Origin of the sequence: Limnohabitans sp., assembly GCF_017848645.1 — a bacterium.
Taxonomy (GTDB): domain Bacteria; phylum Pseudomonadota; class Gammaproteobacteria; order Burkholderiales; family Burkholderiaceae_C; genus Limnohabitans_A.
Genome location: NZ_JAFEIF010000007.1, coordinates 115,344 through 169,242, shown reverse-complemented (window position 1 = coordinate 169,242; position 53,899 = coordinate 115,344). Strand labels below are relative to the sequence as shown.

The following is a 53,899-nucleotide window of genomic DNA, read 5'->3' as shown; positions in this document are numbered from 1 at the left end:
GGTGCCGACGGTGTCGGCGTTGAGACCCTGTCCCCGATCAATTCAGGTGGGGGAGTTTGAGGTGGCCATAAGTGGGGGAATTTGGGTGGCCATCAGGGGTTTGCAGGCTGGGCCTGCGCTAACGGCAGGTTCCAGAGCGCTGGCGACACGGTCAACATGGCTGTGATGATGGATATGTTCTTTTTCATGTGGATGCTTCAGAGGTCTGTGAATATGAACTCGCGGAATCCCTTGAGTCGGTACTTCGAAGCACTTTCATTTTTATTGCCCACGGTGTCCGTCTGCTGCAGCACAGTGCAGGCGTGCGGTTCACGACTTCATGACGAAGAGCCGTTTCACTGATTTAATTCATACCAATTTAACTTAACATAATATACATCGTATGCAACCAAGTATGTCGAAGACATTGGCTGGCCATCAAGGACCACGGTCACACAAGTAAAGTTGACGCTACTTTCCAAGTAAAGATATAGCTACTCACATATTCCAAGTAATGTTGATGCTATCAAGGACTGGTGATTTGGCAAGACCAAAACGTTGATGTGCGTAACTTCTATCCCTTTACGCTTCGTACGGCTTTGTTCTTTGCTGCAGATTTGAGTTTTTGGGGTTGCATGTCGTTGATGCGTGCAAGATAACCTGATGCGCGCTCTGATAGCTGCGTGTTTTGCATCCTTAGCTCGTGCAGTTGCTTGGTCAAATTTCCAGCCACTTCCAGAGCCTCACTTTTATGTCGTATCTGCTTCTTTTTTTCAATCTCCACCTCTGCCTGTAATTTTTTTACTTGTTGGCGATCGCGATCAATCTCCGCCATCAGTCTTCGTTCTGAAGACACAAACTGTGCCTGAAGCGCTTGAATTTCAGCGCTGTGAGCCCGCAGTTGCGCATCGTGACGGCGACGCTCCTCATTGCCTTCGGCAACTTGCTGTTGAAGCGCCAGACGCGATGATGTGAGTTCCTCATCCTTCTTGTTCACAAGCATTTGAAGCTTGTTCGCCTGATCTTGAGATTCGGCCAGCCTGATATTTAGCGCATCAAGGGCTTGGTTGAGTAAAGATGCCTGCTGCGTGAACGCTCCACGCTCAGCTTCAATCTCAGCAAGCACCGTCGTCATTTGCTGTTCTTGCTGACTTGCTGTGTTCGCGAAATCCGCTTTTGACGCTTCAAAAGTACTGTGAGCCTCCTGCAAAGCGCTTTTCCAGAGGGTTTTCATTGCTATGTGCACAGTGGCTGGCAATTCGCTTGTTTTATCGGCTTCACCCGTTGCTCCTCCCAAACGCTCTCCCAATGAAGAAAACCAGACCTCCAGCATCGGGCCCACGGTGTTGGGCGATCCGCGGCCCAATTTCATGCGAACACGTTCGATGGTCGGTTTGAGTTGCTCACTGAGCAATTCGTCGGCTGCGCCGTTGACATCGGTTTGCTGAACACCCCTTGGACTTTTAACTTGCATCGCCCTGCTCCTTGCTGTAAATTTACCAACGATAAGAGATATTTATCGTGATTTAAAGGATAAAAAGATAAATAATCTTACATGCTATGTAAGATTTCTTCAAAGAAATAAGCCGCCCATGAACTTGCGCCTGCCCACGCTCAAAAATACACCCGCCCTGGAGCCAGAGGCTCTGAGCGAAGTCACCCAACGCGCCGTCGAAGATCTGCTGCGCGAAGGTGAATCAAAAAACACCCTCATCAGCTACCGCAGCGCCTTGCGCTACTGGGCCGCATGGTTTGGTGCACGCTACGGCCGACAAATACAGCTGCCCGTGCCCACCGCCTGTGTGCTCCAGTTTGTCGTCGACCACGCGGATCGAACCACCGACAAAGGCCTGGCGCACGAGCTGCCCATCGAGATCGATCAAGCCCTGGTGAAATCCGGCTTCAAAGGCAAACTCGGCGCACTCGCACACAACACCCTGATTCACCGAATTGCGGTCCTGTCCAAAGCCCACCAAATTGGCGAGTTCAAAAACCCTTGCCACGACCCCAAAGTGCGCGAGCTTCTCTCCCGCACCCGCAAGGCCTACGCCAAGCGGGGTGCCCTCCCCCGCAAAAAAGACGCCCTCACCAAAGAGCCTCTTCAAGCCATCTTGCAAACGTGCGATGACTCAGTCATCGGCATCCGCGATAGAGCACTGATCTTGTTCGCCTGGTCCAGTGGCGGGCGCAGGAGATCCGAGGTGGCCAGCGCAGACATGCAGTTTTTAAAACGCACCGGCCCCGATGCCTATCTCTACAACTTGGCGTTCTCCAAAACGAACCAAGCCGGCGCAGAACGCGCTGAAAACCACAAACCCATTTTCGGGCTCGCAGCGCAAGCCCTCTCGGCATGGCTCACCGTCAGCCACATCACCAGCGGGGCGATTTTCCGAAGAGTGCGCAAAGGCGGTCACATCGGTGAAGCGCTCTCCCCTGCCGCTGTCAAAGATATCGTTAAAAAGCGATGCTTGTTGGCAGGCATTGACGGCAACTATGCCGCCCACTCCCTGCGCTCAGGGTTCGTGACAGAGGCAGGCTTGCAAAACGTTCCCCTCGCTCAGACCATGGCCATGACGGGGCACCACAGCGTCTCCACCGTGTTGGGTTATTTCCGCATCACACAAGAGGCTGAGGTGACAGACCTTATGAGAGATGCGCGCCCCAACACTTGAAGCTCAACTGGGGTGCGTATTCCAGAACCTATTGACCATCCGCTCCAATCCCTCGTGACCATCAATTCCAGTCAAAGCTGACCACTCAGTCCAGCAAGTTGACCAAAGAAAAAAGTATGTCGATTTGACCAGATAGTAGTCAGACTGACATGGTCAATCTGACTACTCAGACTATCAGCTGGATTGCATTTTTTTGCGAGCCATTGTTTTTCGCATGGACTCCCCTTTCAGAGATAACCGATGCGATTGATGCACCACGCGATCCAATATCGCATCAGCCAACGTGGGATCAGGAAAGAACCCATGCCATTGGTCAGTTGGGTATTGCGTTGTAATGAGCAATGATCCTGTGCGCATTCGCCGATCAATCACATCAAGCAAGAACTGCGACGCATGTTGATTCATCTCACCCAAACCCAGATCGTCAAGTATCAACATACTTGGTTTGCTCAATGACAGCTTCAGAGCGGGCAATGAGCCATCAAGCAATGACTCTGTGATTGCCCCATAAAGATCACTGGCGCGATAGAACAGGACTGGCATTTTTAGCCTGCACGCCTGCTGGCCAAATGCACACGCAAGCCACGTCTTACCAACACCCGTAGCGCCTTGGATGATCAGATTTTGCTGACGCCTTATCCAATCACAGCTTGCCAAAGATGCCAACTGTGCCTTGTCTAGTCCACGGTTTACCTTGTATTCCACATCCTCAAATGAAGCCAATTCAGGCATCCCTGCGCCTCGGATCAAACGCTTCAACTTTCGGCCCTCTCGCTCGGATGCCTCGTGATCAACAAGCATTGCAAAGCGATCATCAAAACTGACATCATGCAATTTGGGTTGCTGAAGCTGCATGTCGTAAGCATCAGCCATTGGAACGAGCTTGAGCTCTCGAAGGCGAGCGATGGTTTGTTGCGTGCTGCTCATGCTGATTCTCCAAAATAACTAGGACCACGCAATTCACCAATGATTTTGACTTTGGGTGCTTGAGTGATAGAAAAACGTTTGTCTGCATCCTCTTTGAGGATGGATGTGATGCTGCGAAGTGAGGTGATATTCAATGGCATCGCGTAGGCGCAGACCTCTTCAAATCGGGCCTCACCGTAGTCCCTTGCGAGATCACGCATTCGTCGTGCAGCTTTGACGCCGTTTGTGATGTCGCTTCGGTTTTCAAGTTGATGCCGAATCATCAACTCCACATTGCCGCCGACGTTCATCGCCCATGCCAACAATGCCCGAGGTTCGGCATCAAGCACTCGGCTGTGTATGACGGGCCGATGCTCTGGTATCGTTCTGGCATTTCCTTGTATCTCAATCAAAGGGTGAAGGGCAACCCTTCGACCTCGGTGGAAAATTTCAATCACAGTGGCTGTAAACCTGAGGTCCACGCTTTCTCGTGCAAGCGTGTGAGGCACTGAATAGAAGCGTCTTTGATGTTCGACGTGATAGTCATCCTGTACCCTGACGCTATATCGCCAATCACTCAATTCAAATGCCGTTCCAGGCAATGGCTTGAGGCTCGCTTTTTCTGTTTCCAAAAAGCGATCCAATCGACAGCCAGGGAGCCGTTTAAATGGATGGCGATTCATTTCTTCGGCCTTGATCCGGAGTTCTGCATTCAACTCGGCAAGGCTGAAGAAAATGCGATCACGAAGTGAAAACAAAGCCCATCGTTGAGCGATTTGCACTCCCACTTCAGCCTTGGCTTTGTGTTTGGGTTTTCGTGCCCCCGTTGGTAAAGGTGCCGTGTCGTAATGGCTCAGGCAATCTCTGTAGGCGGGGTTGATCACCGTTCGATCCCGTTCACGCCGCCAAACGGCCGCTTTAAGGTTGTCGCTGACGACCCACTCTGGCACACCACCCAGAGCCTCGAAACAATTAGCGTGACATTTCAGCCAGTCTTTGGTGGTCTGACTCGCCGTAGCTTCGATGTACGTGTAGTTTGAGTACCCAAGCACAGCCACAAAGATTTGAGCAAAGGTCGATGGGCCACCGTTTTGATCTCGGATTTCAACGGTCCGGCCCGCAAAATCCACAAACAGCTTTTCAACTGGTCGGTGCGTGCGTCGCATCACCACATGTTGATTTTTTGTCCAAGCTCTATAGAGCATGGCAAATTGTGAGTAGCCCACCCCGTCGGGGGTGGTCTCGCGCCACTCTCGCCAAAGACGCTCCAGAGTTGCGTCGGGTCGCCGCATTTCGGCATGAATCAATTCACAATCTGGATGCGTCTTGAGTTGCGCAATAGATCGATCTTGGGTTCCAAGTGCTGCCCGCCAGGCATCATCATCTAACGGCGAAAGCTCTTGCCAACTCAAGCCAGAGGCATCCACTTGCTGTCGAAATTTTCGGATCGTGTCGTGGTGCGTCCCTGTTGTTCTTGAAATTGCTCGGTGAGCCAACGTCGGGTCATAAAAGTGCTGGCGTGCAATGTCACGCTGCAAATGAACGGGTAGCCTCATGGGCTGCTCCTTTGGTCAAACGAGTGCAGGAGGCATGCACTCGGGGTGAGTTAACCCACTCCCGCCCACTTGACATGAGGGGATGCTCGACCGATACTCCAACCCACAAGGTACTACTTGATTCGGCTTCGGTCGGACGCTAGGCCCGAGGTGTCCGCCTCGGGCTTTTGCGTTTCTGGGTGGCTAGATTTAGCGTCGTTCTGGTTTTTTCCTCCTCGTTTTATTCAGTGCTAGACGTGATCCGTGCCTGCGCAAGCCAGTGGGCGACATCTCTGGTGAGTGCATAAAAACCTCGTCGATGTGGCAACGTGAACAGCGTTACGGCGACTTGACCACGGTATCTGGCTTGTCTTAGCCCCGCCACACTGGCGTGTCCCAGAGCGTTGGCCAACCGCAGGCCTCCCAGCAGTGGGCCATGGGTTTGCTCCATTTCTGTTTTCAATTTTTCAGCCAAGGTGCCTGGCTCGCATGAACTCGTGGTCATTTGTTCGGGTCTCTCTACGGTTGTCACGCAGTGTTTCCGAAAGTTAGCAATTGTGGAACCCGAACGGATAATCGGAGTTTCTGTACACCATGACCATGCCCACCTTTTTGCAACCGCCAAAGCCGGGTCGCCCCAAGCGAAATCCGATTGATGTCTTGCGCACGAAGGTCTGGTTTTATGCCGTCAAAGCCAGGTCGGGTTTGCCAAGTGCCTACGCCATTGAGTTGGCAATAGAGCCGTCCATCGTTAAACACAAAGAGGCAGGGGTGGTACGCCCGCGTAAATGGGATGGCTATCAAACGGGTTTGCGTGTCCCGCGAAGAATGGTCGGCAAGCCATATTCAGTTGATATTGCCGATCAAAACTATCCCGGTACTGCGTCCTACTTTGATTCGCCTATTTGGGCTGTGTTGCGTGGGGATCAGCTCAATCAGAGATGGATTGACGATCAGCTGAAAGCATTAGCCCCTGCTATCACGGATCTCCTGATGGTTTCAGCACCTCCAATGCTTCAGGCCATCCCGCAACCAGATCGTTTCCAGAAATTTGATGAAAAAACGGCCTATCGGTTGGCAGAAATCGGAACATTTGAAGCGTTGGTTGCGCTCATCTTGCTCGTCAAAAAATCAGAATTGATTTCCTCTCAAGAGTTACGAGAGTTGGCGCTTAACGCTTACCACCATTGCCAGTCTTGGGTGAAGGTGTTGCCAGAGATTGCGCCTATCGCACTCGATCTATTCCATGAAATTGATCTCAAGTGCAAACACTGGATCTACCCATCCCCTGAATGGCGAATGGAAGTGGTCATCTTCTCCCGTGAGATCAATCGATGACCCCTTGGTCGCACATCAAATCAAACCGACATCTGAAACTTGGGCATCTGGTCAATGGTTTTTCTCTGGACCGACCTTGGTCAACCTGGTTTTCAACCAGCGAGGCCCCCATTACCGCCGTCTTTCTTCAAGGGCCGTTGCTCCCACCCCAGCCAAAAGCAGTCTGACCATAGTCGGCTCGTTTCAAGAGCTTGACAGGCCCAGCCCGGTCAACCCACGTCTCCCAGATTGGTTTGCCGCGTTGTGCCTCAGCCATTCTTAAACGTGATTCTGCGTGTGTGGTTTCCAAAATTACTGTCAGTGGACAGTCAATGAGATCAATGGCTTTGACACTGACTCTTTCATGGGTTGAACGGTACCCCCCCGCATTTAATGTCAAATTCCTATTTCGCAACACAAATTTTGTCAGTCAGCTTCCGACCCATTGCAGCCGGTCACATCTTTTAAGACGTTGACTTGTTTGTAGCGGTTGCTGCCGGTCGTGTCCCGCAGTCATTTGTGGGCTTTCTGCCAGTAGCGGTCGGTCGATCTTTAACCATCAGGCTCGGCAGCCGGTCAGTTCGGTCATAGGCCAATGACCGCTACCACACATCCTATCCAGTGCTGACGGATAGGATCCATTGATGCATGGGCCAATTTGCACAACAGGCTATGACGCCCAATGAACAGGGAGCCCTGCACATTTTCGATGCAGCGACGTTTTCTTACTGAACTAGCTGGATGTCAGTGACGATCATCTTGCCACCTTCATTGATCACCATAAACTTAATTTTTTCGCCTGGCTTGATGCTGGTCAATAAACTCTTATCTTTAGCAGTAAATACCATTGTCATTCCCGGCATATCCATATGTTTGATTTCGCCGTGTTTGATCGTGACCTTGCCAGTTTCGAGATCAATTTTCTTGACCTCTCCGTCGGTTAAAGACGGCGTCATTTGAGACATGTTCATCTTGCTGTGATCCATGACAGCTTGGGAAAAACTGCTTAAGGGAAGAGCCGCACCAATGGTCAATAGTGCAATTGCAATTTTCGTTTGAATATTTTTCATATTTTCCTCATGAGTAAGAGTTAAAAACTTTTGATGATCCGTCTTTTTGGATTAGCAAGACTTGATACGCGTCACGCCTTGCGCCGTAGACAGGACCGTCCATTCCAGGAGATCCGATAGGCATCCCCGGAACGGCAAGACCTAACGCTTGTGGTTTTTCTTTGAGTAAACGTTGAATGTCTTCGGCTGGCACATGCCCCTCAATCACATATCCACCGACCAGAGCTGTATGACATGAAGCGAACTTTTGAGGCATACCCAGTCGAGCCCGCGCTGCGTTATTACCTTGATCGTTTACTTTCAAAGAAAAATTATTCTTTTCTAAATGAATAATCCAGTCTTTGCAACAGCCACAGTTAGGGTCTTTCCAGACTTGTATAGCTATAGCGTTTGGGCTGGCTGCAATAGCAATTGAGGACGAGCACATTGAAGCTATTCCCAACAATAGCAACCGCCTCGTTGAATTTTTTGAACTGTTTTTGTCAGTCATTTCAGCAGCCCTATCCTGTAATGAAATTACTTCTTGCCAACCTTGATCGCGCCCTTCATCCCAGCTTCGTAGTGGCCTGGCATCAAGCAGGCAAAATTTACGGTTCCAGTCTTCGTGAATTGCCAAACAATTTCGCCTTGCTGTCCTGGAGATAGTGTCACTTTGCCAGGTTCGTCATGTTCCATATCTGGGAATTTTTTCATCTGCTCCAGATGCTCGAGCAATTCCTTCTGGGTGCCCAGACTCAATTCGTGCTTGACCTTTCCTTGATTCTTGACAACAAAGCGGACCGTCTCTCCTTGCTTGACCTGAATAGATGAGGGTGTGTAACGCATGTTATCCGTCATATCGACATTGATGGTCTGCGTTACCTTGGAGGCAACACCTGGTTTGCCAATTGCGGTTTCCTCGTCAGCATGGCCATGCCCACCGGCGTGCTTTCCAGCCGCAAAAGCCGACGCTGACAGGGTCAGAGCAACCAAAACAAAGATTTGGCGAGAAGTGATGTGCTTGGGTTTCATTCGTTAACTCCGGAAAAAAAATTCAGTGATTGCTATGTGATGAGGGCTTGCGCACCTTGACTTCGGTCGTTTTGGCGGGCATCTGGGCGCGAGGCATGGACTGCCCACCCTCCGCCTTGAAGCGCGCTGGTTCAGTCAACGGCCCGGTGTATTCATGGGCTACCGTGCCTTCGGGATGCTTGTACCAACCCGGGTCCTTGTAGTCCCCCGGCTTTTGATTACGGCGGACCTTCAGAACGCTGAACATGCCACCCATTTCGACCGATCCGAAGGGGCCTTGGCCAGTCATCATCGCAGCGGTGTTGTCAGGGATGGGCATTTCCATCTCAGTCATGTCGGCCATACCACGCTCACCCATGACCATGTAGTCTGGAATCAGGTTATTGATCTTCTTGGCGATGCCACGGTGATCCACACCAATCAATGTCGGAACGTTATGACCCATGGCGTTCATGGTGTGATGGCTTTTGTGACAGTGGAAGGCCCAGTCCCCTTCCTCATCTGCCAGAAACTCGATCTGTCGCATCTGACCGACGGCCACATCGGTCGTCACTTCATGCCAGCGGGTGCTCTTGGGTGTCGGGCCACCGTCCGTACCAGTGACGAGGAACTCATGGCCGTGCAAATGTATGGGGTGGTTCGTCATCGTCAGATTGCCAATGCGAATACGCACCTTGTCGTTCAGGCGAACATTGAGGCTGTCAATGCCTGGAAATATCCGGCTATTCCAGCTCCACAGGTTGAAGTCCAGCATTGTCATGATCTTGGGGGTGTAGCTGCCCGGATCGATGTCATAGGCGTTGAGTAGGAAGCAGAAGTCTCGCTGGACCTCATCAATCAGATCATTCTTGACCTTAGGATGGGTCACCCAAAAGCCCATCATGCCCATGGCCATCTGTGTCATCTCATCAGCATGCGGGTGGTACATGAAGGTGCCAGGCCGGCGCGCGACGAACTCGTAAACAAACGTCTTGCCGGAGGGAATAGCCGGCTGGTTCAGTCCGGCCACACCGTCCATGCCGTTGGGCAGGCGCTGCCCGTGCCAGTGAATGGAGGTATGCTCTGGCAGCTTGTTGGTCACGAAGATCCGCACGCGATCGCCCTCGACCACTTCAATCGTGGGCCCCGGGCTCTGGCCGTTGTAGCCCCAGAGATGGGCTTTAAAGCCAGGGGCCATTTCCCGCACTACTGGTTCGGCGACCAGGTGAAATTCCTTGACGCCTTGATTCATGCGCCATGGCAAAGTCCATCCATTCAGCGTCACCACCGGGTTGTAGGCGCGTCCGCTGTTGGGGACAAGCGGCGCCATGGTGTTAGGGCTGGTCTGTATTACAGGCTCAGGCAGAGCGGCCATCGCCACGCGGCTGACCGCGCTGGCGGCCACGGCACCACCAGCAATCCCGGCGTACTTAAAAAAGTCTCTTCTGGAAGTCATCGTTGTATCTTTCATTCAATGAGGCGCAGCGCCACCGGCTGGCGCACTGGGCATGGCTGCCAGCGGAGTGTTCATCGGTCGCCCGACCAGTGAGGCTTGTAGCGCGGCATCCGCTAGCCAAAACTGCTGCTCGGCTCCGATCGCAGCCATGACCGTAGAGACCTGATCACGTGAGTCCGCCAGCAACTCGAAGATGCCGATGATCATTCCGTTGTAGCGCAGTTGGTTCTCTTCTGAGATCACCTTACGAAGCGGTATCACCTCGTCCCGGTTGTGCCGTGCAATGTCATAAGCCGTGCGATAGGAGGAGTAGCTTTCTCGCAAGCTTGAACCCGCCGAGCGGACGGTCGCCTCAAGCTGATTGGCTGCGGCCAAGGTGCGTGCGTTCATGGCATCGCGCTGCATGCCCCCCCAATCAAAGATGGGCAGGCGTACCGCGATTTCATACCCTCGCGCTACGCTGCGCTCACCCGCCACGCTGTTCGTGCTGGTGTTGCGCATGGCCCTCAGTTCAATGTCGGTGATGCTGGTGACCATGTTCAAACCCTGGGCTCTGGCGGAAGCATCCAGTGTGCTTTGGGCAAGACGGATGTCGAGGCGGTTACGCGTAGCAAACGTCGCAACGCCCTGCGGATCGAGCGCCTGTTTGGGTAGTTCAGGCAAGCGGTCCGGCAGTTTGAGCATCTGGGCCTGTTGGGCATCCAGACCGAGTACGCGTACGAACTCTTCGCGGGCAGCAGTTACTTGGTGAGTTGCTGTTGCCAATCGGGTCCCTGCGTCCGCATAGAAGGCCTGCTCACGAGCCCGTGTGAGGCGATTGAAGTTGCCTATGGCCTGCATCCTGCGAGCCAGTTCGGCACTCGCTGCAGCGCTTTCATACACCTGCTTGGCATACTGAAGCGTCTGTTGGGCAGCCACGGCGCGGACCCATGCCTGGCGCACGCGGGTGACCTGGTCGACCACATCACTCGACAGTCGCAGATGGGCCACTTCGATGCGACGGTTGGCGATTCCCTGGCGACTAGGGAGGGTCAGAATATCGAGCAGACCAAAGGAAAGCGCACGGTTTAACTCCAGCGCATCACCGGCCACCATGCGTTCCAGGGAGAAGACCGGGTTTGCAATCGTGCCCACTTGTGCCGCATCTGCGGACTCCGCCCAACCTTGAGCCAGCAACGCCTGGAGCGATGGGCTGTTGACGAGCGCCAGCTGGACCGCCTCGCGCTGACCCAGAATGTTTTGAAGCAGCTTCTGGGCCGCCTGCGCACGCTGTTCGCGCTCATCGGCAGTCCGCGCGAGAGAAATCTGCCCTTCGGCAAAACTCTTGGCCTCCTCGTTCACCCGGGCAACGTTTTGTTCGAGGCTAACAGTGGCGCAACCGGCAAGCGTGGCCAAGGCGATCGCGGATAGCGCCAGTTTCCCTAGCGAGGTGCTTGGGATGCGCTTCATGGCTTGACTCCCCCATGATGACCAGATTGCGTATCAGGCACGTCAGAGGCGTCCTTCAGGGCCTCACCTGTCGCGACCTCCTTGGCATAGCTGCGCCAGCCTCCAATACGACCTACCAAGTCGTTGGCTTTGACCCATGACTGAATGGCCTGGTCGTTATAGGGGCGGAAGTCACTAAGTGCAGACTTGTACTCAACTTCCACCACCGAAAGATTTTTCACGGGCTCGCTGGTGGCTTGGGCCGCGGCTACACCAGCTAACATGGCACAACTCAGGGCGAGACATGTCTGTGCGAATAATAGTGAACGTCTGACGAGCATGGTTTCCTCAATGTGATCGGTAACATAGATAGGGGGAATTATTAAAATACCAAGTCGTCAGCACGATGTCGAAAAGATTACATATTTGTCATCTTGCCATCGCAACAAATGGAAGTCGTCATACTCAGGTCTGCCAAAGAGGGTCAGTTGCCAATGAAAATTTTGATTGTGGAAGATGAGCCTAAGACCGGGGCATATCTGCGCCAGGGACTGATCGAGGCCGGTTTCGTTGTGGACTTGGCCAGAAATGGGCCCGACGGCCTTCACCTAGCTCTTGGCGGTAACTACGATCTCGCGATCCTGGATGTGATGATGCCGGGCATGAACGGTTGGGAGGTCCTGCAGGCGATACGTCATGAAGGCCTACAAGTGCCAGCCATGTTTCTCACCGCCCGCGATCAGGTGGAAGATCGCGTGAAGGGGCTTGAATTAGGCGCCGACGATTACCTCGTCAAGCCGTTTTCCTTTGCCGAGCTCTTGGCCCGAGTTCGCACCATTGTGCGCCGCGGTCGTAGTGGCACCGAATCCACGATCTTGCAGGTGGCAGACCTCCAACTTGATCTGCTACGCCGCCGCGTCACCCGAGACGGCAAGCGCCTTAATCTCACCGCCAAGGAGTTTGGATTGCTAGAACTGCTGATGCGTAGGCAGGGAGAAGTCCTGCCCAGGTCGCTGATCGCCTCTCAGGTTTGGGACATGAACTTCGACAGCGACACTAACGTCATCGAGGTGGCCATGAGGCGTCTGCGCGTCAAGATCGATGATGATCACCAGTTCAAGCTGATCCAAACTGTACGCGGCATGGGCTACGTGCTCGAAGCGCCGGAGGGTCGCTAGATGTTTCGCAGGCTGTCACTGACATCCCGCCTCACCATCTTTTTTATAGCGCTGGCCAGTTCGGTCATCCTGGGCTTGGCGCTTCTTTTCATGGTAGAGGCTGATAGGCACTTCGTCGACCTCGATAGCGCCGCCTTGGATGATAAAAAGCACCTGATCGAGGGCATTCTGGCCAGTTCTCGATCCCATGAAGAAGCTCGCAGTCGCCTGAACGAAGCATTGAGCCATCACCACAGCCTTTACGCTCTGGTCAAAGGACCGCAGGGTGAAAAGTTGTACCAGACCAACGGATACAGCGGCCCGACTACGCAAGCATCATTCATCACGAATGACGACGGCCACGGGCTTCAGTCTTGGAGGAGTGGCGGTCGCGAGTTCCATGAGATGAGCTTTACTGCTGGCATGGTTCAGGGAATGGCCGGGCCGCTCCAAATATCACTCGCCGTCGATACGCAGCACCACCAAGAATTCATGAGGGAGCTCCGGCGCAGCATTGCGATCTATGCTGTGCTGGCCATTCTTCTAAGCGGATTCTTGGCTTGGTTCGCGGCTCATCAAGGCATGTCTCCGCTGCGCGCAATGAAACGTCGCGCCGCTGCAGTGACAGGCCAACAGTTGCAAGAGCGCATGCCCGAGGATGCCGTCCCGATTGAAATGGCAGATTTGGCAAGGGAACTCAATGAGATGTTGGGTCGCCTGCAGAACGACTTCAAACAGCTTGCTGATTTTGCGGCGGATTTGGCACATGAACTTCGCACACCCATCAGCAATCTCCTCACCCAAACACAGGTGACGCTGTCCACCCAACGCGACCTTAAGACATACCAAGATACGCTGGCGTCCAACGCAGAGGAATTGCAGCGTTTGGCTCGGGTGGTATCAGACATGCTATTCCTCGCCAAGACAGAGCGGGGGGTAGACCTGCCCCATAAGGAGTCCTTCTCGGCAGCACAAGGAGCTCGCGAACTCGTTGAATTTTATGAAGCCGTTGCGGACGAAAAACGCATCTTGATGAGCGTGGAAGGTGATGGGCGAATCTATGGCGATCGTTTGATGTTCAGACGTGCCTTGAGCAACCTCCTATCCAATGCGCTCAGGCATGCACCAGTCGGCGGTGTCGTGGGCGTCAGAATCGAAAGTTCGTCGCGTGGAATTGAAGTCACTGTCAAAAACACGGGCAAGGAGATTCCATTGGATGTCCAGCAGAGAGTCTTCGAGCGCTTCTATCGCGCAGACTCAGCACGCAGGCACCCAGCTTCTGACGGGGCAGGCTTGGGGCTGTCGATTACCAAAGCCATCGTCGAGGCCCATGGCGGGGCGATCTCGGTTACTTCAGACCAGGAGTGGACTCGATTCAGGCTTGTTTTTCCAGGGCTTCAAGCAAGGATGAGGCAAGCGACTGAACTACTTAGTCGGCCCTGAATAACGCCTTTTGCGTGAACAAGAGAGGGCCGGATCGCGCTGTACCGATTCATAACAACCGCCGCAGCGGGCGCAAACAAATGAGACTGCCCAATGAGCAATCAAGGCGACCGGGGAAACTGCTGCGGCCGTGGGACGTGGCGGCCACACCGCTGGAACTGGCGCTGGCCAGGGGCCACCGGTGGTTGGCAATGCTGGAGTACGGCAAGTTGAAAAACCTGACTGAAAATGTAGCGCTGGAGGGAGTCGACAACAGCTACGTCAGCCGGATGGTGAATTTGACTACGCTGGCACCGGACATCGTCGAGGCGATTTTGGAGGATACGCTGCCGGATCACCTGACGCTGTTTGATCTTGCGGTGGACCCGCCTGCGCTGTGGGAGGAGCAGCGGTTACGGATTTGGTGAGACGGGACTGTAAAAGATAGTGATGGCGACTGACTCCATGACAGCGGGGTGTCTGTACAGCCAGCACCAGACCGCCCGATCATGTTCGCATAAGCACGGATCGCATACGCGGCATGTCGAGTGACCGGTATTTCAATTACAACGGTCCTCGTAGCTCCTCCCGCTTAAATGACCGGTAGTAATCGCCGCAACTATGACGTCCACTTACCGCGAGTGACTACAACCAGCCTAAATCACAGATTGATACAACAACAGCATCGTCCGCTTTTGGCCGATAGCTGTCGATGGTTACAACGATTGGACTAGTTGGTCACGTTGCTGGGTTGATTGGTCAACATCACTGGAATACGCAACTGGGGTATGAACTAGTATGGAAAATCAGGCACAGGAGATCAAATGAAGACCATCACGCTCTATTTCGCAACCGCAATCGCTGAAATCGTGGGGTGCTACCTGCCCTGGCTCTGGCTCAAGCAAAACGGATCTCCATGGTTGCTGATACCCGCCGGAGTCAGTCTGGCGGCCTTCGCGTGGCTACTGACACTGCACGAAGCTGCCACCGGACGCGTCTACGCTGCTTACGGGGGTGTCTACATCTTTGCAGCTATTCTTTGGCTATGGGCCGTCGACGGCATCCGACCATCGAATTGGGATGTCGCGGGTGTTGCCGTGGCCCTGCTGGGTATGAGCATCATTGCCTTTCAACCGCGCTAGGAACAGATCCTCAATTTGGAGAATGCTTTGAAAAAAGCGCCTTGCTTGCGGATCTCGGAACAGTGTTTACGGGCGCTCAAAGGGACTCGTACCCCTTTGACGCAAATCAGTGCGCCCCATGCACATGGCGCGCGCCTCGCTTGCCCACCGGCCCCACTTCCTTAGAGGCCTGAGCAATTCCGGAAAGTACACCGCACTCACTGACAGCGCCGTTTCCGGCACAACCGGTTCGCAACTCAACAAGTTGCCTTTGCAAGACCTTCAGCTCTCTGATTCGAACCGCCACATGCTTGATGTGCTCATCAACCAAGGCGTTGATGTCAGAACAGTCCTGTGGGGGGGAATCTTTCATGCGCAACAGCGCTCGAATCTCATCCAGGGCCATGTCCAAGCTTCGGCAGTACCGAATGAACGAAAGTCGTTCAACGTGCTCCGGTCCATAGACGCGGTAGTTGCCTTCTGTTCGCCCCGGCTGTGGCAACAAGGCCTCACGCTCGTAGTAGCGAATCGTCTCCACCTGTGTATCGGTGGCCTTGGCGAGCTCTCCAATCCTCATGGTGTCCTCCATCAGCGGTTGACCATATTTTAGGCGCTTGACTCTAAAGTGGCTACAGGGTTTCTAATCGCTGTAACGAGGAAGAAATCATGAGTACAAGTACATCTTGCGAAGGCGCAAAGCCACAGGTCCGCCCGACTGAGAACGGATGTTCAGCCGCTTTCTGCGTACCCTTGGTGCAATCTGAGCAGGACGTGGCGCATATGAACACAGACCAGTCACAGAAAAGGTTCCGTATCTCCAACATGGACTGCGCCTCAGAGGAGTCCGAGATCCGGCGCGCTGTGGATGGCATCCCGGAAATTGAAGCCTTGCGATTCGATCTGGGGGCACGCGTACTGACCATTTCTGCGAGTCAAGCTGCATTGCCAAACGCACTACAGGCGATTCGAAAGGCAGGGTTTAAGCCTGAGCCCATCGATGAAGCCGACAAAAAACCTTCCGGTACAACTAATGCGTCTGCGACGTTTTGGGACATGTGGGGAAAGCTTCTGGCGGCGCTCGGCTTGGCATTGGCAGCAGAGGCGATCGCGTACGCCTTCCCTGCGACGACCTGGATCAAAGCCCTGGGCATGGCCATCGCTTTGGGTGCCATCTTCCTTTCAGGCTTCGGCGTCTACGGAAAAGGCCTGGCTGCGCTGCGGCAAGGACGATTGAACATCAACGCCCTCATGGCAGTAGCCGTCACAGGCGCCTTCTTGATCGGCCAGTGGCCTGAGGCCGCCATGGTGATGGCGCTCTATGCCATTGCAGAGGCCATCGAAGCGCGGGCGGTCGACCGCGCTCGAGGTGCCATCAAAAGCCTTCTTGCCTTGTCACCAGAGCAAGCCGAGGTACGCCAGGAGGACGGCGGCTGGCTTCGGATTGACGTCAAGTCTGTTGCATTGAACTCGGTGGTACGTATCTCTCCGGGTGAGCGTGTTCCGCTTGATGGCACCGTGCTGGCGGGTCAGAGCGCGGTGGATCAATCGCCTTTGACAGGCGAGAGCCTGCCCGTGGACAAAGGACCTGGTGATGAGGTGTTTGCCGGAACCATCAACCAGGCCTCTGCTTTGGAAATCCGGGTCACATCGCCCGCCTCAGACAGCACGCTCAGCCGGATCATCAAAGCCGTCGAGGAAGCGCAGGCCTCTCGCGCACCAACGCAGCGTTTTGTTGACCAGTTCGCCGCCGTCTACACACCTGCGGTCTTTGCCCTTGCGGTGCTGGTTGCCGTCCTGATGCCCTGGGTGGCCGGGATCACGTGGCTCGAAGCGGTCTACAAGGCTTTGGTCCTGCTTGTGATTGCATGCCCTTGCGCCTTGGTCATCTCCACACCCGTCACGGTGGTGAGTGGTCTGGCCGCAGGGGCACGGCGGGGTATCTTGATCAAGGGAGGCGTTTACCTGGAGGAAGCCCGAAAGATCAAAGCCGTCGCTTTGGACAAAACCGGCACCATCACCGAAGGGAAGCCCAAATTGGTGGCGTTCGAGCCCATCGCGCCCGACGAGCCTGAGCAAGGGGTAGAACTGCTCGCAAAGAGCCTGGCTGCGCGTTCAGACCACCCGGTCTCGAAAGCGATTGCTCAAGGCCTAGCGGTACAAGCCCAAGAAGTCGAAGCATTTGAAGCTGTCGCAGGTCGTGGCGTCCAGGGGGTGATCGATGGTCACCCCTACATCCTGGCCAATCACCGCTGGATCGAAGAGCGCGGCCAGTGTTCTGCGACATTGGAAGCACGCCTCGCAGTTCATGAGGAGGCAGGACGAACTGTGACCATTTTGGCCAATCGGGACCAGGTGATCGCGCTCTTCGCTGTAGCGGACACGATCAAACCGTCATCGATCGAGGCCATTTCCGAAATGAAGGCGCTGGGGGTCGTTCCCATCATGTTGACCGGTGATAACGCCGCCACGGCGCGCACCGTAGGACACTTGGCAGGCATTTCAGAAATCCGAGGCAACCTGCTGCCCGAGGACAAGCTCAAGGCGATTGAAGAGTTCCAAGGAAGATACGGTGTGACGGCCATGACCGGTGACGGCATCAATGATGCCCCGGCACTTGCAAAGGCGAACATTGGCTTTGCGATGGGCGCTGCGGGCACTCACACGGCCATGGAAGCGGCCGACGTCGTCGTCATGAACGACGACCTGCGCCGCTTGCCCGAGACGATTCGCCTCTCCAAACGTACCCATGTCATTTTGTGGCAGAACATCACCCTGGCTCTGGGCATCAAGGCGGTATTCCTGCTCATGGCCATCTTTGATGACGCGTCTATGTGGATGGCGGTCTTTGCCGACATGGGCGCAAGCTTGTTGGTGGTTTTCAATGGGCTTCGGCTTCTCAAGGCAGTCAAGTGATGGCTCCCAGGCAGCTGTAAACCTCTCCCATTGCCTCAGGATTACTGAGGCCAACGCCTCGTCCCGTGATCAAGTAAGCCTGAATCGACTAAACTATTAACTTATGAAAAAGTTCTTGGCAATCTTCTTGCTGGTTCTGTTGCCCTTGCAATACAGCTGGGCAGCAATGGCAAGCTATTGCGAGCACGAAACCAGTGTGACTGCCAAGCACCCTGGTCACCACACCCATGACCATGCGTCAATTGACCAGCAAGAGTCCAGCAAAAATGCCCCTCAATCGGCGGGCATGGACCATGACTGTGCCACTTGTCATATGGGTTGTGCCGCTGCCCTGGTCAGCGATCTGAGCAAGACCACATTAGCAGCCTCTGACGATCACCCACTTCACCTTCAGGTCATTGCTTCTCATATGGCAAGTGAACGTCCTGAACGGCCTCAATGGCCCGTGCTTGCCTGATCGGCGAGCCTCGGGTTTCTTTACCTTTCCCTCTTTTCGAATCCCCTGTGTGCGGATGCACATGACGCTTTGCGCGTTGTGCGTCATCGCCTAGCGACGTGTTGTCGCTGCTCGCTGATCTCCTTGGATGTTTTCACCATTGGAGATGAGCTATGAGTTTGTACAAAAAAAGACCGACACCGATTCGAATCGCGCTGTTGGTCATGACCCTGAGTGGCTTGGTGCTGACGGCCCAAGCACAAGGCACATCCGCCGCCGCGTTGAGTGGCTCGGTGTCCTTGAAAGATGTTTTCGAAACGGCGTGGCAAAGGCAACCCGAGGCGCACGCGCTTCAATCGCGTCGCGATGCCGCCCTGGCCCAGGCCAAAGCCGCGTCGATGCTGTCCCCCGAGCCGCCCTCGCTGGAGATAAGTCAGCGATCAGACCGGATGACAGGCAACAGCGGTGCGCGGGAAGCTGAGGTGGGTATCGCAGTTCCAATTTGGCTACCCGGACAACGCACAGCCAGTGCCGATCTGGCGCAAGCTGAAATATCGTTGGTTGAGCGCAAGCTGCTCGCCTCACAACTTCGGCTCGCTTCTTCCGTCAGGGATGCTTGGTGGGGCTGGTTGCGAGCTCGCGTAGATGCTGAACTGGCGAGCGAACAACTGGCCAATGCACAACGCCTCGCCGCTGATGTTGCCAAACGGACCAACGCGGGTGATCTGGCAAAGTCCGACCAGCATCAAGCCGAAGGCGCTGTCGCTGCGGCCCAAGCGCATGCCGCCCAAGCTCAAGCTGCATCTGCCGCAGCCTTGGCACAAGTGATGGCGCTAACAGGCAGGACGGCACCGGCAGACTTGAAAGTCAACGCGGCGGTGGAGCCAACGCCAGATTCGACCCCACATACGGGTGCGTCAGTGGGGCATCCCTTGTTGGCTGAACTGGAGGATCGCATCACGATGGCCGAGCGGACGGCTCAGCTGATCAGCGCCCAGAGGCGATCCAACCCGGAACTCACGGTGGCCACCACGCGCGGCCGTGGGGCATTTGGAGAACGCTATGGCCAGACTGTGCTGATTGGCATTCGCGTGCCCTTGGGTGCAGGCCCTAGGCATGACGCCCGTCTTGCGACTGCACAAGCCGAAGCGATAGAAGTGCAGTCACAACTGGTCCTCGAGCAGGCGCGCATTCAAGCCGACAAACAAGGCGCTGCTGCTCGTCTGGAGGCCGCACGCACTCAACTTGATGCTGCGCAGCGACGAGCCCAGCTGGCCAACGAGTCCCGCAGCTTTTTTGACAAGTCGTTCAGGCTGGGCGAGTCGGATCTGCCCACCCGCTTGCGCATTGAAGCAGAGGCTGCAGAGGCCGCGAGACAAGCCGCTCGAAGCCGAATTGACCTAGCCTCCGCCATTTCGGCATTGCGGCAGTCCTTGGGCCTGCTGCCTCAGTGATGCTGACACCCCTCAAAAATTCAAGGAACACTATGAAGATCATTCATTCAACAGTCGCCACCTTTATGGCGCTGATATTCACATTACTCAGTCCTATGGCCATTGCCGGTGCGGGTCACGATCACGCGGAAGCTGCGCCAAAAACCCAGGGAACAGCACTGCCGCGTTTCGTCGCGTTTTCAGAGGATCTGGAAATGGTCGGCATTGTCAATGGCAAGCAGCTGACGATTTACCTGGACCGTTTTACAGACAACAGTCCGGTCAATGACGCCCTAATTGACATCGATATTCAAGGCGGCAAATACAAAGCCGAAAAACATGGCGTAGGTGAATACGAAGTCATCCTCAAGGACACGCTCAAACCTGGCGTCATTGCCATCACCGCAACCATTCAGGCCGGTGAACTGAACGACCTGCTGACTGGCGAACTCGATTTGCACGAGGACGAAGATGAACCTGTCAGTGGTTCTTCTTGGAAAGGCATCGCCCTGTGGATCGGCGGGGGGTTATTGGCCCTGATGGCATTAGGCGCGATCGTTCGCTTTCGTCAACAAGCTCGTACGGCCTAAGGAGCCTCAGCATGAAAACAATCAACACTTCAAAAAAACGCCACTGGATGGCACTGGCCACTGCTTTGACCCTTACAGGTGCTGCGCTGCCTACGTACGCGGGCGAAGGCCATGACCACGGCGCTGCGCCTGCGACGGCCAATGCCAATGGTCCACAGCGCATGGCCGATGGCAGCGTGTTTCTGCCCAAACCAGCCCAACGCCAACTGAATGTGCGCACGATGGTGGTGGAAACCGCTGAGCTGCCACGCGCCTTTGAACTCAATGGTCAGGTACTGATGGACCCCAACGCAGGAGGCAAAGTCCAACCCATTAACGCTGGCCGCATTGAGCCCGGCCCTAATGGCCTGCCCAACGCAGGGCAAAGCGTTAAGAAGGGTCAGGTATTGGCCTACGTGGTCCCTGCGGTCGCCCCCCTGGAGCGTGCAGGTCAGTTGACTCAATTGGCCGAATTTCGCGCTGCCAAAGCGCTTGCTGAAAAGCGTTTGGCACGTTTGCGCGAGTTGTCGGACACGGTTCCGCGCAAGGAAGTAGAAGCCGCAGAGAGTGATGTGCTCAGCCTGACCGATCGCCTGTCGGCCGTCGGTGGCGGCCTCAGCAGCAAAGAAGCACTGGTCGCGCCCGTTTCTGGCGTGATTGCCTCGGCGCATGTCGTGGCAGGCCAAGTGGTGGACACGCGGGAATTGATTTTTGAAATTGTCGACCCGAAGCGGCTGCGCATTGAAGCCTTGGCTTTTGATATCTCAGTGGCCAACAACATCGGCGGTGCCACATTGGCTGTCGGCGACCAGCGCACGCCACTGGTTTTCATGGGTGCAGCGCGCAGTTTGCGAGAGCAAGCTCTGCCGCTGAACTTCCAAGTGCAAAGCCCGGAACTATTAGGCCTGGCCGTTGGACAGCCCGTCAAAGTCTATGTGCAGTCCAAGCAAAAGACACAGGGTATTGCGGTCCCCCAGTCGGCACTGATGAAAAACGCTGCCAATCAGAACGTGGTGTGGGTCAAGTCTGCAGCTGAGCAGTTTGAACCACGCACAGTGACGTTCGAGCCCCTGGATGGAGCGCGTGTCACGGTGATCTCGGGCTTGAAGTCTGGCGATCGTGTGGCGACCCAAGGTGCCACGCTCATCAACCAAGTCCGTTAAAGGGGTCACGATATGTTCAAGTGGCTTCTCGAAAATAGCCTGACCAACCGGCTTCTGGTGTTGATAGCGGGTGCCGTGTTGATGGCTTACGGGGCATTCACATTGTCTCGAACGCCAGTCGATGTCTTTCCCGACCTCAACAAACCGACCGTGACGATCATGACCGAGGCGGGTGGCATGGCGCCCGAAGAGGTCGAGCAACTGATTACCTTTCCTCTGGAGACGGCCATGAATGGCTTGCCTGGGGTCGAATCGGTTCGTTCAACCTCTTCTGCTGGCCTGTCCTTTTTGTATGTCACCTTCAACTGGGACACGGAGATTTTTCGGGCACGCCAACTGGTGTCTGAACGCCTCTCGTCCATGGAAGAAGGTTTGGCTGCCGGGGTAATTCCACGGATGGGGCCTATCAGTTCCATCATGGGTGAGATCATGCAAATCGCTATTCCTGTCGATCCGCAGAAAATCTCCCCTATGGCCGTGCGTGAGTACGCCGACTGGGTGCTCCGGCCACGACTCTTGTCCATACCGGGTGTCGCACAGATCATCCCCATTGGCGGCGAAGTGCGTCAGTTTCAGGTGCAGCCCAATACAGCGCGCATGTCTGACTTGGGCATCTCCTTGGACCAGTTGGAGTCGGCGTTGCGCGGGTTTTCGGCCAACACCTCGGGGGGGTTTCTGGAACTCAACGGGCGCGAGTACCTGATTCGAAATCTTGGTCGCACTTCCCGTCTGGAGGACTTGCGCAATCTGGCCATCACCGCCAAGAACGGTCAGCCCATCTTGTTGCGCCAGATCGCTGAGGTCACTTTTGCCGCAGCCATCAAACGTGGGGATGCAGGCTTTGAGGGCAAGCCCGCCGTGATTCTGGGCGTTCAAAAGCAACCCACCGCTGACACGACCCGTTTGACACAGTCGATTGAAGAAGCGATTACGGATCTCAAGGCATCCCTTCCTGAGGGGATGGAGGCACCCCGTGTGACCTTCCGCCAGGCCAGCTTCATTGAGGCGTCGATCTCGACGCTGCAAGGCAAGTTGATCGGTGCGTCGCTGTTTGTGGCCGCGATCCTTTTCTTCTTCTTGGGCACAGTTCGACCCACCATCATCGCGCTCACCGCCATCCCAGTGTCCATCTTCATCACGGCACTGGTGTTCAAGTATTTTGGCTTGTCGATCAACACCATGACGCTTGGAGGACTGGCGATTGCCATTGGCGGACTGGTGGACGATGCCGTGGTGGATGTGGAAAACATCTTGCGGCGCATGAAAGAAGACCGTGCCAAGGACCCCAGTCAGCGCCTGTCGCTGCTCGCGCTCGTGGCCAAGGCGTCCATGGAAGTCCGCTCGGCGATCCTCTATGCGACGGTGATCATCGTGCTGGTCTTCCTGCCGCTTTTTGCTTTGCCGGGCCTGGAAGGCAAGTTGTTTGTGCCGCTGGGCATTGCCTTCATCATCTCGACACTGGCCTCTTTGTTGGTGTCGGTAACGATGACGCCGGTGCTGAGCTACTACCTCTTGCCGGGCATGAAAAACCTGGACCATGGCGACACCAAAGTGCTGGCATGGCTCAAGCAAGGCTACAAAGGCAGTTTGCAAAAAGTGCTGGACAAGCCACGCGTGGCGATAACCAGTGCATGTGTGGCGGTGGTGTTGGCTGCGGCGGCTGTTCCGTTTTTTCCGACCACCTTCTTGCCTCCTTTTAATGAAGGCACCTTGCTGGTGGGCATACGGCTGAACCCGGGCGTGACCTTGACCGAGTCCTCTGACCTGGCGCGCCAGGCCGAAGTGCTGGTCAAGCAGGTGCCCGAAGTGCTGCATGTGGGCAGGCGCAGCGGACGTGCTGAACTGGATGAGCATGCCGAAGGTGTTCATGTCAGCGAATTGGACGTGGGCATCAAACCCTCAGGCGAGTTGACGCGCTCAATGGATGAGGTCCGTGCCGACATCCGTGCACGCTTGGTCAACCTGCCTGCCTCGATTGAGGTGGGGCAACCCATCTCACACCGTATCGACCACATGCTGTCGGGCGTGCGCTCCCAAATCGCCATCAAGATTTTTGGCGAAGACCTGGACGTGCTGCGCGGGCAAGCCGATGCGCTGCGCTCACGGCTGTCAGGCATCGAGGGCATAGCTGACCTGCAAATCGAAAAACAAGTTCTTGCGCCCCAGATCAAGGTACGGTTGGACTATGCGGCAGCGGCGCAATACGGCCTGTCTGGCGCGCAAGTGCTTGCCACACTGCAGACCTTGGTGGAAGGTGAACGTGTCACGCAAATCATGGAGGGAGGTCGCCGCTTTGCGTTGGTTGTGCGTTTACCAGAATCCGCACGATCGCTGGAAGGCTTGGGCCAGGTGTTGATCGAAACACCCTCGGGCAGAATTCCGCTGTCCAAAATCGCAACGATTGAAGACGCCGATGGTCCCAACCAAATCAGTCGCGACAACGGCAAGCGGCGTATCGTGATTTCTGCCAACGCTTCGGGCCGCCCATTGTCAGAAGTCGTGGCCGACATACGCAAAGTGACGGCGGATTCTCGATTGCCAGAGGGCTACTTCATCACCCTTGGAGGACAGTTTCAGGCGCAAGAAGAAGCCTCACGCCTGATCTCTTTGCTCTCGGTGGTCTCTGTGGTGTTGATGTTTGTGGTGCTTTACAGCCGCTACAAGTCCGCCGTTTTGTCGGCCTTAATCATGGTGAACATTCCCTTGGCGCTCGTGGGTGCCGTGTTGGGTCTGTGGTTGTCAGGTCAGCCCTTGTCGGTGGCCGCCTTGGTCGGCTTCATCACGTTGGCTGGCATTTCGGTGCGTAACGGCATTTTGAAGGTCAGTCATTACATCAACCTGATGCGCTTTGAAGGAGAGTCCTTCACCAAGCCCATGATCTTGCGCGGTTCGATGGAACGTTTGAGCCCGGTGTTGATGACGGCCTTGGTGACTGCCTTCGCATTGGCACCATTGCTCTTCGAGGCCGAACGCCCCGGCACCGAAATTTTGCACCCGGTCGCCGTGGTGATTTTCTCGGGCTTGATCAGCTCGACGCTGCTCGACACCTTTCTGACGCCTGCCATGTTTTGGCTCTTTGGCCGCAAACCTGCCGAGGCGCTTTTGCAAGACAAAGATGCTGAAGCATTCTGACCATTCATTCGTTTCTTCAACCTCAACCAAAACCTCAAAAGGACATCTCATGAAATTCCATACGCTCTTGATCACATCGTCGCTTTTTCTCAGCGGACTCGCATGGGCAGGGCCACACGATGCGGATCACAAACCCATGCAAGGTGGTGTTTTGACCACCGTCAAGGATGTTGACTACGAACTGGTCGCCAAACCTGATGTGCTGCAGTTGTTCGTGCGTGACCATGGCAAACCCGTTGACGTGAGTAAAACGACGGCAAAAGTCACACTGCTTTCTGGCGCTGACAAGCAAGAAGTTGAGTTGAAACCAACAGGCGACAAGCTTGAAGCCAAAGGTAGCTTCAAGGTAGCTCCTGGGACAAAGGTTGTTGCTCAATTCAGTTCAGCTGGGAAAACCACTTCTGCACGTTTTGTTCTGAAATGAGGCGTTTACAACTTACTTGTTTTTGCCACAAATGGTGGATCAATTTTGGGAAACTATTATGAAAACTTGGATTACCAAAACAATCGTCGTCTCAGCTTGCGTACTTGGCATCGCAGGCTGCGCTTCACCGGTTGATCGAATCGCTGAGAAGCCGTATTGCCATACGGATCGAGGAAGAAATGGTTACTGCACCAAAGATCCTGCACCCAGCATTGCCAAGGATGATGAAGCAAAGTTGTTTGCCTCAGTGCCTGAAGCTCTGACGGTTTACGTCGTGCGTTATTGGGGCGACGGACATCATCCGTTGGACATTTCTGTGGATGGTGGCGCAGCGATGGAGACTGTTCCAAACTCCATGATTCGCCTGCGATTAAAAGAGGGGACTCATCAAATCACCTTCAATGTTGGAGGCAAGACCTTTGATCGAACAATTTCAGGTACGAAGGGAGAAGTTCGGTTACTAGGGATTACGGGTACCGATTGGATCTGGGGCAACTCTTCACATTGGTGGACAGATGACTCAGTTGATCAACTTAAACGGCGCGCACTGCGTTCCCGTTTGATCAAAGACATCACTTTCCTTTGATGTTCTGGGGCCCCCGCCATGACTGTTTGTCATTGGCGGTGGGAGTGGCAGTGACGTTCATGGCGCAAACACTCAACACGCTTGGTTTCACAAACGCCTGCAATCAGCCTGAAGCTCAGGTTGATGCAATATCCTTATCGTCCGCTTATGGCCTCTACCTCACCCTCAAGGCAATGATAGATGACCGGGTCTGAATTGGCCATATTTCAACGAAATCATTTCGCTATGAGACCAACCCGTTCAACCGAAAGGCTTCGATACGACGATCTGATGCGCAAAATCCATGCCGATCAATTTCACGTTCACATAAATATTTATATTGATCAAAACTCCTACATACCGGACTCGAAATAGCCTTCAAAGGGTGAGCAAAATTATGCTCATCGTTGGAGAGCGAGAGGTTGTTCATCTTGCAAAATTGAGCAAATTGCAGGCGCATAAAACCGAACAGGTCGGATGTTCGGACTGAAAAGACTTGAATTTTGTAGTCAACCAACCGTAGGTAAAAGTACCCTCCTGAGTAGACCAGGATTGATTTAATTCGTCGTCTGGGAGCGATGGACACATGGTGGATTTTCCAACCATCACAGAGTTCAACACTTGGCGCTGTGTGCCAACCATCACGCTCGGACCAAGTCAAACAAAGACCTGACCCACACTTTTCTTTCATCGCTTGGGTAAGGTTGTCATGATCCAAAACTCTTTGTGATTTGCTTCGTCCGATTTTTCGTGTCAATGCCAATGGCTCATCCACATAGCTTGTGAACTCCAGACTTCGTGCAGTAGGCCGGGTCACTGTGATCTGGAAAAGGTTCAATTGACGAATGTCATCGGTTGACCAAGTGCATCGTCCCTGTTTGATCTTGTATTCAACAAATCGCTCTGCTTCTTTCCAAACTGCCAGGCAGTACAGGCCAAAGACGTGACTTCGGACCCATAATGAATTCTCTGCTTTTGACGCCCTCTGAAGGTACTGCTCAAATCCAACGGACGCCTCACCCAAGAACTCTGAAAATTTGCATCTGTACCACCCTCCTTCTGGGGGGAATTTCTTACGCTCATCCCAACGCCTTATGTCCACCGTCGGCTCAACGGTTCTGGCCCAAATCAGCTCTATGAATGCCAGACGAGCTTGCCGGTTGGATCGCAGCAGTGCTGCAATCGCCTCTGGCGTTATGCACTTTCTGAATTGCCACACCCAATAATCAGATCGCGGAACCACGTGCCGACGCAAATACCGCGCTACAGATTTGTAGACATCTGTTGGTACAAAACTCATTCTCCAAAAATCAGTGTGACCACCCTGCTCGAATCCCAGCCGAGGTTTATTTGGTAGCTCTCGAAATTCAATACTCTTAGTTCTGTAGGCGTAACGGTAATTAGGTGTTTCATATTTGATCAATGCATTCGGATATGCGATAGCTTGGATTTCACACAATTCTTTGAGTCGAATGAGCCATTCTTCCTCGTGCAAAGCATCAAATTTTCTGTTCATGTACGAGGCCACATAAATGGCGCTCAACGACGTCAACCAATCGGCAAGAGGCTTGAGTTTTTCGGTGTCGATCAAACGATGATCGTTTCCGTGCAAGCGCGCTGGATCGAAATACTTCAGGCTTGAACATTGGCAGGTATTTGGATAAGCAAGAGACATGGCATCAACACGCTCTCCATCGTTCTTCATGCACGAACATTCGACGTGCAGAGGCTCCTCGTGGATCGGGCACTGATTGAGCAATTTCAGTGAAAAAAGTCTGGTGTGATACCCCAACTCCAAGCACTTTGGGCAGTAGCCGTTTTGGGGTGTGAACAAGAATTGCCAGCAGTATGGAATGAATCGATGATCACAAAATGAAAAAAATTGAACTGGCTCACCCATCAGTCGAGCCAAAACCCGAAGATCAACATTTTGAACCGAACGGCTTTGACTCTGCGCACGTTTCGCCCTGGGTGAAAAACTTTCACTCAGTGGAAAGTCAGAAATTCTGAGTTTGTTCAAGTGGGCCAGTTTTCTCAATGTCAGCCAAAGTGACGTGTAGGGCAACAGCGTGCCTGGCTTCCATGTCAGAATTGTCATGCGCTTACCCCTTTGGTGTTCGTCCCCTTGGTGCCCCCGCTGAAATAATCGCCATCAGGGCACCATGGCCAGAATGCTCGACGATTTCACTGATGGATTTTTTTGACAGCACATCAGACACCGCTCGTCCAGACGCCAGCAAAAGGAGAATCCGTCTGCACACCACAGAGATGGTTTTCATTGGAATTTCATGCGGCCCGTCATAGCGATGCGGCAATTGGTTGATGAACTCTTCCCAAAGTGGTGCCGCATAACTGGCAAGGCGAAATCCATTGCTCCAAAGCTCAGGGATGATGCTGGCAGTAAAAGAAATGCCCGATCCAACAGGCCATTCAGAGCCTTCGTCATACCCGGACATCACGTACCCCAATTGCGCCTCATCGCAAATGCCATGAAACCTGGCAGCGGTAAGCAAGAACCTCGCAGCGACATGTGCACCGCCAGCCATGGCGAGATTGATCGGGTCATCCCGAAACTGAACAGAAGCGATGGAAATCACACACAACCGAATCCTCTTTTTCTCCAGCATGCTGTGCAGCTCGACAAGCCACAACCACTCGCGCATCGTCATGCCTTGTGCTTCGTCAATCACAAGTACAACAAAACGTCCGCCCGCCTGTGCTGACAATTGTTCAAAACGGTCCACGAGCATTCCCAAGCGTTCCGTTGGGCTACGTGTTGATCTGGCCAACCGATGCTTGGCTGCTTCCAGCAAATTTGCATAGAACCGCCCGGATGCGCTGGCACCGCCCGATTCGGTATGACTCCAGATCACCATCGGTATGAATCCTCCATACCTGGCAGCGAGCAAGCCTTCTAGCCAGTTATCAACAGCGCTGGATTTACCCAGTCGAGAGGCCCCATAAATGGTGGCACCATCAAATTGATCGTCTAGCCACCGTCCGATGGTGCTCACCATTTTTTCAATGGCGGGGGTGAACAACGAGTAATCTCTCGTGACCAGGGGATGGTCTTTGGGGATGTGCTCTGGAACGAGCTGAAAGTCTGAGTTTTCCATCACCAGGTCTTTGCCATGCGCATCTTGGGAAGTGGAGCGCTCTGGCTTGCAGATTTGGGTTTCGGCTCAGGTGGCGGTGAGGTGCCCTTCGTTTTCTTGGATGCTCCGGAGACCTTGGTCAGCTCTTCGGGCATGGCCTGACGGTTGATTTCACCCATGACGTCTGGCACCGAAAAGTTCGGCTCCTTCATTTCATCCAACGCTTGAGTGCTGGTCATCATGATTCGTCGCGCCTGCAGATAGGCCGGATGAACAGGTAGCTTTTTGTTGGCATGTATCTCAGCGTATTCAATTAACGCCTGGACGGGATCCCTATTGCCGGTCAGAAATAACAATCGCTTTGTCGCAAGTGCCCGAATGGCTTGCCGCATGTAAAGGGTGTGGGGTGATCGGTGCCACGGCGGTTGAACATGGACGGTTCCGTAGATAAGTCCATTTGAATCGGAGACTGTGGCCCAGCGTGCGTCTGTTTCGTCATCCAGTTGAAGCCATAGTTTTTTACCGAGAAGATCCGGACGTTGAACCAGCCACTCGGAGGTGTATTTGGCGTTCTCAAAGTTGAAATACGGTCTTTTGCCTGTGTATTCACCGCCAAGCAATGTGCAGACCTTTCTGGTTCCCGCCATTCTTTTAACGAGCTCCGGGTCAGCGTGACGAATGCGATTTTTTGTTTTGGCAGACAAGAAGTCCATTTGTGCAAGAGGACTGCGATAGCCCAGACCTGTATGTGGCGTGGCGTTGTAGTTCGCGATGGTGACATCCAGCAACTCCTCGGCATAGTCAAGTTGGAACTGGACCTCCGCAGCAATTTTTTCTGGATCTCGTCCTTTCTTATCTTCGTGACTGCTGCCTGTGCTCGGAGAGAGTCGGTGCATGGTGCCAGAGGCCAAAACCCTGAAAAACGACTCGATAAATGGCCGATCATCTTTGCTGCGCCTTGAACTGTAAGACGTAGGGTCTTGGGGTTTGATGACCTTGGCGCCAACAATATGCAGCAATGGCTCCTCGACTCTGGGGCAAACGTTGGCCAATGCGCCATCAACGCTGAATTCATTCCAGCAAGCTGACAAATAGACTTCAGAGTGTGCGGATGGCAAGGCCGCGCCTTCTGCGTACCCATCCTCACAAAACGTCAAGGTTCTTGGGGCCCACTTGGATAAAGCATTTTTGATGGTGATCAGAACGTCAAGTGCACTGCATTCGCGTCGCAAGCTGATGTGATACCCCAAAACTGCACGGGATCTGACGTCAATGATCACAATGATCCAGATACGACGGATCTTTCTGGGTTCATATCCACCGTGAGGAGACGGCACCATGACCACCATTCGGCAGTCCAATTTGTGGGCATCACACTCGACCCGATCAAACAGCTTGAAATCAGGTCGTCGGGTTCCATCGGAAGCTTTGGCTTTTGCAATTGCGTCAGGCCCCCCCATTTTTGACATGGCTAAAAAAGGATGCTCTGCCAAAACCTTCTTGATGTACAGACGAACTGACTCATACCCGAGCGACTCTGAATTGAATGGCCAGGCTTTCTGATCTTCCAAGCCAGCTTTTCTTAGCTCGTCAATGAACCATCGAAAGATCGTTTGAACATTGATCTTAGGGTGTGCAAGAGAATCGGCGTTATTGAGGATTCGTTTGTGAAAACGATCTTTCAAATCTTTGAACTGTGGACGTTCAAGTAGCCACTTCAACGCGCCGGTTGCTCCAGCCCCATTTTCGTGAACAACAGGTGCAGTTTGACGCTCGTAAGCGGTCACACGGAAATGTGGAAGTGCTCCTCGCCAACCAAAAATATCCCCATCTGAGTGCCTTTGAAGGCATCGGTTTGTGATGATTCGGTAGATATTGGATCGTTTTTCACCCGTTTTCTTCTGCAAAACTGCATCGGTAGCACCCTTGAGATACAGCTCAATGGCTTTTTTTCGGGCTAAAAATTTAGTTTTGCGAGCAGCTGACAAGCTGTTCTCATCCACCATAGGCCAATTGCCAAGGTCAATGCTCTGGCTCGATAGCTCAGAATTCGGAGTTGAGCGATATCCAATTCGTCCCGATAAAGCCATAGAACCTCCTAGTTAAAGGTCTATCCAAGACTCATTAAAAAGGAAGAATCATTTAACGTCAACTTTACTTGGAATTCGTAGCATCAACTTTACTTGGAAAGAGACACCCTCCAGAGGGAAGATCCAGCTGTTCGTAGCATCAAATTTACTTGTGTGAACGGACCATTCTCGGATGGATCAAGGTTTCTGGCGAGCGGCCAAACGGGCCAAGCCTGTTTCAATCAGTTCTTTGGCGTTATGGCGCTGGCCCCGAATCGCGAAATCAAGGGCTGTCAAACCCAATTGGTTTTTGAGCCTCAAGTCGGCTCCGGCTTGAATGAGGTGTTTGACGGCTTCAGGGCTGCCGTACATGGCGGCCATCATCAAGGGTGTTGTGCCATTGGGTGATTCGGCATCAATGTAGGCGCTGTGATCGAGCAAATGCGCGATCACTTGTACATGGCCACCTGAAGCGGCGTAATGCAAAGGCGTCCAGCCAGTTTTGTTCACGTCCGCATCGTTGTCTACCAACTTCTGAACCAAGAGCAAGTAGCCCTTGAGCGCGGCCAGCATCAACACGCTTTCGTCCTTGCCGTTGCGCACCTCGGTTTTGGTTCGGGGATGCGCTGCCAGCAACTCGGCCACCTTCAAAGAAGCCCCACGAACTGCCATCATCAGGGCTGGCACCCCATCGGGATTGACGGTGTTGGGGTCAAAACCACGCTGGAGCAATCCCTGCACTGTGCGGACGTCGTCCGACTGCACAGCTTTGAAGAAGTCTTCGTAGGAACCCGCTTGCCCCCAAAGTGGCATCAATAAAAACCCAATAAAAACAACAAACTTTTTGATTTTATTAAGGCAGATCATGAGGTTTCCTGGCTTGGTCAGCGGGTGGTTCTCTCAAACAGCTTTAAAAAATTATTCGTGGTTAACTCACCTATGGCCTCGGATGAACTGCCCCGCAATTCCCCCAGCAGCTTGGCCACATAGGGCACATACGACGGGTTGTTGGTCTTGCCGCGATAAGGCACAGGGGCCAAGTAAGGGCTGTCGGTCTCGATGAGCAAGCGGTCATCGGGCACAAATTGAGCCACTTCGCGCAAGTCGGCCGCTGTTTTGAAGGTCAGGATGCCCGAAAATGAGATGTAAAAACCCAGGTCCAAAGCGGCCCGGGCCACTTGCTGGCTTTCGGTGAAGCAATGGAATACGCCGCCCGCACACCCTGCCCCACCCATTTCGCCCTCTTCTTTCAAGATGGCAATGGTGTCGTCTGAAGCCTGACGGGTGTGGATGACCAAAGGCAAGGCCGTCTGACGAGCTGCGCGGATGTGCGTGCGAAAACGCTCACGCTGCCATTCCATGTCGGCCACGGTGCGTCCACCTTTGCGCTCGTCCATTTGGTAATAATCCAGCCCGGTCTCGCCAATCGCCACCACTCTGGGGCGAGCGGCGCCATCCAGCAGATCCTGCAGGCTGGGCTCACGCACACCTTCGTTATCAGGATGTACGCCCACCGTGGCCCACATGTTGTCGTTGGCCATGGCCAGGCCGTGCACTTCGTCAAATTTCTCCATCGTGGTGCAGATCACCAGGGCGCGGGTCACTTGGGCGGCTTGCATGGCTTGCTGGATGCTGTCCAGCTCGTTCATCAGTTCGGGGAAATTCAGGTGGCAATGGGAATCGGTGTACATGGTTCAGCCCTTGGACATCAGGGTTTGTTGGGCGTCGGCGGTCAGGGCCTCGAGCATCAGACCAACATTAAAAGGGTGTTCGGCCGTGCGGGCAGATTGCATCAGACGCTTGAACCAGTCGGTCAGTACCGCCACAGAAGCCGCGCTGGGGGGCAATTGGCTTGTGTCAAAAAAGCGTGGCGCAGCGCCTGTTTGGCGCAGAACCAAGTCGTGACAAAGCTTTTGCAAGGCGTCGATGGCTTGGGCGGGGCTCAATTCGGCCAAGTGCCGGGCATCGCCCTGGCGCATGGCTTTGGGCAAATGGGCCCACCAGTCGGGCGACAAACCCGATTCGGCCTGTCGCAGCACATCGGTGGGACGCCCGCCCGCACTGCGCAGCAAGTCGTGCGCAATCGCAGCGGGCACGCCCTGCCCCGTGAGCCACGGCAGTGCCTCGTCTGCTTCGGGCCATTTCATGGTGTGGGCCAAGCAGCGGCTGCGGATGGTGGGCAGCAGCATGTGACTGGCCTCGGTGGCCAGCACAAAGCGCACATCGCCCGGTGGCTCTTCCAGGGTTTTGAGCAGCGCGTTGGCCGTGATGGTGTTCATGCGCTCGGCCGGAAACACCAGCACCGCCTTGCCGCGTCCGCGTGCGTCGGTGCGCTGCGAAAACTCCACCGCGTCACGCATCGCGTCCACGCGGATCTCTTTGCTGGGCTTGCGGGTTTTCTTGTCGATCTCGTCCTGGGCTTTTTCAGACAAAGGCCAGCCCAGCTCGATCATCACCGTCTCGGGCATCAGCACTTCAAGGTCGGCGTGGGTGTGCACAGCAATCGCGTGGCAGCTGGGGCAATCGCCGCAGGCGCCCTGCGCGGTGGGTTTTTCGCACAGCCAGGCCGAAGCCAAGGCCAGAGCCAGTTCGTACTGGCCCAGGCCCGACGGGCCTTGCAGCAGCCAGGCGTGGCCGCGCTGGGCGAGTAAATCGGTGGCTTGCCGGGCGATCCAGGGGGCGTTCAAGACGGCGCTCATGCGGCGGCTCCTCGCAGCCAATCACGCACGACGCGTGACACATCCGCGCCCACGGCATCGATGGTCTGCGCCGCATCGATGCGTGCAAAACGGCTGGGCATCTCCGCTTGGCGGCGGGCGTAACCGGCCCGCACAGCGGCAAAAAAGTCGGCCGGTTGCGACTCAAACTTGTCCGGCACCCGGGCCGAAGCCAGGCGTTCGGCCGCAATCAAGGGGTCCAGGTCGAACCAAACAGTCAGGTCAGGTTGGCGCAAAGTGCCGTCAGGCAGACCTTGCACCATGCACTCAAGTTGGGCCAACAGCTGCCAATCAAAGCCCCGACCACCGCCTTGGTAGGCAAAGGTGGCGTCGGTGAAACGGTCGCACAGGACCACATCGCCACGGGCCAACGCCGGCTCAATCACCTGAACCAAATGCTCGCGCCGAGCCGCAAACATCAACAGCGCCTCGGTCAGCGGGTCCATGGGCTCGTGCAGCACCAGCTCGCGCAGCTTTTCAGACAATGGCGTGCCGCCAGGCTCACGGGTCAGCACCACCGCCCTGCTCGCTTGGCGAAACAGTTCGGCCACGCGGGCGATGTGCGTGGACTTGCCCGCACCGTCGATGCCTTCAAAACTGATGAATGTGCCGCTGCTCATAAAGATGTGAAATCAATCCTTGATTGTCGCCGAAGCCGCATGCCGGGCTGAACGCCGATCACTGCCCGCGCTGGTAGCGGTTCACAGCCCGGTTGTGTTCGTCCAACGTGGCGCTGAAATGGCTGCTGCCATCGCCCTTGGCCACAAAGTAAATGGCGGACGTTTTGGCCGGTTGCACCGCAGCCAGCAAGGATGCCTTGCCCGGCATGGCAATGGGCGTGGGCGGCAGACCGGCCCGGGTGTAGGTGTTCCAGGGGTTGTCGGTCGTCAGGTGCACCCGGCGCAAATTGCCGTCAAAAGCTTCACCCAAGCCATAAATCACCGTCGGGTCGGTTTGCAGGCGCATGCCAATGCGCAAGCGGTTGTTGAACACTCCCGAAATCTGCGCCCGGTCTTGCGCCTTGCCAGTTTCCTTTTCGACGATGCTCGCCAAAATCAGCGCCTGCTCGGGCGACTGCAAGGCAGCGCCGGGTTGCCGCGCTTCCCAGGCTTGTTGTAGCTGTTTGTCCATGGCTTTCATGGCCCGCTGCAACACCGCCAGGTCGCTGATGCCTTTGGCGTACGAATACGTGTCCGGGTAAAAACGCCCTTCCGGGGCCACGCCGGGGCGGCCCAGTTGGGCCATCAAGGCTTCATCAGACAGGGCGCGGCTGTCTGGGCGCAGGTTTTCGGCCTTGGCCAGCACCTGGCGCACCTGCCGCCAGTTCCAGCCCTCCACAATCGTCACCGTGCGCAGGCTTTCCTCGCCCCGCACCAGCATGCTCAACAAACGCTGCGGGGTGGTGCCCGGCGGGATTTCGTAACTTCCGGCCCGCATCTGGCGCGACTGGCCCGACAAGCGAAACCACGCGAACAAGAGCGTGGGCGAAGTTTGGGCCCCGGCATCGGCCACGGCTTGCGCAATGCCTTTGGCCGAGGTACCCGGTTCGATGGACAAATCCAATGTGGCCTGGCGGGTGTCGATGGGTTGGTGCAGCCACCAGAAAGCGCCACCCAGCAGGCTCAAGGCCACAAGCAACAGGCTGGCCAACCACTTCATCAAGCCTTTGAGCACGGCCATGTCCTTGTTCGGGTGTTGAAAACGTGGGGGGATGATAATTCACGTCCTTGCCAGACGACCGAGCCGCGACATGAACACCCCTGCAGATTTCAGCCCTCAGCTTCAAACCCTCTTGAACGGCATCAGCCCCCTGCCCCACTTGGGCGTGATCCAGGCCCAGGGCGAGGACGCGGCAACCTTTTTGCACAACCAGCTGAGCAACGACGTGTTGTTGCTGCCCGTGGGCCAATCGCGCTTGGCGGCCTTTTGCTCGGCCAAGGGCCGCATGCAGGCCAGCTTCATCCTGGTCAAAACCGCGCCCGACACCGCCCTGCTGGTCTTGAGCCTGGACTTGCTGGCCCAGACCCTCAAGCGCCTGTCCATGTTTGTGCTGCGCGCCAAAGTCAAAATGAGCGACGCGACCGGCCAGTGGCAATTGCGCGGCTTGTTGGGCGACAGCGCCCGGGCCGCAGTGGGCGCAACCGCCCCTTGGCAGACCCAGGTCCAGGACGGGGCGCACGCGGTGGCGCTTTATCCCGCAGTGCTGGGCGAGTCCCCAATTCCCCGCACTTTGTGGATCGCCCCAGCGGGCCATGCGCTGCCGGCAGGTGCAGACGTGCCCAGCGACGTCTGGACCTGGGCCGAAGCGATGAGCGGCGTGACCCTGGTCAGCCTGCCCGTGTTCGAAGCTTTTGTGCCCCAAATGCTCAATTACGAGTCCGTAGGCGGCGTGAACTTCAAAAAAGGCTGCTACCCCGGTCAAGAAGTGGTCGCCCGCAGCCAGTTTCGCGGCACGCTCAAGCGCCGCACGGCGCGGGTGCACAGCCCTGTGGCATTGACCGCCGGGCAAGACATTTTCACGCCCACCGACCCCGAGCAGCCCTGCGCCACCGTGGTGCTGTGTTCTGCGCGTCCGGGCGGTCAGGGCTTTGATGCATTGGTCAGCGGCACGACCGAGAGCATGCAAACAGGCTGGCGTGTGGGCAGCTCAGAGGGCGAAGCCTTGGACATTTTGGCCCTGCCCTACGCCCTGCTGGCCGACATCTGAGTCGGTGGCCCAGCGCGGCAATTCGCGGTCAGAGACCGCTCCCACAAAAGCCAAATGCGCTCAATGTAGGAGCGGTCTCCGACCGCGATCAGGTCGGTTGTAATGGGCTCAAAGCTTGCGCACCATCTCAATGTGCGCAATCCCCGCATCCTCAAAAACCTCCCCATGCGGGGTGTAACCTGACCGTTTGTAAAACCCCTCGGCGCTGCACTGGGCGTGCAGGATCACCTCTTTGTCGCCCCGGTGCTGCGCCGCGTCCATCAGGGCGTGCAGTACGCGGCGACCCAGATCACTGCCGCGCATCTGCTTTTTGACGGCCATTCGGCCAATGCGGGACACACCGGGCGCGTGCTGAATCAAGCGGCCCGTGGCCAGGCACAGCCCCATGCGGTTCAGGGCCACGGCGTGCAAGGCGTTGTCGTCTTCGTGGTCCAACTCCATCTCGACAGGCACTTTTTGCTCCACCACAAACACCTCGTGGCGCAGCGGGCTGGCGTGTTTCTGGAAGTCGTGCCAAGAACCCACATGCACCTGCACCATGTCTTCGCCGCGCTCAAAGCCTTCGAGCATGTCACGCAAGGGCGCCGGGATGGGCTGGCTCTTTTTGGCCACCGGGTCGGCATACACATAGACCATCTCGCTGGTGATCAGCAGTTCATCGCCCCGGAAAATCGCCCCCGCAAACGTCATGGACGAGTTGCCCACCCGGTCGCAGCGCATGCACACGTCCAGAAAATCGTCCATCTCGGCGCTGGCGTGGTACTCCAGGCTGGCCTTTTTGACGAACAAATCGCCGCCCAGTTGGTGCATGGTTTCGGCATAAGGCATGGCCAGTTGCCGCCAGTATTCGGTGACGGCGGTGTCGAAATACATGAGGTAGTGACCGTTGAAAACGATCTTTTGCATGTCCACCTCCACCCAGCGCACGCGCATGCGGTGAGACAAACGGAAATCTTGGCGTTTCATAGGTTCAACTTTCAAAAGCGTGTTGCAAAGCCCGGCCCGCATCGGCATGCGCTTGCAGGGCATCGGGAATGGCGCGGCCCATGGTGATGAAACCGTGGACCACGCCTTTGTAAATCTCCAGATCGACCGCCACACCCGCCATGCGCAGCGTGTCCGCGTACTGCACGCCCTCGTCCACCAGCGGGTCGCATTCGGCCAGGCCTATCCAGGCGGCGGGGGCCAGACCCGTGTGATCGGGCGCGTTCATCGGGGCAAAGCGCCAATCGTCGCGGTCGGCTTCGTCGATGTAGTTGGCAAAAAACCAGTCCACCGTGGTCTTGTCGAGCATGAAGCCTTCTGCAAAGGTGTGGTGCGAAGCGGTGTCTTGCCGGGCGATGCAGCCGGGGTAAAACAGCAGCTGCAGGCGCAGGGGCAGGCCCGCATCACGGGCCATCAGGGCGCACACGGCGGCCAAGGTGCCGCCTGCACTGTCGCCGCCCACAGCCAATCGGGTGGTGTCCAGCCCCAGGTTCTGGCCGTTTTGCTGTAGCCAGTTCAGGGCGTCCCAGCTGTCGTGCACCGCCGTTGGAAAGCGGTGTTCAGGCGCCAGCCGGTAGTCCAGCGACACCACGGCGCAGTGCCCTTGGCGCGAGAGTTGGCGGCACAGCACGTCGTGGGTGGTGAGGCTGCCCACACTGAAGCCCCCGCCATGGATGTACAGCAGCACAGGCAAAGCGGCATCGCTGCGCGGGGCATACAGCCGGGCCGGCATGCTGTGGCCGTCGCGGGCTGGCAAGGTGATGTCTTCCACCCGGTCCACCTGGGGCGCGGGCTGCAGGTCGAGCATCGGCCCGCCGATGTCGTAAAACTCACGCGCCTGCAGTGGCGTCATGGCTGCCATAGGCGGGCGACCTGCGCGTTCAACGCGCTCGATCAGGCTGCGTGTGGCTGCATTCAACAACGATCGGGGGTTGGTGTGGTGGCTGCTCATGGGTGTGTGGGTTGTTGATGCCTGCAGGGCTGGGCGGCAGGGGCCAATTTAAACAAGAGTCAAAAAATGGGCCAACAAGGTCCGAACAAGGGTGACAGCCCTGGCGTGTTGCCAGCGCCTTCCTGCATCAAAATGGGCTTTGATCGTACAACGCCCTGCCCCGCTTTTCTGTCACTTCCGAACCGGGGCGCCAGATTGGAGTTATCGCATGTCCTTTATCAACTACGTCACCCAAATCCAGATCGACTTTGGCGCTGTCAAGCTGCTCCAGGCCGAGTGCGAACGCGTGGGCATCCGCAAACCCCTGATCGTGACCGACGCAGGCGTCAAAGCCGCTGGCGTGTTGCAAAAAGCGCTCGACGCCCTGCCGGGTCTGCCCGTCACCGTGTTTGACCAAACCCCCTCCAACCCGACCGAGGCGGCGGTTCGCGCCGCAGCGGCCATTTACAAGGCCGGCGGCTGCGACGGCCTGATCGCGGTGGGCGGCGGCTCGGCCATCGACTGCGCCAAAGGCGTGGCGATTGCTGTGAGCCACGAAGGCCCGCTCAAAACCTACGCCACCATCGAAGGCGGCTCGCTCAAGATCACCGACCGCGTGGCCCCCATCATCGCCGTGCCCACCACCAGTGGCACAGGCAGCGAAGTGGCCCGAGGCGCGATTTTGATTCTGGACGACGGGCGCAAAGTCGGTTTCCACTCCTGGTTCATCGTGCCCAAAGCGGCCATTTGCGACCCCGAACTGACTTTAGGCCTCCCGCCCATCCTGACGGCTGCGACCGGCATGGACGCGGTCGCGCACTGCATGGAAACCTTCATGGCAGCGCCCTTCAACCCGCCCGCAGACGGCATCGCGCTCGACGGCTTGGCCCGTGGTTGGGCCCACATCGAACGCGCCACGGTCAACGGCCAAGACCGCGAAGCCCGTCTGAACATGATGAGCGCCAGCATGCAAGGCGCCATGGCTTTTCAAAAAGGCTTGGGCTGCGTGCACTCGCTCAGCCACAGCCTGGGCGGCGTGAACCCGCGTCTGCACCACGGCACTTTGAACGCCATGTTTTTGCCCGCGGTGGTGAAGTTCAACGCGGCGGCTGAAAGCGTGCAAAAAGAAAACCGCCTCAACCGCATGGCCCAGGCCATGGGTCTGCAAAGCGGCTCAGACATTTCCGACGCCATCCGGGACATGTGCGCCCGCTTGAGCCTGCCCACCGGGCTGGGCGCCATGGGCGTGACCGAAAGCCTGTTTGATGCGGTGATCACCGGGGCCTTGGCCGACCACTGCCACAAGACCAACCCTCGCATCGCCTCGGCGGACGAATACCGCGACATGTTGCTGACCAGCCTGTAAGTCCGAGACCCGTCTTGTTTGGGGGCGCGCGTCCCCCCCACTGGCATGTATCAGCTCGCTGAGAATTTTTGAGCTGAGCGCGCTTTGGCCTTCTCGCGTGCCTGTGCTTTGGCCACATGCCCACGCAAAGCGGCATCCCAAGCCGACATTGCCCAGCGCACGGCCTCGGCTGGCTCGTCAAAAATCGCATCGGGTGCAGACCAGTAAGACAAGGCTACGTCTTTGCCCTTCATGGGGTAAGTGAACCGCGTCAAGTTCAGCGCTTCAAAGTCGGCCCGGTTCACCGCGTCTGCCTTCAGGTACAGGCGCTTGTCCATAACGATGGCGAACATCAAGCACTCGTAGTACAGGCCATGTCCGCCAAACATGCGGCGGGAGTTGACCTGGCCCCACTTTTCCAACAGCTCCTGAACGAAGCCGATGAATTCACTCAAAGGCTGCCTCGGCCGTGCTCGGCGTGGTACTTCTGGGCAGTTTCCCAAGCCACCGCTTGTAGGTGCGCGGCTACGTCAGCGGGCAGACCTGCGGTGTACTTGCTGCCGATCGGGTTGATTTTGAACACCGAAGCCAGCACCGTGCTGGCGCCCAAGTAGGTGCCCTGCAAAGTCGGGTGGCGCTTGTCACCAATGATGAGCGGGATGTCTGGGCGTTTGGCCATGGATGCGGCAAAAGCCAGGCCAGCCGGGACTACCAACGCGTTGTTGGCCTTGCCCACTTTGGTGTATTCGGCCGCCAAGGGCTCGGTCATGTCCGGTTTGTCCGAGTACGCCCAGGACATGAACAAGATGGGCTCTGCGCCATGCTGACGCGCCGTGGCGCTGTGCTTTTTGGCAAATTCATGAAAAACCGATTGCAGTTTGGGGTGGATGGGGCACTGGCTGCAGTCCATCATCATCACCGCATCAAAAGGCTTGTCAAAGGTGTTGAAGCGCACCTCGTTGTCGCCCACAAACGAATAACTGGACACGCCGCCGGGCTTGAAATAAGCCGCCACATCGTGCCAGTTGATGCCCGAGCCGCTGATGGTGGCTGACACGTTGCGCACACTGCGCTTGCCATTGTCGGCCGCGCCCGCCATCAATTGGCCCAAGTGCCCATGCATCGAATTGTTGTAATAAAAAAAGCTGTTGCCCACCCACAGCATGCTGCGCAGTGGTGCTGTTGCGGTTTGGGCGGGTGGCTTGGACGTGCTGACGGCAGGCCCCGTGCTGGGCAGTGTGCTGCAAGCCGCCAAAACACCAGTGACCAGCAGCAAGCCGGGTGTACGCATCCAGTTCATGTTTTTCCAATCGATAGAAGTGAAACCAGAACCAGTGTGTAACAGTGCACCCTAACCGCCTGTCACTTTGGTTCAAAGGCTGTCGTGATGGGGCATCTTGGCCCCCACATGCAGCTCGCCTCGCGCTTCGGCCAGCTCGACCTGGCGCTGGCGCTCAGCCAGTTTGACCTTTTGCTCAGGCGTGCGCTGGTCGTGGCAGTGGTCACAGCTCACGCCCAGCACGTAGTTCGCCGACAGTTTGTCCTGCTCGCTCAAGGGCCAGCGGCAGGAGCGGCACAACTCATGGTGTCCCAAGCCAAGGCCATGGCCCACGCTCACGCGCTCATCAAACACGAAGCACTCGCCCTCCCAAGTGCTTTGCTCGGGCGGTATTTCTTCCAGGTACTTGAGGATGCCGCCTTCAAGGTGATACACCTCGTCAAAGCCGCGCATCTTCATGAGCGCGGTGGATTTCTCGCAGCGGATGCCCCCCGTGCAGAACATGGCCACCTTGGTCTTTTTGGCGGCTTCGCCTTGCAAATGGGGCTGCGCGTCCAGCCAGGCGGGCAGCTGCACAAAGTTCTTGATGTTCGGGTTGACCGCGCCCTTGAAGGTGCCAATGGCCACCTCGTAGTCGTTGCGTGTGTCGATGACCACCACATCCGGGTCAGCCAGCAAGGCGTTCCAGTCGGCAGGCTTGACGTACTGGCCCACGGTCTTGTTGGGGTCCAACTCGGGCACGCGCAAAGTCACGATCTCTTTTTTGAGCTTGACCTTCATGCGGGTGAACGGCGGCTTGGGGCTCCAGGACTCTTTGTGCACCAGGCTGGCCAGGCGCGGATCGGCCCGCAAAAACGCCAGCACGGTGCGGATGCCCGCTTCTGGCCCGGCAATCGTGCCGTTGATGCCCTCGTGGGCCAAGAGCAAAGTGCCCTTGACTTCGTTGTCTTCGCAACAGGCTTGCAAAGGGGCTTGGAGGGCCTCGAAATCGGGCAAATCGACAAATTTGTAGAGGGCGGCGGTGAGATAAATGGCATTGGAAGACATGCCGTAATTATCCATGCCAACAAGGGCAGGTTTTTTCGTGAACGACGAGCTTCAGGAATGGTGAACAGTGGCCAAGGGCAAGAACAGGGTCAGCGGTGAGTCGGGCAAGGCGATGAAACCATGATGACTGTAAAAAGCAGCTGCCGCCTCGTCCTTGGCGTCCACGACCAGGGCGAAGGCGGCAATCTCGGAGCGAGCGGCTCGGTCAAGCGCATCGGCCAGCAAAGCACCACCCAGACCTTGGCCCTTGAATTCATGATCGACGGCCAGGCGGCCCATGCGCACGGCGGGCACCGTCGGGTAGCGCGGCAGCTTCTTGCGGGTGCTGGCCGGCAGATCGGCCAGATACAGGCTGGCCGAGGCCAAGGTGTAGTACCCCGCAATGCGCTGCTCTTCTGCCAAGGCCACAAAGCAGGCGGCGACGCGACGGCGAATGTCCTGAGTGGCTTGCTCGCGCAGGTAGCGATTGAGCGGCTCCGAATCGCAATGGAACTTGGCGCGGTCATGCGCCCCATCCAGCGGGGCCAGCAGGAACGGGGCGCGGCTCATTCAGAACGCAGCAGCTTGCTGCGGCGACTGAAGGCACGCTCCAAAGCCGGAGCTGGTTTGGGTGGCGACAGCAGCGATTGCGCAAAACAGGCTTGATCGGCCTGCGACAGCCGAATGACATCCGCTTGTTCGATGGCCTGATGTGCGGCTGCCTGCACGGCAGACACTACAAAATCGGTCATGGTGCGGCCCTGAAGCTCGGCGGCACGCTTGAGCATGGCATGCAAATCGGTGCTGATTCGGGCTTCGAGGCGGGCGGTAGAAATGGCTGCGGGCATGATGGTGACCTCCTGATGCGAGGATACGGCAGTTTGCCGTATGGATCAAGATGAGGCCTGTTATGCGCCTCTTTCACTCGTCAGGCGTCCGTGCTGGCACTGAGAATGGCCTTAACCTTGTAAAGATACCGGGCGACTTGGACGCAGAACCCTTCAATTTCCATTGTGGGAATCTGCACGTCCGGGACCATGATGGTCATCGCTCCAGCTGCATGCGCTGCTCTGACGCCGTTGAATGAGTCTTCGAGCGCAACGCACGATGCAGGTGCCGAGCCGAGCATGCTCATGGCTTTAAAGTAAACGTCTGGGTACGGCTTCCCTTGTGCAACATCGTCTCGGGCTGCCACGATCTGAAAGTAGGGACTCAAACCCGTTGCATCCAGATGGTGCCGCGCCTCTGCATGTTTCATCGACGTTGCGATGGCGAGTGGGACTTTTTGGGAGGAAAGGTACTTTGCCAAGTCTGCAGCGCCAGGCTTTAGAGGAACCCGTCCGCCGAGTAGTGGTTCCAATCGGGTATTCATTGCCTTCAGATAGTTTGTTATCGGAAAGCCCAGATCATGGTCGTCGATTAGTCGGGCTTTCAGTTCACTTCCGAGTAGGCCAACCAGCGAGAGGACATAGCTGTGAGTGATGTTAACGCCAACGTCCTGACCGGCCTGCACCATCGCTTCTGCATAAAGTGGAACGGTGTCAAGTAAAAGGCCATCCATATCAAAGATGACAGCGCTGATTGGACGAGGTAGCAACATGTTGATCGAATGACAGATCAGAGCGCATCGAACTGGAGAAGGTCATGCAGTACACCGGAGGGGTCGCGGAACTTCACCACAACACCGACCGGACATCTTTGAGGCTCTGTGTCGACCAACTCGCCCCCCGCTTCAACGACACTGCGCATGGCTGCTCGTATGTCGGTGGTTTGAAATGAAAGAACGGTTGTGGGTGCCTCTGGATGCAGCCCTTCAATTTGCTCGAGGATGAGCGTCGTTGATCCTGTCTTGAGCTGGGCAATGCACGGCCCATAGCGTGCCTTGACCTCATAGCCCAAGCCGTCGCTGTAGAAGCGGATTGCCCGCTCCAGATCGGATACGAAGATGGTCTGAACACATATCGGAAGCATGTAGGTCTCCAATTTTCGCGAAAAGTTTTTGCGGTCTAACGTCATGAATCCCGCAAAACCTGCGGAATAAAACCGGATCAGTCGGACACATCAGCCCGGCCAATCATCGGCAAGCCTCTTGCAAACTGGCTTGCTTGTAAAAGAGCTGGATAAATAACCAAAAATAAATTTGCCATGAAATCCACCAGCCCTTTTTGGCAGCCCACCCGCCTGTTTGATCAGTTGCGGAAGTTTGTGACCCCCCACCACTATAGCTGCGAGACTGGAAATGTTAATTCTATTTATTGCAATTTTTGGATTGATCGGCTCATGAAGTGGGGCCAAAGCGTCACCCAGGGGTTGTGTGGGCAAATGAGGTCATGGCATTTGGACCATGCTGGCCGCCGACCGGCAGGTGTCCAGCTGCACACATAACCAGGCACTGTCGGCCTTGCTCTTTTTGTATAAAGACGTTCTTCAGAGCGGCAACACGTCTTGCGCTCTACCCTGCCCGACCCACTGCGCAAACTCATCCGCCATCTGCTGCGCGGCGCTGGCAGCCGCATTCCACACCTTCACCCGCGCCGCCAAATCCCGGTCGTAGGTCATGAAGTCCTTGCGGTCGGGCAATTTGCCGTTTGGCAGGGTTTTGACCCATTCAGGGTTGGGGGCCAACACGATGGTGCTGTCCAGAAACGGTGTTGCGCCGTGCCGCCACTTGAGTGCTTTGTCGAGCCAGCCGGGCACCACGTGTTGCTGGAAGTGCGGGTACAGCACGATGGCGCGCTCGGGCCCTCGGGTGGGCGCGGTCCAGTTCAGGTGCAGGTGGTAGTCGGTGATGCCGCCATCCCAATACGCGCCTGTCGGAGCGCCAGGAATGTCTTGCACGGCTTTCAGGGCAAACGGGATCGAACAGCTGGCTTGCAGCGCGGGCATGAAGTTGCCTTCGGTCAGGCCCACGGCGCGGGTGCGAAAGTCTTGGGCGGCAAACGGCAAAGCCGCGCCCTGCCCTGAAAACACCACCCGCTCCAGCCAGCCGCCCAAGGCCCTGCGGTGCACGGCGTTGCTCAAAAATGCCCCCGCATAGCCCAGTGGCGTGGCCAGAGGGTGTTCGCGGTGCAGGATGTGCAGCCCGCGTGAGGTGACGATGTGCAGGCGGTAACGCGGGTGGCTCAGCACCTCGCCAATGCGGCCGCCGTAAAACGCTTGCAGGCTGTGTCCAAACGCATCGCTCACCTGCTCGGCGCTCACGCGCTTTTTGCCCGGCAGCGGTTCGTAATGCTGGTGGATGTAGTCGTGTTCCAGCCGATCAAACGCGGCCACCGGCTCGTTCAGGCAAGCGGTAGCCATGCGCCAGGCGCCAATCGATGCGCCCACCAGGTCCACAGGTTGCGAGCTTTGGGCCAGCCAATCGCCAAAAATGAAGCGATCCAGAGGCCCCAGGATCAGGCCTTTGGGGCCACCGGCAGCGCCCGGAATCACGCCAATGTGCTCGGGCCGCAGACCATTTTCTCGGATGTGGGCCAAAGCCTTGGGGCCGGCGTGTATGTGAAGGGCTTGCATGGTGGGGTCAGTGGCTCAAAGGGGTGTTCAATGCACGGGGCTGCGGTAGGCGCGGCCCAAGCGCTCAGCCAAGGATTGCAGACGCAGGTCCAGCGACCACAGCACGGCCCCTTGACTCAGGCAGGTGGCGGCCAAGAGTTGCAGGTCGACCCAGCCGCAACCGCGCCCAAAAAGCTGCTCGCGCTCCATGAAATCCAGCATCTCCGGCAAGCTGGCTTGTTGGGCAGCTTGTAAGGATGCCAAATCGGCCAAGGTTTGAGCACGCCGGGGCGGCGTGCCGCAAGCGATTTCGCCCAAAATGCAGGGATGGATCAACACCCGATCCTGCACCAGCAACTGCACCAAGGCCTCATTGCCGCGCCTGAAATGGTCCACCCACACCGAGGTGTCCACCAAAACAGGCGTCATGCGGGCAAGTCCTGCGCACGTCGGGGAATGTCGGGCATGTCCACTTGGGTGCCGCCCAGTGCGGCCAGGCGTTTGGCCGCTTGCGTGCGGACAAAGGCCTTGATGGCCTCACGAAACAAATCGGCCTTGTCCATGGACGGGTCGGCCACTTCCAAAGCCCTTTGGTAGAGCTGGTCGTCAATGGTCACGGTGGTTCGCATCACAGGCTCCAAGCATCAAATAAGGTGCAATTATGCATCTCACTGGATGACTTGGAGTGATCAGAGTGAAGACCCTTATTTCTTCAAGCCCTGCAGTTTGGCAAACGCACTGGCCATGGCAGAACCTGCCCCGGCTGCGGGGGGCGAGGTGTAACCACCACCGCCGCCGCGCTGCCGGTTGTCCCGCCCTGCCCCTTCAAACTTGTTGTCACGGGGACCATCTCGTCTGGCGGGTGCTGCGTCGAGCTTCATGGTCAAGCTGATGCGTTTGCGGGCCACGTCGACTTCGAGCACTTTGACCTTGACGATGTCGCCGGTCTTGACCACTTCGCGAGCGTCGGTCACGAACTTATTGGCCAGCTGGCTCACATGGACCAGGCCGTCCTGGTGCACGCCCAGGTCCACAAACGCGCCAAACTGGGCCACGTTGCTCACGGTGCCTTCCAGGGTCATGCCCTCTTTCAGGTCCTTGATGTCTTCCACGCCGTCGGCCAGGCGGGCCACTTTGAAGTCGGGACGCGGGTCGCGGCCGGGTTTTTCCAGCTCACCCAAGATGTCTTTGATGGTGATCGCACCGAATTTGTCGTTCGCAAACAGCTCGGGCTTGAGCGTTTTGAGCACGTCCGAGCGGCCCATGATCTCTTGAATGGGCTTGGCGGTCTTGACGATGATCTGCTCGACCACCGGGTAGGTTTCGGGGTGCACGCCCGTCATGTCCAGCGGGTTGTCGCCGCCGCGAATGCGCAAAAAGCCCGCACTTTGTTCGAAGGTCTTGGCACCCAAGCCGGTCACTTTGAGCAAATCCTGGCGGGTTTTGAACACGCCATTGGCATCGCGCCAGCGCACCACCGACTTGGCCACGCTGGCCGACAAACCCGACACGCGGGTCAGCAAGGGGACGCTTGCGGTATTCAGGTCCACGCCCACCGAGTTCACGCAGTCTTCCACCACCGCGTCCAGCGTTTTGGCCAGCTCGCTTTGGTTCACGTCGTGCTGGTACTGGCCCACACCAATCGCTTTGGGGTCGATCTTGACCAGCTCAGACAGCGGGTCTTGCAGGCGGCGGGCAATGGATGCCGCGCCGCGCAGGCTCACGTCCACATCGGGCATTTCTTGGCTGGCGAATTCGCTGGCCGAGTACACCGAAGCACCCGCCTCGCTGACCACCACTTTCTGAATCTCGACGCCATCCCGCAGGCGGGCCAGTTGCTTGATCAAGTCACCGGCCAGTTTGTCGGTCTCGCGGCTGGCCGTGCCGTTGCCAATCGCGATCAGGTTCACGTTGTGCTTTTCGCAGAGCTTGGCCAGGGTGAAGAGCGAGCCTTCCCAGTCCTTGCGGGGCTCGTGTGGGTACACCGTGGAGGTGTCGACCAATTTGCCGGTGGCATCCACCACGGCCACTTTCACGCCCGTGCGGATGCCCGGGTCCAGGCCCATGACCACGCGCGGGCCTGCGGGCGCGGCCAGCAACAGGTCGCGCAGGTTGTCGCTGAAGACCTTGATGGCAACTTTTTCGGCCTCTTCGCGCAAGCGGGCAAACAAATCCCGCTCAGTGGACAGGCTCAGTTTCACGCGCCAAGTCCAGGCCACACATTTGCGGATCAGGTCATCCGAGGGGCGGGCCGCATGGCTCCAGCCCAGGTGCATGGCAATCTTGCCTTCGGCGATGCTGGGTTTGCCGGGTTCAGGCTCCACGGGCAGCACCAGTTTGGCGTCGAGTATTTCCAAAGCGCGACCGCGAAACACAGCCAAAGCCCGGTGGCTGGGCACACGGCCAATCGGCTCGTCGTAGTCAAAGTAATCGCGGAACTTGGCCACATCGGCGTTGTTCTCGTCTTTGCCGTCGGCCAGTTTGCTTTTGAACAGGCCTTCGTTCCACAGCCATTCGCGCAGGACTTGCACCAAAGACGCGTCTTCGGCCCATCGCTCGCTCAGCAAATCACGCACGCCGTCGAGCACAGCGGCGGTGCTGGTGAAATCTGCCCCTTCAATCGCGCCTGCAGGCAGCACAAAGGCTTGCGCCTCGGCATGCGGGTCGAGGCGTGGGTCTGCAAACAGCTTGTCGGCCAGCGGCTCCAGCCCGGCTTCGCGGGCGATCATGCCCTTGGTGCGGCGCTTGGGCTTGAAGGGCAAATACAGGTCTTCCAGTTCTTGTTTGGTGGGCGCGGCATCGATGGCGGCCAACAACTCGGGCGTCATCTTGCCCTGCTCGGTGATGCTCTTGATCACGGCTGCGCGACGGTCTTCCAGCTCACGCAAATAGCCCAAGCGCGACTCCAGCTCACGCAGCTGGATGTCGTCCAGACCGCCTGTGACCTCTTTGCGGTAACGGGCGATGAAAGGGACGGTGGCGCCTCCGTCCAGCAATTCCACGGCGGTTTTGACTTGGTCAGGGCGAATTCGGATTTCTGCGGCCAGTTGGGCCAGGATTTTTTGCATGTCTGAGTCGGCGCTGTTGGAGCGCCTCAAGGGTCAAAGGGCGTGAGTGTGCCACAGCCCTTTGGCTGCTTCGGCCCGTTTGGATTCGCTAACTGCCTGACGTGAATGCCACACACAACAGGCTTGACAGAGGGGGTCTGTGATACCCCAACCACCATGGAGGCCCGCTGAAACCATAAAAAATATGAATTAGAAATGGGTAACTTTGAATTTGCTGAAAAATTGCCGAAAAACAACGTTTATGCCTATTTAACCAACAAATTTGACACTGAACTAGCAAATACGTAAACTCTCGATCATTGTTGGTTTTAACGATTAAGGGAGTAAAAATGATGATCTCTGGCAAAAGCATGATTCGTAGCACTTTTCGTCGTTTGGCAATTTTGGCCTCGGCCGGTGCGCTGATGGTATTGACCGGTTGCGCTTCGGTGCAGGGCCCGAGTTTGCCCGTTTCCGAATTGGAATCCTTTGTCCCAGTCCCTCATCACGCGCGGCTGATGAACGATGTCAAAGTGCGCTGGGAAGTTCGCGAGAATGTGGCCGAGGTTTGTGGCCGTGCCGCCAAAATCAGCGCCGCTCAAGCTTGGATGACACCGCCCTTAGCCTGCGCCATGTGGAACGTGGCCAGCAAGGAGTGCGTGATCATCACAGGCAAAAGAGTCTCCCACGTTGAGCTGGGTCATGAGTTGCGTCACTGCTTTGAGGGCAACTTCCACCGCTGAGTTTCCTGAGTCCTGGACAGCAAATGAAGATTCCAAATTGATGTCCTAGAAATTAAACATTGGAATTGATAAATGTTAATTTTGAAATACAATTCGCCAAAATTTATTTCTGATTCATGCATTCGTCTGTCTCGACTCCTCTTCTTTTCCAGTCCGCATGGCTTCGCTTGCTGTCTGTGATCGCTTTGGTGATCGGATTGAGCGCTTGTCAAAACGCATCAAAACACCAAGTGTCCAGCCTGGAATTTTTGCCCTTCAACGTGAAGCCGGCGAACTATCGGATCATGAACCAAGTGCGCATCAATTGGGAGGTGCGTGCAGACGTCGCGCACTTTTGCGCACATGCCAAAAGCATGGGTCGAGAACAATCGTATTTAACGCCCCCCATGGGCTGCGCCATTTGGGACATTCTCAAAGGCGAATGCACCGTGGTGACAGGCCCCGTGACCAGCCATGTGGCCTTGGGCCATGAATTGCGGCACTGCTTTGAAGGGCACTTTCACCGTTGACCGGCATTCACCCCCGCATTCAGCGGGTTCAGCTGGCGCGCAGTGCCCGGCGCAATCCCTCGCCCACATCGGGCCGCGCCGCAAAGGGGTCTGGTGGGTTGATGCCCTGAACAATCGCCTCCATGCGGCTTTGCACATTGCCCAGTGCTTGAGGGTGGCTGTAGATGTAAAACTGACCGCTGGCCATGGCATCAAACACTTTTTGAGCGACATCGGCGGCTGACACCTTGCCACTGCTGACAGCTTTGTCGCTTTGTGCCTGACCAATCAACTGGCTGGCTGTGGGCTTTTCGGGTGGCAAGTCACTCGGGCGGTTTCGGTGGCTTTGGCTGATGCCGGTGGGCACAAAGTAAGGACACAGCACACTCGCGCTGACCTGGTCAGACACCAGCTGCAAGTCTTGGTAGAGGGTTTCGGTCAAAGACACGACAGCGTGTTTGCTCACGTTGTAAATGCCCATGTTGGGGGGGGTGAGCAAACCGGCCATGCTGGCGGTGTTGACGATGTGGCCTTGGTAAGCCGGATCGGCCTTGGCGGCTTCGAGCATCATGGGGGTGAACAGGCGCACGCCGTGCACCACGCCCCAGAGGTTGACGCCCAGCACCCATTCCCAGTCGGCTACCGAGTTTTCCCAAACCAGGCCCCCTGCCCCCACGCCCGCGTTGTTGAACACGACGTGTGGTGCGCCAAAACGAGCCTTCACGTCGGCAGCCAACTGCTCCATGGCCGCCGCATTCGACACATCCACCTTGCGCGCCAGCACCTGAGCGCCTTGGGCGGTCATCTCGGCTTCGGCTTTGTCGAGGGCGTCTTGCTGCACGTCCACCAGGACCAGGTTCATGCCCAGCTTTACGCCGATGCGGGCGCACTCCAACCCGAAGCCCGAACCCGCTCCGGTCAGCACAGCGGTTTTGCCTTGGAAGTTCTCGATCATGGGGAAACCTTTTTGAGTGTGAACCCGACACGCGGGAAATGGACATGGACGTTGCCCGCACGGTCATCGGTGCGGCGCAGGGTGTAACGGGTGCGGGTGGCCGCGATCAGCTCGCCCTCGGTGGGCTCCAGGCCAAAGTTGTCGGCCGCGATCACCACCGCACTGCCCAGCGCGATGCCGTGATCGTCCTGAAACACCTCAGTGGGCACAGGCGCAGGCGTGGCGCTGCGGGCCACATGCAAAGCTTCCTCGGCGCTGCATTTGCCGGGCTTGCCGTGCCCGATAGCCTGCATGCGGGCCATCCAGGCTGGGATATCGGGCGTGGCGTCAAAAATGCTGGCCAATACTGGCGTGCGTTCTTGCGTGAACCACAGCGGGTGGTAGACCGCAAAATCGGCCACACAAGGCTGGTCGCCGAACAAAAAGTCTTGCCCGTGCAGCATGTTGGCGATGCGCCGCAGATAACTTTTGTACGTGCCAGTGGCGTCGGCTGACGCCATGCGGGCCGCGCCGCCGCGCATGGCGGTGCGGTCGGCCACAAAGGCCTGCACGCCCTCAGCAGGCGCACCTGCAAAGACTTGCGCCACGCCAGCAGGCTGAAAGTTGTAGGCCATGGCGGCGGTGAACAAGGCGCTGTCGGCCCACTGCGCCACGATCCTGGCAGCACCCTTCACGGCGTCTGGATAGATCGTTGGCGTGGGGGCCAGCTGCTCCAGCACATCGCAAATGAGTGCCGTGTCGCAGTAAATGTCCGCACCGATCTGCAGCACCGGCGTTTTGCGGTAACCGCCCGTGAGCGCCGTCAGGTCGGGCTTGGGCATGATCATCGGGATGAACACGCTCTTCCAGGCCAGTTGCTTGAGGCCCAGAATCAGGCGGACCTTTTCTGCAAACGGCGACGTGGGGTAATGGTGCAGGATCAGATCGGACATGGGGCCTGGCCTCAGATCAGTTTGACCAGCTGCTTGCCAAAGTTCTTGCCTTTGAGCAGACCCAAGAAGGCCTCAGGCGCAGCGGCCAGGCCCTGCGCCACGGATTCGCGAGGGCGCAAAGTGCCCGTGCCGACCAGGGTGCCGAGTTCTTGCAGGGCTTCGGGCCAGACTTCCATGTGCTCGCTGACGATGAAGCCTTCGATCTTCATGCGGTTGACCAGAATCAAGGCGGGGTTGGCCATGGGCAGGGGCGCACCGTCGTAGCCGGCGATCATGCCGCACACCGCAATGCGGGCGAACGCGTTGGTGCGCAGCATCACCGCGTCAAGCACCATGCCACCCACGTTTTCAAAGTGACCGTCGATGCCGTTCGGGCAGGCTTCGCGCAGCGCTTTGGACAGGCTAAGGTAATCCTTGTGCTCCTTGTAGTCGATGCAGGCGTCAAAGCCCAGCTCCTTGACCACGTAGTCACACTTGTCTTTGCCGCCTGCAATGCCGACCACGCGGCAGCCGCGGGCCTTGGCCAATGCGCCATAAGCACTGCCCACCGCACCGCTGGCGGCGCTCACGGTCACGGTCTCGCCTGCTTTGGGGTTGATGATCTTGACCAGGCCGTACCAGGCGGTCACGCCGGGCATGCCCACAGCGCCCAGGTAGTGCGACAGCGGCACATGGGTGGTGTCGACCTTGCGCAGCGCGCCGATCACATTGGCATCCACCACGCTGTATTCCTGCCAGCCACCCATACCCACCACTTGGTCACCGGCTTTGAACTTGGGGTGCAGGCTTTCGACCACCTCACCGACAGTGCCGCCAATCATGACTTGACCCAGGGGCTGGGGCACAGCGTAGCTCTTGCTCTCGTTCATGCGGCCGCGCATGTAGGGGTCCAGGCTCATGTAGTGGTGTTTGACCAGCACTTGACCCTCTTGCAAGGCAGGAATGGGAGCTTCGACCAGTTTGAAGTTGGCCACAGTGGCTTCGCCTTGAGGACGGTTGTCGAGCACGATTTGGTGATTGAGGGGCATGGTGTTTTCCTGTGGGGTAAAAAAATGGGCGGTGGTTGATCGCGGTCAGAGACCGCTCCTACGGGGTTCTGTGTAGGAGCGGTCGCTGACCGCGAATGATGTTGTGGTCATGGCTCAGTCGGTGGATGGACTCTGCGCCTCGCGCCGAGCCACGTATTTGAAGGTGCCGGTCGCCGTGGCGCACAGCTGACCTGCGTTGTCGTAGATGCGGCCCTCGGTGAAGGCCATGCTTCGAGTGCGGTGTTGCAGATGTCCTTTGCCCACCAACATTTGACCAGCAGGCACTTTGGCCGGGCGCATGAAGGTGGTTTTCATCTCAATGGTGACCACACCCATGTTGGGGTCCACACTGCGTGCGGCCGTGGCCATGATCACGTCCAGAAAAGTCATGACGGCACCACCGTGTGTGACGTCGAAGGAATTGAGGTGTTCGGGGCGAGGCGCGAAATGCAGCTCAGACTCACCGCCTTCAAACTTCTCCAAGGTGAAGCCCAGATGCTCCACGAACGGAATGTGGGCGCCAAAAGGGATGCTCATGTCCAGACTCAAGTCGCCTCTCAGCCGCCGATGATGGCGCTCACGCCGCCGTCCACCGCCAGCCATTGGCCCGTGATGTGTTTGCCTGCGTCGGATGCGAATAACACCGCCAAACCCTTGAGGTCTTCGTCGTCACCCAAGCGGCGCAGGGGGGCGGCTTGCGCCATGTTGTCGGCCCCGATGGTGTCCAGCAGGCCTTGGCTCATCTTGCTGGGGAAAAAACCTGGGCAGATCGCATTGACGGTGATGCCGTGCTCGCCCCACTCGCCTGCCAGGGCGCGGGTGAAGTTGATGACCGCACCTTTGGAGGTGTTGTAAGCGATGGTTTTCATCGCGGCAGGGTTGCCCGCCAGGCCCGCGATGGACGCCACGTTCAGAATGCGGCCTTTGCCACGTGGAATGAAGCTTTGTTTGGCCACCTCTTGAGAGAGGATGAAATATCCGCGCACGTTCAGGTTCATGACCTTGTCCCAGGCCGAGACCGGGTGGTCTTCGGCGGGTGCACCCCAGGTCGCACCCGCGTTGTTCACCAGGATGTCGATGGGACCCATGCGCTCCATGGTTTCCGTGGCCAGGCGGCGGATGTCTTCTTCCTTGCCGCAGTCGGCAGCGATCCAGCGGGCATCGATGCCCGCGGCCTGCAACTCGCCAGCGGCTTCTTCCAGGTCGGCCGCTTTGCGTGAGCTGAGCATGATCTTGGCGCCAGCCTCGCCCAGGGCGTGGGCCATTTGCAGGCCCAGGCCGCGCGAGCCACCCGTGACCAGGGCCACTTGCCCGGTCAGGTCAAAAAGTTGTTGAATGCTGCGTGCCATGTTTGCTCCTGTTGTGTAGGTCTT

The 53,899-nt window shown here is 56.8% G+C and carries 56 protein-coding genes (1 of these 56 running past the window's edge); 18 read left to right on the top strand and 38 right to left on the bottom strand.

What is annotated here, in order from left to right:
* Positions 1-553 precede the first annotated feature (553 nt).
* On the bottom strand, positions 554-1,453 hold the full coding sequence (locus tag QZ190_RS02795) for a DNA-binding protein (protein WP_291913232.1): 900 nt from the start codon (positions 1,451-1,453) through the stop codon (positions 554-556).
* A 124-nt stretch (positions 1,454-1,577) separates the two neighbouring features.
* Here QZ190_RS02795 and QZ190_RS02790 point away from each other — a divergent pair, with 124 nt between their 5' ends.
* Positions 1,578-2,651: a site-specific integrase gene (locus tag QZ190_RS02790; RefSeq protein WP_228768235.1), complete on the top strand. Its 1,074-nt coding sequence runs from the start codon at positions 1,578-1,580 to the stop codon at positions 2,649-2,651.
* 174 nt (positions 2,652-2,825) lie between these two features.
* On the opposite strand, the gene istB is transcribed toward QZ190_RS02790, so the two are convergent.
* Positions 2,826-3,578, bottom strand: a complete 753-nt coding sequence (gene istB / locus QZ190_RS02785) for an IS21-like element helper ATPase IstB (protein ID WP_100117900.1) — start codon at positions 3,576-3,578, stop codon at positions 2,826-2,828.
* The gene (istA, locus tag QZ190_RS02780) at positions 3,575-5,113 is read right to left on the bottom strand and encodes an IS21 family transposase (RefSeq protein ID WP_291913227.1); all 1,539 of its coding nucleotides are present in this window, start codon (positions 5,111-5,113) and stop codon (positions 3,575-3,577) included. The genes istB and istA overlap by 4 nt, the downstream gene beginning before the upstream one ends.
* Positions 5,114-5,686: 573 nt before the next feature.
* On the opposite strand from istA, the gene QZ190_RS02775 reads away from it, so the two are divergent.
* Positions 5,687-6,430, top strand: coding sequence for a hypothetical protein (locus QZ190_RS02775; protein ID WP_089957680.1), 744 nt, complete (start codon positions 5,687-5,689; stop codon positions 6,428-6,430).
* A 704-nt stretch (positions 6,431-7,134) separates the two neighbouring features.
* On the opposite strand, the gene QZ190_RS02770 is transcribed toward QZ190_RS02775, so the two are convergent.
* Genes QZ190_RS02770 through QZ190_RS02745 form a run of 6 tightly spaced genes read right to left on the bottom strand, consistent with a single transcriptional unit; the run spans position 7,135 to position 11,637 of the window.
* Positions 7,135-7,479: a copper-binding protein gene (locus QZ190_RS02770; protein WP_089957684.1), complete on the bottom strand. Its 345-nt coding sequence runs from the start codon at positions 7,477-7,479 to the stop codon at positions 7,135-7,137.
* A gap of 7 nt (positions 7,480-7,486) precedes the next feature.
* Positions 7,487-7,969, bottom strand: coding sequence for a DUF411 domain-containing protein (locus QZ190_RS02765; protein ID WP_089957688.1), 483 nt, complete (start codon positions 7,967-7,969; stop codon positions 7,487-7,489).
* A gap of 26 nt (positions 7,970-7,995) precedes the next feature.
* The gene (locus QZ190_RS02760; RefSeq protein WP_089957691.1) at positions 7,996-8,490 is read right to left on the bottom strand and encodes a cupredoxin family protein; all 495 of its coding nucleotides are present in this window, start codon (positions 8,488-8,490) and stop codon (positions 7,996-7,998) included.
* 22 nt (positions 8,491-8,512) lie between these two features.
* Complete coding sequence (locus QZ190_RS02755) at positions 8,513-9,925, bottom strand: copper oxidase (RefSeq protein WP_089958022.1); 1,413 nt, start codon at positions 9,923-9,925, stop codon at positions 8,513-8,515.
* A 15-nt stretch (positions 9,926-9,940) separates the two neighbouring features.
* Positions 9,941-11,374 (bottom strand): TolC family protein, encoded by a 1,434-nt coding sequence (locus tag QZ190_RS02750; protein ID WP_089957694.1) that lies wholly within the window; start codon positions 11,372-11,374, stop codon positions 9,941-9,943.
* Positions 11,371-11,637 (bottom strand): hypothetical protein, encoded by a 267-nt coding sequence (locus QZ190_RS02745; RefSeq protein WP_228769235.1) that lies wholly within the window; start codon positions 11,635-11,637, stop codon positions 11,371-11,373. The genes QZ190_RS02750 and QZ190_RS02745 overlap by 4 nt, the downstream gene beginning before the upstream one ends.
* Positions 11,638-11,847: 210 nt before the next feature.
* Between QZ190_RS02745 and QZ190_RS02740 the strand changes: the two genes are divergently transcribed.
* The 4 genes from QZ190_RS02740 to QZ190_RS02725 all read left to right on the top strand — a co-directional run bounded on the left by QZ190_RS02740 (position 11,848) and on the right by QZ190_RS02725 (position 15,074).
* Positions 11,848-12,531, top strand: a complete 684-nt coding sequence (locus QZ190_RS02740) for a heavy metal response regulator transcription factor (protein ID WP_089958025.1) — start codon at positions 11,848-11,850, stop codon at positions 12,529-12,531.
* Complete coding sequence (locus QZ190_RS02735; RefSeq protein ID WP_089957701.1) at positions 12,532-13,953, top strand: heavy metal sensor histidine kinase; 1,422 nt, start codon at positions 12,532-12,534, stop codon at positions 13,951-13,953.
* A gap of 80 nt (positions 13,954-14,033) precedes the next feature.
* Positions 14,034-14,360 carry a LacI family transcriptional regulator gene (locus tag QZ190_RS02730; RefSeq protein ID WP_194944739.1) on the top strand — a complete coding sequence of 109 codons (327 nt, stop codon included), beginning with the start codon at positions 14,034-14,036 and terminating at the stop codon, positions 14,358-14,360.
* A gap of 396 nt (positions 14,361-14,756) precedes the next feature.
* Positions 14,757-15,074: a YnfA family protein gene (locus tag QZ190_RS02725; RefSeq protein ID WP_053176984.1), complete on the top strand. Its 318-nt coding sequence runs from the start codon at positions 14,757-14,759 to the stop codon at positions 15,072-15,074.
* 106 nt (positions 15,075-15,180) lie between these two features.
* Here QZ190_RS02725 and cadR read toward each other — a convergent pair whose 3' ends face one another.
* Positions 15,181-15,630 (bottom strand): Cd(II)/Pb(II)-responsive transcriptional regulator, encoded by a 450-nt coding sequence (gene cadR / locus QZ190_RS02720; protein WP_100119145.1) that lies wholly within the window; start codon positions 15,628-15,630, stop codon positions 15,181-15,183.
* A gap of 203 nt (positions 15,631-15,833) precedes the next feature.
* Here cadR and QZ190_RS02715 point away from each other — a divergent pair, with 203 nt between their 5' ends.
* The 8 genes from QZ190_RS02715 (at position 15,834) to QZ190_RS02680 (ending at position 25,709) form a co-directional block, all read left to right on the top strand.
* On the top strand, positions 15,834-17,966 hold the full coding sequence (locus tag QZ190_RS02715) for a cation-translocating P-type ATPase (protein ID WP_291913196.1): 2,133 nt from the start codon (positions 15,834-15,836) through the stop codon (positions 17,964-17,966).
* A 103-nt stretch (positions 17,967-18,069) separates the two neighbouring features.
* The gene (gene czcI, locus QZ190_RS02710) at positions 18,070-18,423 is read left to right on the top strand and encodes a cation efflux protein, CzcI family (protein WP_108311101.1); all 354 of its coding nucleotides are present in this window, start codon (positions 18,070-18,072) and stop codon (positions 18,421-18,423) included.
* A 152-nt stretch (positions 18,424-18,575) separates the two neighbouring features.
* Positions 18,576-19,856, top strand: coding sequence for a TolC family protein (locus QZ190_RS02705; RefSeq protein WP_089957647.1), 1,281 nt, complete (start codon positions 18,576-18,578; stop codon positions 19,854-19,856).
* Positions 19,857-19,888: 32 nt separating this feature from the next.
* The gene (locus QZ190_RS02700) at positions 19,889-20,425 is read left to right on the top strand and encodes a hypothetical protein (protein ID WP_291913187.1); all 537 of its coding nucleotides are present in this window, start codon (positions 19,889-19,891) and stop codon (positions 20,423-20,425) included.
* 47 nt (positions 20,426-20,472) lie between these two features.
* Entirely contained in the window at positions 20,473-21,567 is a 1,095-nt protein-coding gene (locus tag QZ190_RS02695) for an HlyD family efflux transporter periplasmic adaptor subunit (protein WP_291913240.1), read from the top strand.
* A 12-nt stretch (positions 21,568-21,579) separates the two neighbouring features.
* Complete coding sequence (locus tag QZ190_RS02690; protein ID WP_291913185.1) at positions 21,580-24,699, top strand: efflux RND transporter permease subunit; 3,120 nt, start codon at positions 21,580-21,582, stop codon at positions 24,697-24,699.
* Between the two features lie 49 nt (positions 24,700-24,748).
* Positions 24,749-25,123, top strand: a complete 375-nt coding sequence (locus QZ190_RS02685; RefSeq protein WP_053176209.1) for a hypothetical protein — start codon at positions 24,749-24,751, stop codon at positions 25,121-25,123.
* A 58-nt stretch (positions 25,124-25,181) separates the two neighbouring features.
* Entirely contained in the window at positions 25,182-25,709 is a 528-nt protein-coding gene (locus QZ190_RS02680) for a hypothetical protein (protein WP_291913182.1), read from the top strand.
* 223 nt (positions 25,710-25,932) lie between these two features.
* Here QZ190_RS02680 and QZ190_RS02675 read toward each other — a convergent pair whose 3' ends face one another.
* The 8 genes from QZ190_RS02675 to mltG all read right to left on the bottom strand — a co-directional run bounded on the left by QZ190_RS02675 (position 25,933) and on the right by mltG (position 35,249).
* Positions 25,933-27,786, bottom strand: a complete 1,854-nt coding sequence (locus QZ190_RS02675) for a hypothetical protein (RefSeq protein WP_291913180.1) — start codon at positions 27,784-27,786, stop codon at positions 25,933-25,935.
* A 4-nt stretch (positions 27,787-27,790) separates the two neighbouring features.
* Positions 27,791-28,804, bottom strand: coding sequence for an ATP-binding protein (locus tag QZ190_RS02670; protein WP_100120316.1), 1,014 nt, complete (start codon positions 28,802-28,804; stop codon positions 27,791-27,793).
* Positions 28,804-30,873, bottom strand: coding sequence for a hypothetical protein (locus tag QZ190_RS02665; protein WP_291913172.1), 2,070 nt, complete (start codon positions 30,871-30,873; stop codon positions 28,804-28,806). Before QZ190_RS02665 ends, QZ190_RS02670 begins: the two co-directional genes overlap by 1 nt.
* Positions 30,874-31,050: 177 nt before the next feature.
* Positions 31,051-31,665 carry an ankyrin repeat domain-containing protein gene (locus QZ190_RS02660; protein ID WP_291913169.1) on the bottom strand — a complete coding sequence of 205 codons (615 nt, stop codon included), beginning with the start codon at positions 31,663-31,665 and terminating at the stop codon, positions 31,051-31,053.
* A gap of 71 nt (positions 31,666-31,736) precedes the next feature.
* Positions 31,737-32,543: a TatD family hydrolase gene (locus QZ190_RS02655; protein ID WP_291913168.1), complete on the bottom strand. Its 807-nt coding sequence runs from the start codon at positions 32,541-32,543 to the stop codon at positions 31,737-31,739.
* Positions 32,544-32,546: 3 nt separating this feature from the next.
* A complete protein-coding gene (locus QZ190_RS02650) occupies positions 32,547-33,551 on the bottom strand; it encodes a DNA polymerase III subunit delta' (RefSeq protein ID WP_291913166.1) in 1,005 nt (334 codons plus the stop codon).
* Complete coding sequence (tmk, locus tag QZ190_RS02645) at positions 33,548-34,189, bottom strand: dTMP kinase (protein ID WP_291913162.1); 642 nt, start codon at positions 34,187-34,189, stop codon at positions 33,548-33,550. Before tmk ends, QZ190_RS02650 begins: the two co-directional genes overlap by 4 nt.
* Before the next feature lie 58 nt (positions 34,190-34,247).
* The gene (mltG, locus tag QZ190_RS02640) at positions 34,248-35,249 is read right to left on the bottom strand and encodes an endolytic transglycosylase MltG (protein WP_291913160.1); all 1,002 of its coding nucleotides are present in this window, start codon (positions 35,247-35,249) and stop codon (positions 34,248-34,250) included.
* A 70-nt stretch (positions 35,250-35,319) separates the two neighbouring features.
* On the opposite strand from mltG, the gene QZ190_RS02635 reads away from it, so the two are divergent.
* Positions 35,320-36,276, top strand: a complete 957-nt coding sequence (locus tag QZ190_RS02635) for a folate-binding protein (protein WP_291913159.1) — start codon at positions 35,320-35,322, stop codon at positions 36,274-36,276.
* Between the two features lie 108 nt (positions 36,277-36,384).
* Here the strand turns inward: QZ190_RS02635 and QZ190_RS02630 are convergent, their stop codons facing one another.
* Positions 36,385-37,242, bottom strand: coding sequence for a YbgC/FadM family acyl-CoA thioesterase (locus QZ190_RS02630; protein WP_291913158.1), 858 nt, complete (start codon positions 37,240-37,242; stop codon positions 36,385-36,387).
* A 4-nt stretch (positions 37,243-37,246) separates the two neighbouring features.
* The gene (locus QZ190_RS02625; protein ID WP_291913157.1) at positions 37,247-38,212 is read right to left on the bottom strand and encodes an alpha/beta hydrolase; all 966 of its coding nucleotides are present in this window, start codon (positions 38,210-38,212) and stop codon (positions 37,247-37,249) included.
* A 208-nt stretch (positions 38,213-38,420) separates the two neighbouring features.
* Here QZ190_RS02625 and QZ190_RS02620 point away from each other — a divergent pair, with 208 nt between their 5' ends.
* Entirely contained in the window at positions 38,421-39,557 is a 1,137-nt protein-coding gene (locus tag QZ190_RS02620; protein ID WP_291913156.1) for an iron-containing alcohol dehydrogenase, read from the top strand.
* A gap of 50 nt (positions 39,558-39,607) precedes the next feature.
* Here the strand turns inward: QZ190_RS02620 and QZ190_RS02615 are convergent, their stop codons facing one another.
* The 12 genes from QZ190_RS02615 to QZ190_RS02560 all read right to left on the bottom strand — a co-directional run bounded on the left by QZ190_RS02615 (position 39,608) and on the right by QZ190_RS02560 (position 48,401).
* Entirely contained in the window at positions 39,608-39,991 is a 384-nt protein-coding gene (locus tag QZ190_RS02615; RefSeq protein WP_291913155.1) for a TfoX/Sxy family protein, read from the bottom strand.
* Positions 39,988-40,836, bottom strand: coding sequence for a hypothetical protein (locus QZ190_RS02610; RefSeq protein WP_291913154.1), 849 nt, complete (start codon positions 40,834-40,836; stop codon positions 39,988-39,990). Before QZ190_RS02610 ends, QZ190_RS02615 begins: the two co-directional genes overlap by 4 nt.
* A gap of 72 nt (positions 40,837-40,908) precedes the next feature.
* A complete protein-coding gene (locus QZ190_RS02605; protein WP_291913152.1) occupies positions 40,909-41,862 on the bottom strand; it encodes a rhodanese-related sulfurtransferase in 954 nt (317 codons plus the stop codon).
* Between the two features lie 51 nt (positions 41,863-41,913).
* On the bottom strand, positions 41,914-42,411 hold the full coding sequence (locus tag QZ190_RS02600; protein ID WP_291913151.1) for a GNAT family N-acetyltransferase: 498 nt from the start codon (positions 42,409-42,411) through the stop codon (positions 41,914-41,916).
* Positions 42,408-42,689 carry a DUF1778 domain-containing protein gene (locus QZ190_RS02595; RefSeq protein ID WP_291913148.1) on the bottom strand — a complete coding sequence of 94 codons (282 nt, stop codon included), beginning with the start codon at positions 42,687-42,689 and terminating at the stop codon, positions 42,408-42,410. The genes QZ190_RS02600 and QZ190_RS02595 overlap by 4 nt, the downstream gene beginning before the upstream one ends.
* Positions 42,690-42,769: 80 nt before the next feature.
* The gene (locus tag QZ190_RS02590; protein WP_291913146.1) at positions 42,770-43,441 is read right to left on the bottom strand and encodes an HAD family phosphatase; all 672 of its coding nucleotides are present in this window, start codon (positions 43,439-43,441) and stop codon (positions 42,770-42,772) included.
* Between the two features lie 17 nt (positions 43,442-43,458).
* Positions 43,459-43,857, bottom strand: a complete 399-nt coding sequence (locus QZ190_RS02585) for a VOC family protein (RefSeq protein WP_291913143.1) — start codon at positions 43,855-43,857, stop codon at positions 43,459-43,461.
* Positions 43,858-43,902: 45 nt separating this feature from the next.
* On the bottom strand, positions 43,903-44,136 hold the full coding sequence (locus QZ190_RS02580) for a hypothetical protein (protein ID WP_291913142.1): 234 nt from the start codon (positions 44,134-44,136) through the stop codon (positions 43,903-43,905).
* Between the two features lie 132 nt (positions 44,137-44,268).
* Positions 44,269-45,354, bottom strand: coding sequence for a phospholipase (locus QZ190_RS02575; RefSeq protein ID WP_291913139.1), 1,086 nt, complete (start codon positions 45,352-45,354; stop codon positions 44,269-44,271).
* Positions 45,355-45,381: 27 nt separating this feature from the next.
* The gene (locus tag QZ190_RS02570; RefSeq protein WP_291913136.1) at positions 45,382-45,762 is read right to left on the bottom strand and encodes a VapC toxin family PIN domain ribonuclease; all 381 of its coding nucleotides are present in this window, start codon (positions 45,760-45,762) and stop codon (positions 45,382-45,384) included.
* Positions 45,759-45,962, bottom strand: coding sequence for a type II toxin-antitoxin system VapB family antitoxin (locus QZ190_RS02565; RefSeq protein WP_053176160.1), 204 nt, complete (start codon positions 45,960-45,962; stop codon positions 45,759-45,761). The genes QZ190_RS02570 and QZ190_RS02565 overlap by 4 nt, the downstream gene beginning before the upstream one ends.
* A 75-nt stretch (positions 45,963-46,037) precedes the next feature.
* On the bottom strand, positions 46,038-48,401 hold the full coding sequence (locus QZ190_RS02560; RefSeq protein ID WP_291913134.1) for a Tex family protein: 2,364 nt from the start codon (positions 48,399-48,401) through the stop codon (positions 46,038-46,040).
* 302 nt (positions 48,402-48,703) lie between these two features.
* Between QZ190_RS02560 and QZ190_RS02555 the strand changes: the two genes are divergently transcribed.
* Positions 48,704-49,123: a hypothetical protein gene (locus QZ190_RS02555; protein WP_291913132.1), complete on the top strand. Its 420-nt coding sequence runs from the start codon at positions 48,704-48,706 to the stop codon at positions 49,121-49,123.
* A gap of 284 nt (positions 49,124-49,407) precedes the next feature.
* Positions 49,408-49,632, top strand: coding sequence for a hypothetical protein (locus tag QZ190_RS02550; RefSeq protein ID WP_291913130.1), 225 nt, complete (start codon positions 49,408-49,410; stop codon positions 49,630-49,632).
* 28 nt (positions 49,633-49,660) lie between these two features.
* Here the strand turns inward: QZ190_RS02550 and QZ190_RS02545 are convergent, their stop codons facing one another.
* The 6 genes from QZ190_RS02545 to QZ190_RS02520 form a co-directional block, all read right to left on the bottom strand.
* Positions 49,661-50,566, bottom strand: coding sequence for an SDR family oxidoreductase (locus QZ190_RS02545; RefSeq protein ID WP_291913129.1), 906 nt, complete (start codon positions 50,564-50,566; stop codon positions 49,661-49,663).
* Positions 50,563-51,498, bottom strand: a complete 936-nt coding sequence (locus tag QZ190_RS02540) for a glutathione S-transferase family protein (protein WP_291913127.1) — start codon at positions 51,496-51,498, stop codon at positions 50,563-50,565. The genes QZ190_RS02545 and QZ190_RS02540 overlap by 4 nt, the downstream gene beginning before the upstream one ends.
* An 11-nt stretch (positions 51,499-51,509) precedes the next feature.
* Positions 51,510-52,526, bottom strand: coding sequence for an NADP-dependent oxidoreductase (locus QZ190_RS02535; RefSeq protein ID WP_291913126.1), 1,017 nt, complete (start codon positions 52,524-52,526; stop codon positions 51,510-51,512).
* A gap of 114 nt (positions 52,527-52,640) precedes the next feature.
* Positions 52,641-53,063 carry a PaaI family thioesterase gene (locus QZ190_RS02530; RefSeq protein ID WP_291913123.1) on the bottom strand — a complete coding sequence of 141 codons (423 nt, stop codon included), beginning with the start codon at positions 53,061-53,063 and terminating at the stop codon, positions 52,641-52,643.
* A gap of 20 nt (positions 53,064-53,083) precedes the next feature.
* Positions 53,084-53,875: an SDR family oxidoreductase gene (locus QZ190_RS02525; protein ID WP_291913122.1), complete on the bottom strand. Its 792-nt coding sequence runs from the start codon at positions 53,873-53,875 to the stop codon at positions 53,084-53,086.
* A gap of 22 nt (positions 53,876-53,897) precedes the next feature.
* Positions 53,898-53,899: a 2-nt sliver of a Dabb family protein gene (locus QZ190_RS02520; protein WP_291913119.1), read on the bottom strand. It continues 304 nt past the right edge of the window; a 2-nt sliver of its 306-nt coding sequence is all that appears in the window; its start codon lies beyond the right edge, outside the window — the gene reads right to left on this strand; the stop codon is cut by the window's right edge — 2 of its three bases fall inside, at positions 53,898-53,899.

Bases quoted from the DNA above. Each gene is read 5' to 3' on its own strand.
- QZ190_RS02545 (WP_291913129.1), bottom strand. From the start codon at position 50,566: ATGATCGAGAACTTCCAAGGCAAAACCGCTGTGCTGACCGGAGCGGGT.
- QZ190_RS02725 (WP_053176984.1), top strand. From the start codon at position 14,757: ATGAAGACCATCACGCTCTATTTCGCAACCGCAATCGCTGAAATCGTG.
- QZ190_RS02635 (WP_291913159.1), top strand. From the start codon at position 35,320: ATGAACACCCCTGCAGATTTCAGCCCTCAGCTTCAAACCCTCTTGAAC.
- tmk (WP_291913162.1), bottom strand. From the start codon at position 34,189: ATGAGCAGCGGCACATTCATCAGTTTTGAAGGCATCGACGGTGCGGGC.
- QZ190_RS02660 (WP_291913169.1), bottom strand. From the start codon at position 31,665: ATGCCACTTTGGGGGCAAGCGGGTTCCTACGAAGACTTCTTCAAAGCT.
- QZ190_RS02670 (WP_100120316.1), bottom strand. From the start codon at position 28,804: ATGGAAAACTCAGACTTTCAGCTCGTTCCAGAGCACATCCCCAAAGAC.
- QZ190_RS02695 (WP_291913240.1), top strand. From the start codon at position 20,473: ATGGCACTGGCCACTGCTTTGACCCTTACAGGTGCTGCGCTGCCTACG.
- QZ190_RS02775 (WP_089957680.1), top strand. From the start codon at position 5,687: ATGACCATGCCCACCTTTTTGCAACCGCCAAAGCCGGGTCGCCCCAAG.
- QZ190_RS02690 (WP_291913185.1), top strand. From the start codon at position 21,580: ATGTTCAAGTGGCTTCTCGAAAATAGCCTGACCAACCGGCTTCTGGTG.
- QZ190_RS02745 (WP_228769235.1), bottom strand. From the start codon at position 11,637: ATGTTAGCTGGTGTAGCCGCGGCCCAAGCCACCAGCGAGCCCGTGAAA.
- QZ190_RS02665 (WP_291913172.1), bottom strand. From the start codon at position 30,873: ATGGCTTTATCGGGACGAATTGGATATCGCTCAACTCCGAATTCTGAG.
- QZ190_RS02610 (WP_291913154.1), bottom strand. From the start codon at position 40,836: ATGAACTGGATGCGTACACCCGGCTTGCTGCTGGTCACTGGTGTTTTG.
- QZ190_RS02795 (WP_291913232.1), bottom strand. From the start codon at position 1,453: ATGCAAGTTAAAAGTCCAAGGGGTGTTCAGCAAACCGATGTCAACGGC.
- QZ190_RS02705 (WP_089957647.1), top strand. From the start codon at position 18,576: ATGAGTTTGTACAAAAAAAGACCGACACCGATTCGAATCGCGCTGTTG.
- QZ190_RS02735 (WP_089957701.1), top strand. From the start codon at position 12,532: ATGTTTCGCAGGCTGTCACTGACATCCCGCCTCACCATCTTTTTTATA.
- QZ190_RS02605 (WP_291913152.1), bottom strand. From the start codon at position 41,862: ATGTCTTCCAATGCCATTTATCTCACCGCCGCCCTCTACAAATTTGTC.
- QZ190_RS02675 (WP_291913180.1), bottom strand. From the start codon at position 27,786: ATGACAATTCTGACATGGAAGCCAGGCACGCTGTTGCCCTACACGTCA.
- QZ190_RS02565 (WP_053176160.1), bottom strand. From the start codon at position 45,962: ATGCGAACCACCGTGACCATTGACGACCAGCTCTACCAAAGGGCTTTG.
- QZ190_RS02740 (WP_089958025.1), top strand. From the start codon at position 11,848: ATGAAAATTTTGATTGTGGAAGATGAGCCTAAGACCGGGGCATATCTG.
- QZ190_RS02755 (WP_089958022.1), bottom strand. From the start codon at position 9,925: ATGACTTCCAGAAGAGACTTTTTTAAGTACGCCGGGATTGCTGGTGGT.
- QZ190_RS02535 (WP_291913126.1), bottom strand. From the start codon at position 52,526: ATGCCCCTCAATCACCAAATCGTGCTCGACAACCGTCCTCAAGGCGAA.
- QZ190_RS02655 (WP_291913168.1), bottom strand. From the start codon at position 32,543: ATGTACACCGATTCCCATTGCCACCTGAATTTCCCCGAACTGATGAAC.
- QZ190_RS02540 (WP_291913127.1), bottom strand. From the start codon at position 51,498: ATGTCCGATCTGATCCTGCACCATTACCCCACGTCGCCGTTTGCAGAA.
- QZ190_RS02600 (WP_291913151.1), bottom strand. From the start codon at position 42,411: ATGAGCCGCGCCCCGTTCCTGCTGGCCCCGCTGGATGGGGCGCATGAC.
- QZ190_RS02730 (WP_194944739.1), top strand. From the start codon at position 14,034: ATGAGACTGCCCAATGAGCAATCAAGGCGACCGGGGAAACTGCTGCGG.
- QZ190_RS02650 (WP_291913166.1), bottom strand. From the start codon at position 33,551: ATGAGCGCCGTCTTGAACGCCCCCTGGATCGCCCGGCAAGCCACCGAT.
- QZ190_RS02750 (WP_089957694.1), bottom strand. From the start codon at position 11,374: ATGAAGCGCATCCCAAGCACCTCGCTAGGGAAACTGGCGCTATCCGCG.
- QZ190_RS02560 (WP_291913134.1), bottom strand. From the start codon at position 48,401: ATGCAAAAAATCCTGGCCCAACTGGCCGCAGAAATCCGAATTCGCCCT.
- QZ190_RS02525 (WP_291913122.1), bottom strand. From the start codon at position 53,875: ATGGCACGCAGCATTCAACAACTTTTTGACCTGACCGGGCAAGTGGCC.
- QZ190_RS02700 (WP_291913187.1), top strand. From the start codon at position 19,889: ATGAAGATCATTCATTCAACAGTCGCCACCTTTATGGCGCTGATATTC.
- QZ190_RS02575 (WP_291913139.1), bottom strand. From the start codon at position 45,354: ATGCAAGCCCTTCACATACACGCCGGCCCCAAGGCTTTGGCCCACATC.
- QZ190_RS02630 (WP_291913158.1), bottom strand. From the start codon at position 37,242: ATGAAACGCCAAGATTTCCGTTTGTCTCACCGCATGCGCGTGCGCTGG.
- istB (WP_100117900.1), bottom strand. From the start codon at position 3,578: ATGAGCAGCACGCAACAAACCATCGCTCGCCTTCGAGAGCTCAAGCTC.
- QZ190_RS02715 (WP_291913196.1), top strand. From the start codon at position 15,834: ATGAACACAGACCAGTCACAGAAAAGGTTCCGTATCTCCAACATGGAC.
- QZ190_RS02680 (WP_291913182.1), top strand. From the start codon at position 25,182: ATGAAAACTTGGATTACCAAAACAATCGTCGTCTCAGCTTGCGTACTT.
- QZ190_RS02685 (WP_053176209.1), top strand. From the start codon at position 24,749: ATGAAATTCCATACGCTCTTGATCACATCGTCGCTTTTTCTCAGCGGA.
- QZ190_RS02585 (WP_291913143.1), bottom strand. From the start codon at position 43,857: ATGACGTTAGACCGCAAAAACTTTTCGCGAAAATTGGAGACCTACATG.
- QZ190_RS02550 (WP_291913130.1), top strand. From the start codon at position 49,408: ATGAACCAAGTGCGCATCAATTGGGAGGTGCGTGCAGACGTCGCGCAC.
- QZ190_RS02620 (WP_291913156.1), top strand. From the start codon at position 38,421: ATGTCCTTTATCAACTACGTCACCCAAATCCAGATCGACTTTGGCGCT.
- istA (WP_291913227.1), bottom strand. From the start codon at position 5,113: ATGAGGCTACCCGTTCATTTGCAGCGTGACATTGCACGCCAGCACTTT.
- QZ190_RS02770 (WP_089957684.1), bottom strand. From the start codon at position 7,479: ATGAAAAATATTCAAACGAAAATTGCAATTGCACTATTGACCATTGGT.
- QZ190_RS02530 (WP_291913123.1), bottom strand. From the start codon at position 53,063: ATGAGCATCCCTTTTGGCGCCCACATTCCGTTCGTGGAGCATCTGGGC.
- QZ190_RS02570 (WP_291913136.1), bottom strand. From the start codon at position 45,762: ATGACGCCTGTTTTGGTGGACACCTCGGTGTGGGTGGACCATTTCAGG.
- QZ190_RS02595 (WP_291913148.1), bottom strand. From the start codon at position 42,689: ATGCCCGCAGCCATTTCTACCGCCCGCCTCGAAGCCCGAATCAGCACC.
- QZ190_RS02590 (WP_291913146.1), bottom strand. From the start codon at position 43,441: ATGTTGCTACCTCGTCCAATCAGCGCTGTCATCTTTGATATGGATGGC.
- QZ190_RS02625 (WP_291913157.1), bottom strand. From the start codon at position 38,212: ATGAGCAGCCACCACACCAACCCCCGATCGTTGTTGAATGCAGCCACA.
- QZ190_RS02760 (WP_089957691.1), bottom strand. From the start codon at position 8,490: ATGAAACCCAAGCACATCACTTCTCGCCAAATCTTTGTTTTGGTTGCT.
- czcI (WP_108311101.1), top strand. From the start codon at position 18,070: ATGAAAAAGTTCTTGGCAATCTTCTTGCTGGTTCTGTTGCCCTTGCAA.
- mltG (WP_291913160.1), bottom strand. From the start codon at position 35,249: ATGGCCGTGCTCAAAGGCTTGATGAAGTGGTTGGCCAGCCTGTTGCTT.
- QZ190_RS02765 (WP_089957688.1), bottom strand. From the start codon at position 7,969: ATGACTGACAAAAACAGTTCAAAAAATTCAACGAGGCGGTTGCTATTG.
- cadR (WP_100119145.1), bottom strand. From the start codon at position 15,630: ATGAGGATTGGAGAGCTCGCCAAGGCCACCGATACACAGGTGGAGACG.